Consider the following 57,671-nt stretch of genomic DNA (forward strand, 5'->3'; position numbering starts at 1 on the left):
TCGCGCCCGGGCAGGCGGCCCCGGACGATGTCCCGCCCCAGGTGGCCGAACGCGGTGAGCGTCAGCTCGACGAGGCGACCGAGGGTGGCGATCGCGGACACGACGGCATCGCCGATCCGTGTCACCGCCAGGACGCCGCTGCGGCGTGCACCGACGTTCGCCATCCTCACCCCCGGTCGTCGTCTCGTCGACGGCGCACGGGGCGACGACGACACCCGGGCTCCGTGACCGGGGTCACTCTAGCCAGGCGAACGAGTCATGTGTCCCGGTTGCGCGACGAGGTTGGGACGGTGGACAAACCGTCCGGGAACACGTTGGGCGGGGGTGCACGCGGCGATCGGGGGTGATGGCGCGATCGGCGGGTCGGTTGGCGTCCTGGACCGGCGATTCGTCACCCTGGACCCATGCAGAAGCACTCCGGCGTGGCCGGCGCCCTCGACGGGATCCGAGTCGTCGAGCTGGGTTCGCTGATCGCCGGGCCGTTCGGTGCGCGGCTGCTCGGCGACATGGGCGCCGACGTGATCAAGGTGGAGGCACCGTCGTCCCCGGACCCGCTGCGCGGGTGGGGCCAGGCAGAGGTCGACGGGCACCGGTTCCTGTGGACCGTCTACGCCCGCAACAAGCGCGCGGTGACCATCGACCTGCGGTCCGACGACGGGCGGGACCTGTTCCTGGACCTCGCCGCGACGGCAGACGTGATCGTCGAGAACTTTCGTCCCGGCACGCTCGAGCGTCTCGGGATCGGCTGGGACATCCTGCACGAGCGCAACCCGGGCCTGATCCTGGTGCGGGTGTCCGGGTACGGCCAGACCGGCCCGGCCGCGTCGCGCCCCGGGTACGCCTCGGTCGCCGAGGCCGTGAGCGGGCTGCGGCACCTCAACGGCTACCCCGACCAGCCCCCGCCGCGGCTCGCGCTGTCCCTCGGCGACACCCTCGCCGGGATGTTCGCCGCGCAGGGAGCCCTCGCCGCCCTCCACCGCCGGTCGGTCACCGGCGAGGGACAGGTCGTGGACGTCGCGCTCACCGAGGCGTGCCTGGCAATCCAGGAGTCGGTGATCCCCGACTACGCCATGGGCGGCGTCGTCCGCGGCCCGTCGGGGACGCGGCTCGACGGGATCGCGCCGTCGAACGTCTACCCCACCGCCGACGGCTCGATGGTGGTCATCGGGGCCAACCAGGACACCGTGTTCCGACGACTGTGCGGTGCCATGGACCGCCCGGAGCTCGCCGACGACCCGCGCTTCGCCACCCACGGCGCCCGCGGGGACAACCAGGACGAGATCGACGCGATCATCGCCGAGTGGACCGCGACCGTCGACCGGGACGACCTCCTCACGCGCCTCGACGACGCCGGTGTCGTCGCCGGCCCGATCAACACGGTGGCCGACATCGTGGAGGACGAGCAGCTCCGCGCCCGCGGGATGCTCGTCGACCACCCCGACGACCGGGTGGGACGTCCCGTGCTGGGGCCGGGCGTCGTCCCGATGCTGCACGGCACACCGGGGTCGGTGCGCACCTCGGCACCGCCGACCCCGGGCCACCACAACGACGAGGTGCTGGGGGAACTGCGCGATCCCGCGGCGCTGGCCCGTCTGCGTGAGGCGGGTGTGGTGTGAACGACACGCCCATCGCGACCGAGAAGGGTCGTCGCACCGAGCAGGCGTTCGTCCAGGCGGCACGGAAGGTGTTCGCGGAGAAGGGGTATCTGGCGGCGAAGATCTCTGACATCGCCGCGGCGGCGGGCCGATCCCCCGGGTCGTTCTACAACTACCACGAGAGCAAACGTCAACTGCTGGAACACCTCCTGGACGAGTTCCAGGACCGGATCCTCACCGACACGCGCGACCAACTCACCGCCGACCCCGCCCGCAACATCGACACCGCCGTGCGCGTCTACTGGGGTCTCTACCGCGACTACCTGCCGGAGATGATCGGCGCGTTCCAACTGTCGATGACCGACCCGGCGTTCGGCCGGTGGTGGCGCACGCGCCGCGCGCAGGGCATCGACGCGGTGCTCGGTGTGTTCCGCTCGGTGGAGCACCGCGGCACCGACATCGGGCTCGACAAGCACCTCTTCGCGTCGGCGATCGTGTCGATGCTCGACTCGTTCTGTTGGAACTGGTTCGTCACCGGGCGCGACGAGACGCTGCGTGAGCGGTCCGAGGAGGAGGCCATCGCCACCCTCGTCGAGATCTGGCGACGCGGCCTCGTCGTCCCCGCCGACCGACCCTCGCCGCACGACTCGTGAGCTGATCTCACGAGGTCAGGACGGGTGCCGTGACACCGCACGCGGTGGACAAACGGCGACGGGGTCACGCACAATCGCGGGCGGGGAAGGCGACGCGCGTGGGGACGCGCGTCGCACAACGAGAGGGAGACACCCGCCGGCCACGGCCGGCGGGTCGGCCAGGGGGGCCTCGTGTACGCAGATCTGCGTGCCCGTCCGCGCGTCGACGCGGTCGGGCACACCACGCATCCGTCGTCGACCGGCGCCGACGCTCCGGCGTCGACCCCGGACGCGCAGTCCGTCGAGGCGAGCCCCTATCGCCCGCTGACCGCCTACACCGAGTCCGACGCGTCGGTGTTCGCCGGACGCACGGACCTGCGGCGGCGGTTGCACCTGCGCGTCACCGCCGGCGAGGGTGCGGTGGTGCTCCTCGGGCCGTCCGGGTCGGGGAAGACCTCGCTCCTGCGCGCCGGCCTGATCCCGGAGGTCCGTGCGTCGGGGCTGCGCACCCGCACCGGCCGTGTGGACGCCGCGACGGTCCTCGTGACACCCGGCTCCGACGCCGTCGGATCACTCGCCGCGGCGATCGGCCTGGATCGCGCGGCGTTCGACGACGTCTCCGCCGCAGCAGATCTGGCGGCCGCGTCGGATGTCGTGTCGGTCTCCGCGTCGGGTCGCCACCGCGCCTGCCTCCTGGTCGTCGACCAGGCCGAGGACGTCTTCCACCGGTGCGGTACCGCCGACCGCGCACACTTCCTGCGCGTCCTCGACGCGGTGGCCGGTGACGACCGTTTCGCCGTCGTCCTCGGACTCGGCGCCGAGTCCGCGGCGCAGGCGCTCACCGAGCCGGTTCTGGCCACCGCGCTCGACACGCGCTCCGTCGTGCTCACGCCGATGACGACCGCGGAGGTCGTCGAGGCCGTGGAGCTGCCCGCACGCGTCGCGGGTGTCCGCGTCGAGTCCGGGCTCGGCGAGGCGATCGCTGCCGGCCTCGACCGCGTCGGGCCGGCCACACCGCCCCTCATCGCCCTCGGCGTGATGCTCGACCACCTGTGGCACACCAGGATCGCCGACGCCGAGACCCCGATGACGCTGGAGGCGTACCGGGCGTCCGACCCGATCGCGGACATCACGGCGGTCGCCGCCGACCGGGCGTGGTCGCGGTTCACCCCCGTCGACCGGGACACCGCACGCACCCTGCTGCTCGCCGCGGCCGACGGGTCACCGTTGGATCGGGACGCGACCCACCTGCTGCGCCGTCTCGCCCGCCCGCACCTCGACCGCGTCCTGGGCCGGCTCACCGAGGCGCACCTGCTCCGCGTCGTCGATGGCCGCGTGGAGCTCACCCACCCGGCGCTGATCACCGCGTGGCCACGACTCGCGGCGTGGATGGCCGACCGACGCGTGCAGGCACCGCTGCGAGAGCGGGTCGTCGCCGACGCCGCGCGCTGGGCACACGGGGGACGGCCCGGCGACGAGCTCTACGACGTCGACCGGCTCCGGCGTGCGGAGTCCGCCCTGGAACCGTTCGACGACCCCGGCACGGACGCCGCGGCGTTCCTCGAGCGGTCACGGGATCGCCTGCGGCTGCGTCGAACCCGTCGTCGGGTCATGGTGGTTCTCGCCGTGCTGGTGGCGGTCGTGTCGCTGGTCCTCGCGGTCGTCTTCGGCGTGGGGATGCGCCGTGTCGACGCCGACCGGGACGCCGCACGACTGGACGCTCTCGTGGGGCGGTCGGCTGCTCTGGCACAGACGAACCCGACAGCGTCGGCCGCCGCCGCACGCGCGGCCTTCGCGACCGATCCCGGCGACGGCGACGCGGAGTCCGCCGTCCTCGCCACCCAGACACGCCCGCTCGCGAGGCTGCTCGGGGTCGGTCCCACCCGGGCGGTCGCCACGCCCGTGTCCGGCGCGACGCCGTCGGTCGTCGTGGGACGCGACGGCGCGCTGACGGTGGTCGGTGGGAGCGGCCCCGCCGCGACGGCGACGGACGCCGACCTCGCCGACGGCGAGCAGACGGTGGCCGTGTCCGGCTCGACCGCGGTCGGTGTCCGCACCGACGGCACGGTCCGGTTGTGGCGCATCGCCTTCGGCCTCGCGCCGGCCCCGGTCGGGGTGCTGCCGCTGCCCCGCCCCGCGGTCGCGGTGATCGCTCTCCCCGCCCCGGACCGCGTCGCCGTGGTCGACGCGGCGGGAACCCTGCGTGTGGTCGCCGTCGACGATCCCGCCCGACCGGCGATCGTGGCCACCGCAGCATCGGGTGTGACACCCACCGCCCTCGCCGCCGGACCGGCCGGGGTCCTCGTCGGCGGTGCAGACGGCACCGTGACGCTGGTGGACCCGGCCGACGGCACCGTCGTCGGATCGCTTCCCTCGGTCGACGGCGCGGTCACCGCTCTCGCCACCACCGCAGGCCTGACCGCCGTCGCGGACACCACCGGCCGCGTCCGCGTCGTGCGTGTCGACGCCGACGGGCTCGCGACCGCGCCGGCGACCGACCTCGCCGCCGTCCGCGGACGTGTCGGGACCCTCGCGTTCTCGCCGTCGGGCGCGGGTCGCCCGGCCCCCGTCCTCGCCGTGACGGCCGACGGGGTCACCGACATCGTCGATCCCGCACGGCCGCAAGCCATCACACCGCTCGTCGATCCGGTCCGTGCGCCGGGCGGCATCGCCGCGGCACGGTTCGCCCCGGACGGGACCCTGGTGACCGCCGGTGCCGGGGACGCGCGCCGCTGGTCGCTGCCGACGGGGACGATCCCGGGCACTGCCGGGACGGCGGGGACGCCGTCGTGCAGTTCTGTTCGTGCGATCTGCGCGGTGCCGCACCTCGACGGTCCGGTGCAGGTCGTCGATGTCCGCGACCCGCGGTCACCGGTGGTCGGCGGCGTCGTCGACGCCCCCGGCGGCTTCGACGGCGCGGCCGTCGCCCCGAGCGGACTGTGGATGATGACCGTCGACGCCGCGCACCGCGCGCAGCTGTGGGACACGCGGTCGTTCGCGACGCCGCTCGCGGTGGGTCCGCCGGTGCAGCTGGGGCCGGGGTCGATCGGCACGGTCGCCTTCTCGCCCACGTCGTCGGCGATCGCCATGACCCGCGACGGTGGTGCGTCGCTGGGCATCTGGGCCGTCACCCCCCGAGGGCTCGACGCGGTCGCCGACCTCGAGACCGGCAGCCCGGTCACCGCTGCCGCGTGGTCGGCCGACGGCGGCCAGATCGCCGTCGGCGGTCGCTCCGGGGTCCTGCGGTGGACGGTGTCGCCGACCGGTGTCGGGGCGATCTCCGGCCGGATCGCGTCGACGCCGGTGACGGCCCTCGCGTACGGGCTCGCCCTCGGCCAGGGCGATCCCGGATCCGGCGCGCGCACCGCGGTGCGGCCGGTGGTCCTCGTCGGCGATCCCGCGGGCGGCGTGAGCCGTTTCGACGTGGCGACCGGCGGCCCGCTGGGCCCACGGGTCTCGCTGGGACCGGCGGCGGTCACCTCGATCACCGCGGTCGGCGCGACCGCGGCGACCGGCTCGGCGGACGGAGCGATCCACCGGATCGCGGCCGACGGCACGGCTGTTCGTGTCGCCGACCTCTACCCCGCGCAGGGGTCCGGCGACGTCCGTGTCGGCGCGGTCGGCGGCGACGACGTCGTCGCGGTCGGCGACGAGACGGCCAGTCGGGTGCTCACACTGCGCACCGAGACCGCCGACGAGCGGATCTGCACCGCCACCGGCTGCTGACGGGTCAGCGGGGCGCGACGCCGAGCAGGTACGACAGCTGGGTCGCGATGGGGTTCAGGTCCAGCTTGTCGGGGTCCTTCTTGGGCTTCCCGTCCCACGGTTCCGGGATGTCGGGATCGGCGTACACCGCGCTCTGTGCGCCGCGTACGCCCGTCGGGCTCCCCTGGGGCAGCGCGCAGTGTGCGTCGGTGTTGAACGGGAAGTCGTCGTAGTTGATGTCGAAGTCCGGGTTCTTCCGCTTCTCCTCGGCGATGATCTGCTGCGTCTTCTCGTATCCGAAGGTGCACGCAGGCGGGTTGTTCGTCTCGAGGGTCGCGCCGAAGTGGACGGTGCCGTCACCCGGTGACGGGGTGTAGCTGCCGCTGGAGACGGCGGCGATGAGCGCGAGACTCGGGGAGACGGCCTGGAACGTCCGCTGGACGTTGCGGACGTCGAGCGCGAGGTCGCGCAGCGCCCGCGTCACGTCTCCCCCGCTGCGCTCGAGCAGGGCCGACAGCTGCGTCGCCGAGGTCTGACCGGTCGTGAGGAGACGACGCAGGTCGGGGTCGCTCGAGGCGAGCTGCGCGGTGATCACCCCGAGGCTGCGGGACCAGGTGAGGATCTCGTCGGACTGTGCCGCCTGCGTGGTCAGCACCGTGTCGGAGTTGCGGATCAGCGAGATGGTCTGCGGCAGGTCGTCGTTGCCCGATTTCGACAGATTCGCCAGCGAGTCGACCAGCGTGCGGAGGTTCTCCCCGTTGCCGTCGAACGCCTTCCCCAGCTCGGTCACCACCGTCCGCAGGTCGTCCAGCGGTACCGACGCCGTGAAGTCGGTCGCCGAGGACACGACGTCCTGGATGGGCACCGGGATGGCGGTGTCGGTGATGATCGACCCGTTCCGCAGGTGGGGACCGCCGACACTCGCCGGGCGGAGGTCGACGTACTGCTCCCCGATCGCCGACCGGCTGGCCACGACGGCCTGCGCGGACGCGGGGATGTCGGGCCCACCGGAGTCGAGGTCGAGGTCGACGCGGACGCCCCCCGGCCGCAGCGAGAGGGCGCCGACGCGACCCACCGGCGACCCGAGATAGGTCACCTCGGCGTTGGTGAAGATGCCACCGGAGTCGGGGAAGTCGGCGTGCACGGTGTAGGTCCCGATGCCGAAAAGTTTGTCGAGACGGGCGTAGGTGGCACCGACGTACGCCGTCGCGATCACCGCGACCACGGCCAGAACCGTCAGCTGCCAGCGCACGCGCCTGTCCCGCACCACCTGCCGGGTCCACCCTTCCCGCATCGTTCGTCTGTCCGCGACGCGTCGAGAAGCACGGTAGAACGACCGCCGGTTCGCCACAGTGAATTGGACATCTTCGACACCTCGACGCCGACGATCGCGCGCATTGTCCGGATCGTCCGCAAGGTCGGGCGTCCTCCCAGGGAGCTCACAGCAACCCGTCACCCGACCGCCAGCGACGGCCACGACAGTCGCAGCGTGACCATCGACGCCCCTGCGCACCCGTCCTCCGCTGCGGCCGACGCCCCGGCGCCTGCCGACGGCGGCCTGCCGCCCGCCCGTCCCGTCGATCGCATCGCCCTCGCGGTCCTCCTCCTCGGCACCGCGGTCCTCTACCTGTGGGACATCACGATCAACGGGTCGGCCAACACGTTCTACGCCGGCGCCGCCTGGGCGGGGTCGAAGAGCTGGGAGGCCCTGTTCTTCGGCTCGATCGACCCGTCGAACTTCATCACCGTCGACAAGCCGCCGGTGTCGCAGTGGGTGATGGGTCTGTCCGGTCGCATCTTCGGCTACTCGAGCGCATCGCTGCTGATCCCCGAGGCCCTGATGGGCGTCGCGACCGTGGCGCTCGTCTACGCCGCGGTCACCCGGCTCGCCGGCCGTGGGGCGGGCCTGGTCGCCGGCACGGCGATGGCGCTGACGCCCGTCGCCGTGATGATGTTCCGCTTCGACAACCCCGACGCGGCGATGGTGCTGCTCATGACCGCCGCCGCCTACTGCACGGTCCGCGCGACGGCCGCGGCCTCGGCACGATGGCTCGCCCTGGCCGGCGTCGCAGTCGGGTTCGCGTTCCTCGCCAAGATGCTCGAGGGCCTCATGGTCCTGCCGGCCCTCGGGCTCGTGTACCTGATCGCGGCCCCGACGACCGTGCGCCGCAGGATCGTCCACCTCCTGGTCGCGACCGTCGCGATGATCGCCGCGGCCGGCTGGTACGTCCTCGTCACCATCCTCTGGCCGGCGTCGTCGCGGCCGTACATCGCCGGGTCGACGGACAACTCGTTCATGAACCTCGTGCTCGGCTACAACGGCCTGCAGCGCATCGAGGGCAAGGAGCACGCCGGCAACGCCGCACAGCGGTCGGTGATGAACTCCCCGCTCACCCACGAGCTCATGCAGCGGTTCGCCCGCACCGGCGGCAACCGCGGCGGCGGCATGTTCTCCGAGAACCCCGGCATCACCCGACTGTTCCAGGGTGAGTTCGGTGTCGAGATCTCCTGGCTGCTGCCCGCGGCACTCGTCGCGCTGATGGTCGGGCTGGTGCTGCGCGGTCGTGCGCCGCGCACCGACCTGGCCCGTGCCGGGTTCGTGCTCTCCGGTGCCTGGCTCCTCGTCGACGGGATCGTGCTGTCGTACATGAAGTCCAACCCCCACCCCTACTACTCGCTGGCGATCGCTCCGCCGATGGCGGCACTGGTGGGTCTCGGTGTGGCCCAGTGCGTCCGCGACCGCCACCGCATCACCGCCGTCCTCGGCGGCGCGGCCATCGTGGTCGCCGCCGGCGGGTGGTCGTTCGTGCTCATGCGTCGCGACCCGTCGTGGCAGTCGTGGCTGTCGTGGACGGTCGCCGTGCTGACGGTCGCCGCCGTCCTGACGATCGTCGTGATCGGGCTGGCGGGCGTCGGCGAGTCGTCGCGCGCGGGTCGCCGGACCGGGTTCGTCGTCGCCGCGGTCGCCGCCGTGATCGGCCTGGCCGGAATCGCGGCACCCGCGGCCTATTCCGCGGAGGTCGTGGCGACGCCGCACACCGGGGGCAGCCCGTCGGCGGACCCGAGCACCGAGGACCGCGCGCACTCCCAGCACGACACCGGCGGGTTCGCCGCGTTCTTCGGCGGGACCACCAGCGCACCGACCGAGCTGACCCGGACCCTGCAGGCGACCCACACACGGTGGGCCGCGGCGGTGAGCCGGTCGTCGACGGCAGCGGGTCTGGAGTTGTCCACGCGCACACCGATCATGGCGATCGGCGGCTTCACGGGCAGCGATCCCGCGCCGACACTCGCGCAGTTCCAGCGGTACGTCGCCGACGGCGACATCGGCTACTACATCAGCACCGGCACCACCGGTGAGCGCTCACGGGGTGGGTCGAGCGCCGCGGGCGCGCTGGGCCTCGACCCGAGCCAGGCCGACCAGGCGTCGCAGCTGTTGCGGCGCTTCGAGTCCGGTGGCGTGACCGGTCAGATCCAGGAGTGGGTGCAGAGCCACTACACCGGACACACCATCGGCAGCTACACGATCTACGACCTGCGCACCCCGTCCCACTGACCGGTCCCGGCTGCCCAACAGACGGTTCCTACCGCCCAACAGGCGGCGTCTGCCGTCTGTTGGGCAGGCGGAACCGTTCGTTGGGCAGGCGGAACGGGTCAGTGGGCGAAGTGGCGTGACCCGGTGAGATAGAGGGTGATCCCCGCGTCGGTGGCGGCCTCGATCACCTCGGTGTCACGGATGGAGCCGCCGGGCTGCACGATCGCCCGCACGCCGCCCGCGGTCAGCACCTGCAGACCGTCGGGGAACGGGAAGAACGCGTCCGACGCCGCGACGCTGCCCTTCGCGCGATCACCGGCGCGACGGACGGCGAGATCGGCGGAGTCGACGCGGTTGACCTGACCCATACCGACGCCGACCGACGCGCCGTCGGCGGCGAGGAGGATCGCGTTGGACTTCACCGACCGGCACGCGATCCACGCGAACCGCAGGTCGGCGAGGGTGGCCCCGTCGGCCGGATCGCCCGCCGCGAGAGTCCAGTTCGCGGGATCGTCGCCCTCGGCGTCGAGGATGTCGCGTTCCTGCACCAGGATGCCGCCCGAGATGGGACGCAGCTCGGTGCCCGCGCGCTGCGGCGGCTGCGCCTGCAGGATGCGGATGTTCTTCTTGCGGGTCAGGACCCCCAGCGCGCCGTCGTCGAAACCGGGGGCGACGAGCACCTCGGTGAAGATCTCGGCCACCTGCTCGGCCATCGCGACGCTGACGGTGGTGTTCGTGGCGATGACGCCGCCGTAGGCGCTGACCGGATCGCACTCGTGCGCCTTGCGGTGCGCGGTGGCGACGTCGCCGGCGACGGCGATCCCGCAGGGGTTGGCGTGCTTGATGATCGCGACGGCCGGCCCGTCGAAGTCGTGCGCGGCGCGCCACGCCGCGTCGGCGTCGGTGTAGTTGTTGTAGCTCATCTCCTTGCCGTGCAGCTGCTCGGCGCGGGCGAGACCACCTCCGCCGGGGTCGGCGGGGTCGAGGTAGACCGACGCCGACTGGTGCGGGTTCTCGCCGTAGCGCAGAGCCGACCCGAGTTCCCAGGTGCGGCCGAGGAACTCCGGCGACCCACCGTCGGCGAGCTGCTGGGCGAGCCACCCCGCGACGGCGACGTCGTAGGAGGCGGTGTGTGCGAACGCCTTCGCGGCGAGCGCGGTCCGCGCGCCCAGGTCGAAGCCGCCGTCGGTCACCGCGGTGGAGATGCGTCCGTAGTCGGCGGGGTCGACCACGACGGCCACCGACGGGTGGTTCTTCGCCGCGGCGCGGACCATCGACGGCCCCCCGATGTCGATCTGCTCGACGCACTCGTCGAAGCCGGCGCCCGAGGCGACGGTCGCGGTGAACGGGTACAGGTTGACGACCACGAGATCGAACGGCGCGACGCCGAGTTCGTCGAGCTGGTCACGATGGGAGGCCTTGCGGCGGTCGGCGAGGATCCCGGCGTGCACACGGGGGTGCAGTGTCTTGACGCGCCCGTCGAGGCACTCGGGGAAGCCGGTCACCTCGGAGACCTCGGTCACCGGGATGCCCGCGGCCGCAATGGTCTTGGCGGTGGATCCGGTCGAGACCAGCTCGACGCCGGCGTCGTGCAGGGTCCGGGCGAGCTCGGTCAGTCCGGACTTGTCGTACACGCTCACCAGCGCGCGACGCAGCGGGATACGGGAGTCGGTCACGAGAAACGGGCCTTTCGTCCGTGGGAGGTGACGCCTCGGGTCACGAACGCCGCGACCGCCTGGACCAGCAGGACGTGTTCGACGCTCTTGATGCGGGAGTGCAGGGAGGCCTCGTCGTCGTCGGTGTCGATCATCACCGGCGCCTGCATGAGGATCGGCCCGGTGTCGACGCCGTCGTCGACGAGGTGGATGGTCGCCCCGGTCACCACCACACCGTGCTCCAGTGCGTCGGCGACGGCGTGCGCCCCCGGGAACGACGGCAGCAGCGCGGGGTGCGAGTTGAGGATCGTGCCGCCGAAGCGGGACAGGAACGTCGGGCCGAGGATCTTCATGAACCCGGCGGTCACGACGAGCGCCGGGCCGAACCGCGCGACGGCGTCGGTGATCGCGACGTCCCACGCCGCGCGGTCGGGATGGTCCGCGAGCGCGCACCGCACGACGGGGATGTCAAAGCGGGCGGCGACATCCTCGGCGCGGCACGGGCGATCGACGACGACCGCCACGACGCGGGCCGGATAGGACTCGTCCGCGGCGGCGGTGAGCAGTGCCGTCAGCAACGTCCCGGTGCCCGAGGCCAGCACCACGACGGGTGCCCGCTCGGCGGGGGGCGTGGCGTTCAGGACGATCTCCTCGCGGCGGGCGGCTGTCGGACACGACGAGCCTAAACCGGGCGAGGAGACGCTCGGCGGGCCGGGTGAGGTGTCCGAGCGGCGGTCAGCGCCGGTGGTCGTCCCACCGGTCGTCGCGGCGCGCGTCGTCCCAGGGGTCGTCGTCGCGATCGTGGTCGGCGAAGACCAGCGCCGCCGGCGCGCGCCGGGGCGCGTCGTCCGGGTCGATGTCGACGGTGGGGCTGTCGTCGGCGGGGATCTGCGGGCTGTCCTGCGGGAGGTCTGCGGGGAGGTCGTCCGGCTGGCCGTCCCACGCGTCGGTCTCGTCGTCCCGGTCGTCGACGGCGTCCTCGTCCCACGCGTGCCGTCGGAGCTCGCGACGCGTCGACGGGAGCGCGACCCGCACGAGGGCCACGACGACACCGATCAGGAACCACCAGCCGAAGGTGAACAGCCCGGCCGCCGGGATGGTGGCGCCCGCGGTCCCCATCTCGCCGAGCGTGCCGCCGGCGAGCCAGGTCAGCACGACCATCGCGATCGCCATGAGGCCGCCGATCGCGGCGGCGAGGCGGAGCGCCGGGAGCAGCCCCCGGAACGGTGTGCGGACCGCGGTGACCACCGCTGCGACGGCGGTGAGGACGAGGACGACCGGCGCCAGCGTCGCGGCGCCGGTCGGGACGACGGCCAGGATCGGCAGCGGCGGCAGGGAGCCCGGGGTCGCCGCGAACAGGTCGCCGCCGGCGGGACCGACATGGGCGGCAGCGCCGACGAGCACCGCGGCGGCCCCGACGATGGCGTTGGGGAGGTACAGGATCGACAGCACCGTCAGTCCGATGCCGCCGACGACCCCGTGACCGGTGGCGACCAGGTCACCGAGGGCATCCCACCGCCAGAGCAGGCGGCCCACGACGAGCAGACCGCCGGCCGACAGCAGCGCGAGAAGTCCGATCGCGGCCCCGCGCAGCGCGGTCGGCGCCCACGGAGCCGCGCCCAGCACCTCGCGAAGACGGGGTGCGGAGGGGTCCGATCGGCGTGCCCACAGCACTCCGACACCGGCGCCGATGCCGTGGACGGCGATCGTCGCGCCGAGGGCGACGGCGACGTTCGGCACGCCGACGGTGACGACCGTGGAACCGTCCATCACGAGGGCGAGAGCGATGACGGTGATGACCAGCGGACCGGCGACGGCCGCGAGCACGACGGCCGTGACGTCGGAGCGGGACCGTCGGGACGCGGCGCGCGCGGTCACCCGCGCGACGGCGGCGACGATGCCGATGGTCGGCAGCAGCGGGAGGACGCCGACGGTGACCTCGCTGACCGTCACCGGGACCTGATGTGCGGCGAGCCAGACCGCGCCGACGGCAGCGGTCAGACCGGTCATCCCGCCGTCGGAGGTCAGCAGGGTGAGCGCGACGAGGACCGCGATGCCGATGAGCACCGTGGCCCCCACGGCGAACGCGACGACGACGAGCTCGCGGGTGGACCCCGCGGACCGCGCAGCGGAGAGTCGTTGCGCGCGTCGGAGTTCCCGCAGTCGGGTGGACAGGCCGGCGCCGGTGGAGGTGACCATCACCCCTCAGGGTCGCACCACCCCACCGGCGCCGGTGTCAGGCGCGCCGAGCAGCGCCCGGACGCGTCGGGCCGTGGCTTGTCAGGACCCCGACGTCTGCTCCGGGAACGACTGCGTGCGGTCGCCGTAGGGCGACGCGGGCGGCGTCGTGCCCGTGGGGCCCGCTGTCGGAGCGCCGGGCACACCGGTCGACGGCGTCGGTGACGACGAGGACTCCCCCGCCGGCTTGCCGAGGCCGACGGTCGGCTGCGCGGTGGGCGAACCGGACGTCGAACCGGTCGAGCCGGTGTCGGTGGTCGACCCGGTCGACCCGGTCGACGACGAGGTGCCGGACCCGGCGGAGGTGCCGGTGGCACCGGTGCTGCCGGTGGCCGTGCCGGACCCGGTCGCGGTGCCGGTGGCACCGCCGTAGCTGTAGGCCTGGGTCGGGGCCGACGACGGCGCCTGGGTGCTCGTGGTGGTGGTCGGGGTGCCGGTGCCGGACTGTCCCGCGTCCGACGAGCCGGCGACGGCCGGTGCGGTCTTCAGCACGCCGCCGTCGACGAGGAGCCACACGACGGCCGCGATGGCCTCGATGATGCCGAACACGAGCAGCAGGATGAGCCCGATGGACGCGCTGACGACGTCGGGCAGCGTGACCAGCTGGAACAGCGTCACCAGAGCGCCGACCAGCGCCAACGACGCGACGACGGGACTCACGGTGCCGGTCAGCTTCGGCAGCAACGTCGTCAGGGCGAGGATGCCCGCGGCGGCCAGCGCGATGAGCGGGAACCCGACGACGGACTGGAACAGCGTGCTCGAGGCGTCGCTGCCGTCGGCGAACTCCACCGCGGTGGTGAACCCGAGGAAGAGGTTGACGATGCCGAGGACACCGATCACGTACACGAGGTACTTGCCGATGTCGGCGGGGAGCCCGGGAGCCCGCTTGGGCTTCGGCGGCTGCTGTCCGTAGCCCTGGCCGTATCCGCCACCCTGCTGGCCGTACTGCCCGTAGCCCTGCTGGCCGTAGCCGCCGGCCTGCTGGCCATAGCCGCCGGACTGCTGGCCGTAGCCGGGCTGCTGGCCGTACCCCTGGCCGTAGCCGCCCTGCTGTCCGTACGGCGAACCCGTCGAGCCGCCGTATCCCGGCTGCGAGCCGTAGCCCTGCTGACCCGTGTAGCCCTGCTGACCGGTGTACCCCTGCTGGCCGCCCTGGCCGTAGCCGCTCGGCGCGCCGTACCCGGTGGGCTGACCCGTCGTTGCCTGGCCGCCGTATCCGCTGGTGCCGTATCCACCTGTCTGCGCGCCCGGCTGGCCGTACGGGGACGACCCGTAGGACTGTCCTCTGTATTGCTGACCGCCGTACTGCTGACCGCCGTAACCCTGGGCCGACGGGGTCTGACCCGTGCCGTAGGACTGGCCGTAGGAGGACCCGCCGTACTGCTGGCCGCCGTAGGACTGGCCCCCGGTCGGCTGACCGGCCTGGCCGCCGGACTGCTGAGACTGCGGCTGTCCCGGCTGCGACGGCGTCGCGCCGGAGTTCTCGTCGGTGCCCCCACCGGATGGATACGTCACTGCACTCTCCTCACCGAGATCAGTTGGTCGGGCGCAGGCTCGCACCGGCGCCCGGGCGTACTGCCACGCTAACGTACCGGTCCCGCCCGACGACGCCCCTTCGCTGCCGTACAGCTGTTCGTCATCGCAGGTCACCAGCGGTGCGCCGCGCCCTGCTCCCGGTAGAAGTCGAGCAGGTCGGGATCGTCGACGGACCGCGGGTCGAGGGCGACGTCGGTCCGTCCGGCGAGGATCCCGGTCACCGGCACCTCGAGCTTCTTGCCCGTGCGGGTGTGCGGGATCCCCGGCGCCTCCACGATCTCGTCGGGGACGTGGCGTGGGGAGAGCCGCGTGCGGATCGCGTCGCGGATGCGGTCGCGCAGACCGTCGTCGAGAGGGTCCCCGCCCGGCATCAGGGTGACGAACAGCGGCATCCAGTAGGCCCCCTCCGGGCCGTCGACACCGAGGGCGAAGGCCTCCGCGACCTCGGGGACGGCCTCGACGACCTCGTAGATGTCGGCCGAGCCCATGCGGATGCCGTGCCGGTTGAGGGTCGCGTCGCTGCGACCGTGGATCACCAGTGACCCCCGGGACGTCACGGTCACCCAGTCACCGTGCCGCCAGACGGGCTCCGACGACCGCTCGCCCTCCCACTCGTGCTCGAAGTAGGCCGCCCTGTACCGGGATCCGTCCTCGTCGTCCCAGAACCCGACCGGCATGGACGGCATCGGCGCCGTGATCACCATCTCCCCGACCTCGTCGACGAGTGCGCGGCGATCCGGGGACCAGCTGTGCAGGGCCACACCGAGGTAGCGGACCGACAGCTCGCCGGGCACCACCGGGATGCCGACGGACCCGCCGGCGAACGCGGTGACGACGTCGGTCCCGCCGCTCACCGACGACACGGTGACGTCGACGCCGACGGCGTCGGGGATCCACTCGAACAGGTCGGCGGCCAGCGTCGACCCCGTGCTGCCGACGGTGCGCAGCCGCGACAGGTCGTGCGCCTCGCCGGGCCGCAGGTCGGCCTTGCGCGACGCCTGGATCTGGCCGGGGCTCGTGCCGAGGTAGGCGACGCGCTCGGACTCGACGATCTGCCACAGCCGGTCGGCGTCGGGATACAGCGGCGACCCGGAGTAGCAGACGACGCCGACGCCCGCGAGCAGGCCGCCGACGCGGTAGTTCCACATCATCCAGCTCAGCGCGGTGTGCCAGAAGAAGACGTCGCCCGGCACCAGCCCGGCGTGCAGCACCAACACCTTCAGGTGTTCGAGCACGACGCCCCCGTGGCCGTGGACGATGCCCTTCGGCCGGCCGGTGGTGCCGGAACTGAACAGCACCCACAGCGGGTGGTCGAACGGCACCGCCTCCACGACGGGATCGACCGGGTGCGCCATGACGTCGTGCAGGTCCGCTCTGGTGACCCCGCCGAGCGTCCACGGCTGCGCGTCGTCGGCGGTGGTGATCACACCGACGGTCGTCACGGTGTCCATCGCGTCGACGAGGGCCTGCGCGTCGGCCCGCTTGTCACGCCACTTCCCGCCGAAGAGGTAGCCGTCGGCGACGATCAGGACGACGGGCCGCAATTGCCCCAGTCGGGCCGCCGCGCCCTCGGGTGCGTAGTCGGCGCCGCACCCCGACCACACCGCTCCGATCGACGCGGTCGCGAGGAACGCGACCATGGCGTCGGCGATGTCGGGCAGGTACGCCGCCACGACGTCGCCCCGCCGGACACCGGATTCGCGCAGCCACTGCGCGACGGCACCGATCCGACCCGGAAGGTCCCCCCAGGTGTGGACGGTGCGCCCGCCGTCCTCGTCGACGCCGACGATCGCCGCGGCCTCGCCGTCGGCGGTGGCGCAGGACGCGAGGACACGGTCGACGTAGTTGAGCTCGACACCCGGGAACCACACGGCGCCCGGCATGACGCCGGAGGCGAGGACGCGGTCGAGCGGGGTGGTCTCTGTGACCTGCTCGTCCGACCGGCTGTGCATGCCGGTGAAGACCCACAGCGCGCGCCAGAAACCGGCGGGGTTCTCGACGCTCCACTCCCACACGCGGGAGTAGCCGTCCACGGGGTCGTCGGCGACCAGCGACCCCTCGGCCGGCCGCGCCTGCGGGGGCAACTGGGCGACGAAGCGGTCGAAGGCGGTCATCGCGTCGGTGTCGGTCACCGCGACATCATCCCCCGGCCCGCCGAGTGACAGCGGTCACGTCGCGACATACGGTGTGGACACCGACACACAACACTCCGGCCCCACGCTCACCACCCCGAGCACAGGCCGGACACATATGAGCAGGCCAGGAGACCCCATGACCCTCACGACCGAACCCACACCGCAGGGCGGCGACGCCCCGCAGCCGCGTGCGCGGTACTCCCTCGACGACCGCTACACGCGCTCGTCGGGCACCGTCTACCTGACGGGCATCCAGGCGCTGGTCCGCATGATCGGTGACCGCGCCCGCATCGACCGCCGCGCCGGTCTGCACACCGCCTCCTTCGTCTCCGGCTACGAGGGCTCCCCCCTCGCCGGCTTCGATCTCGAACTCGCCCGCCGTCGTGCCCTGCTCGCCCCGCTCGACGTCACGCACCGGCCCGCCCTCAACGAGGAGCTCGGCGCCACCTCCGTCATGGGCTCCCAGGTGGCCGCGCGCGTCGCCTCACTCGCCCCGACGGCCGACGGCACGCCCCGGGACGGCGTCGTCGGCTACTGGTACGGCAAGGCACCCGGCCTCGACCGCGCCTCCGACGCGCTGCGGCACGCGAACCTCATCGGCACCCACCATCGCGGCGGCGCGGTCGCGCTCGTCGGCGACGACCCCGGCGCGAAGAGCTCGACGGTCCCGTGCGCGTCGGAGATGGCCCTGGCCGACCTCTACATGCCGGTCCTCTATCCCGCCGACTCGCAGGACATCCTCGACTTCGGTGTCCATGCGGCAATCATGTCGCGGGTCTCGGGACTGTGGACGTCGCTGAAGATCTCGGCCCACGTCGCCGACGGAGCGTCCACCGCCGAGGTCTCGCCCGACCGCATCGTCCCCGACCTCGGGGCACTCGGCGACAGCCCCCACATCCCCAGCGGTCGCCTGCTCGGCGCGGAGCTGATGGAGCTCGAGCAGAACCAGCTGACCATCCGCAAGCCGCGCGCGGAGGAGTACGCGCGGCTGAACAGGCTGAACCGCATCGTGCAGCGGACCGCCGACGACCGCATAGGCATCGTCGCCGCCGGCAAGACCTATCTCGACGTGCGGGAGGCCTTGCGGCTCATCGGGATCGGCGACGACGAGCTCGGCCACCTCGGCATCCGCATCCTCAAGCTCGGGATGGTCTACCCGTTCGAGCGCTCGATCCTCGACGAGTTCGTGTCCGGTCTCGACGAGATCATCGTCGTCGAGGAGAAGCGCGACTTCATCGAGACGATGATGCGCGACATCCTCTTCGACCGCGCCCGCGCCGGTGGGCTCGCGTCGATCGTCGGCAAGACCGACGAGCAGGGCGCCACCCTGTTCTCCCGCTTCGGCGAACTCGACGTCGACGCGGTCACCCGAGGTCTCGCGAACCGACTCGCCCGCGTGCACCACGTGCCCGCCGCCGAGGCCTGGCTGGAGCGACAGAGCCGTCGGCGCACCCGCATCGAACTCCCGCTCGCGGTGCGGACGCCCTACTTCTGCTCGGGCTGCCCGCACAACACTTCCACCAAGGTCACCCCCGACACCCTCGTCGGCGCCGGGATCGGCTGTCACGCCATGGTCCTGCTGATGGATCCCGCGCAGGTCGGGGACATCACCGGCGTCACCCAGATGGGCGGCGAAGGCGCCCAGTGGCTGGGCATCGCGCCGTTCGTCGGCGAGCAGCACTTCGTGCAGAACGTCGGCGACGGCACCTTCATGCACTCCGGGTCGCTCGCGCTGCGCGCGGCGGTGGCCTCCGGCGAGCGCATCACCTACAAGCTGCTCCACAACGGCACCGTGGCGATGACCGGCGGTCAGGACGCGGTCGGTGCGCGCGGGCTCGGCGAGCTCACCCGACTCCTCGTGGCGGAGGGCGTGTCCCGCGTCGTCGTCACCTCCGACGACCCCGACCGCACCCGGACACTCGACCTCGCGCCGGGCGTCTCGGTCCGCCACCGCGACGACATGCTGGCAGTGCAGACCGAACTCGCCGCCGTCGACGGCGTGACGGTTCTGGTGCACGACCAGCACTGCGCCGCCGAGAAGCGCCGTGGCCGCAAGCGGGGTACGACCCCCACCCCGACGACCCGCGTGATGATCAACGAGCGCATCTGCGAGGGCTGCGGCGACTGCGGGCAGAAGAGCAACTGCCTGTCGGTGCACCCGGTCCAGACCGAGTTCGGCCGCAAGACCCGCATCGACCAGAGCTCCTGCAACCTCGACATGTCCTGCCTGGACGGCGACTGCCCGTCGTTCGTCACCGTCACCCCCGGATCGGGCGTCTCCCGTCGCCGCGTCGCGGACATCGGTGTCGACGTGCTCCCGGTGGCGCCGGCGGCATCGTCGAGGTTGTCGGAGCACGGGTTCCGGATGCGGACCACGGGCATCGGCGGCACCGGCGTGGTCACCGTCAGCCAGGTGCTCGCGACCGCGGCCTCGCTCGACGGCCTGCACGCCCGCACCGTCGACATGACCGGCCTGGCACAGAAGGGCGGGGCCGTCGTCGGCGACCTGAAGCTCGCGACGCGTCCGCACGTCGACCAGGCCGCGAAGGTCGCAACGGGTGACTGCGACCTCTACCTCGCCTGCGACCCGCTCGTCGGCGTCGACCCGGTGAACCTCAGGGTCGCCGATCCCGAGCTGACCGTCGCCGTCGTGTCGACCAGCGAGATCCCCACCGGCGCCATGGTGATCGACACCGCGGTCGGGTTCCCGGCGCGGTCGAGCATCGTCGACCGGGTGACCGAACACGTCGCGCGGGCGATCTTCGTCGATGCGGCCGCGACCGCCACCGCCCTGTTCGGGGACGAGCAGTTCGCGAACATGCTGATGGTCGGCGTCGCATATCAGACCGGCGCCCTGCCGATCTCGGCCGCGGCGATCGAACGAGCCATCGGGGTGAACGGCGTCGCCGTCGACGCCAACGTCCAGGCGTTCCGCCGCGGGCGCCAGCTCGCCGCCGACCCCGAGGCGGTCACGGCCGCCGTCGACGCACTGCGGCCCCCTGCGCCGCTGAGCGAGCCGTCGGTGTTCGCGCGTGAGCAGATCGCTCGCTTCGGTGACCTCGACGAGGATCTGCGCTCGGCTCTGCTGACCCGGGTCGACGATCTGGTCGGCTACCAGAGCGAGCGCTACGCACGGCGATACGTCGACGACGTCCACGGGCTGTTTGTCGCCGAGCAGCGACTGGGGTCCGTGGCGGTGACCGGTGCGGCGGTACGCGGTCTGCACAAGCTGATGGCCTACAAGGACGAGTATGAGGTGGCCCGCCTGTCCGCCGACGACGAGTTCGCGCGCGAGGTCGCCGCCACGTTCGGTGACGACGCTCGCGTCGCCGTCCGGCTGCACCCGCCTGCGCTGCGCGCCATGGGCATGCGTCGCAAGATCGCGCTCGGACCGACCACGCAGAAGGCGCTGCACGGCCTGGCACGGTTCAAGCGGCTCCGCGGCACCGTACTCGACCCGTTCGGCCGCACCGAGATCCGACGCACCGAGCGCGACCTCGTCGACGAGTACCGGGCACTGGTCGCATGCGTCACGTCGGCGATCGCCGACGGCGGCGTCGGGGACGAGGACCTCACGGCCGCGGCCGCGCTCCTCGCCCTGCCCGACATGGTCCGTGGGTACGAGGACATCAAGATGGCCAACGTCGCCCGGTACCGCGAGGAGGTCGCCGCGCAGCGGCAGCGCCTCGGAATCTGATCCGTCCGTGACCGCGGCGAGACCCAGGTCTCGATCGCCCGGCGGTGTCGTCGGAGACCTGTACCGCCGACCGGGGCGGGCATAGCGTCCACCGCATGACTGCGATCGCGAGCGGCGTGACCGACGAACGACTGGCAGGCCTGTGGCGGTGGAACATCGGGCTGACGGTCCTGCACGCCGCGCAGGCGGTCGCGGTGCTCGTGCTGGCGAACGGGTTCTCCATCACCGTCACCTCCACGTTCCCCGTCGGGCCGCCGGGTACCGCCCCGCCCGCCCCGGAGAAGTTGTTCGACGTCTCGATCGGCGTCGCGATCGCGGTGTTCCTCGCCCTGGCCGCGATCGACCACCTCGTCACCGCGACGGTCGGGCGCAGGCTCTACGAGAACGACCTCCGTCGCGGGATCAATCGGTTCCGATGGATCGAGTACTCGGTCAGCGCGTCGATCATGATCGTGCTGATCGCCTTCTACTTCGGCGTCACCAACATCGACGCGGTGATCGCGGTGTTCGGCGCGAACGTGGCGATGATCCTGTTCGGCTGGCTGCAGGAGCGCGCCAACCCACCCGGCCGCGAGCACACCACGATGCTGCCGTTCTGGTTCGGCTGCGTCGCCGGCGTCGTGCCGTGGATCGTCATCGTCGTCAACTTCGTCGGCGCGGGCAGTCGCGTCCCCGGGTTCGTCGTCGGGGTGTTCGTGTCCCTGCTGATCTTCTTCTCGACCTTCGCGGTCAACCAGTGGTTGCAGTACCGCCAGATCGGTCCGTGGCGCAGCTACGCCTTCGGCGAGAAGTCCTACCTCGTGCTCAGCCTGATCGCGAAGTCACTCCTGGCCTGGCAGATCTTCGGCGGATCGTTGGCGTCGTGACGACCCCCTCGGGAATTAGTTGGGGTTTACACGTAGTTGTAGCATGCACTCATACTTTTCCCGGATCGGATGAAGGGACTCTGCGATGCTCTCCTCGGTGACCACGCGGTGGCGCAAGCAGTACAGCAAGCTGCCCCCGGCGCTGCAGATGATCGGCCTCCAGATGTGGCTGCCGATCTTCTTCATGTTCATGTTCTGCTTCTGCTACCTGGGGGCGTTCCACTCGCCGAAGATCCACGACGCGCCGGTGGCGGTCGTGAACTCACCCGCGGCGTCGCAGTTCACGGACAAATTCACCCAGGCTTCGCCCGGCATGTTCGACTTCCGCTTCTATCAGGACACCGACCAGGCGACCGAGGCCGTCCGCGACGGCAGCGCCGCGGCGGCGGTGCAGTTCCCGACCAGCCGGACGGGTGCCCCCGAGGTCACCATCGCCAGCGCCCACCAGTTCCAGGCCGCGCAGCTGATGAAGTCGACGTTCACCACCGCGTTCAGCCAGGCCGGCACGACACCGCGGATCACCGACATCGCTCCCCTGCCGTCGGGTGACTCCTACGGCATGGGCGCGATGTACCTGATGCTGTCCTGGTGCATCGGCGGCTACATGGTGGCCATGTTCATCGGCATGATGGGCAACCCGCTGAGCCACCTGACCCGCGTCGGGATCCTCGCCGGCGGGGCGTTGGTCGCGTCGGTGATCACCAACGTGCTGGCGTCGCTGGTGCTCGGCGTCTACAGCAGCGCACACATCTGGCAGATGATGGGGGTGTCGTTCCTGTGGATCCTCGCGATCGGACTCGCCGTGAACGGCCTCGCGTACTTCTTCGGTCGCTTCATCACCGCCATCGCGCTGACGATGTTCGTCTTCCTCTCCATCCCGTCGTCCGGCGCGGCCTACCCGGTGTGGATGGTCCCGCGGATCTTCGGTGATCTGAACCCGTTGGTCGTCGGACACGGCATCACCGAGATGATCAAGCGTGTCCTGTACGGCGTCGGCGAGCCCTACTGGCAGCCGTTCCTCCTGATGGCGGGCTACGCGGTCCTCGGCATCGTGACGATGCTCGTCGGCAAGCGGTGGCGCGAGAGCAAGGAGTTCGACCGCATCCTCGCCGGCAAGACGACGATGATGGCGGCCGCCCAGGGCGCGATGATGCAGAAGGGCATGGCCGACCGCGAGCGGATCCTCGCCGCCCACGGCCTCGACTCCAACGCCGAGCCCATCGACGACGAGACCACTGACGACCGTGCGGCCGATGGGCGTACGACCGACGACACGTCGGCCCCCAGCGACAGCCGCCGGAACGCGGAGCACGTCGATCACGACGACATGCGCGACGGAACTGACGGTGAGCGGCGTCGCCACTACTCCGTCGCCGACCTCGAGTCCGACTTCGGCGGTGACCCGATGCTGGGCGGGAACGGCCTCGGCCGCAGTGGGACCGGCGGTGCGCTCGCGACCGACGAGCTCGAACACCAGGTGCGCGAGATGATCAACCGACGCCGGGTGCCCGACGCATCGCTGAACGGACACTCCCGCCACTGACACCACGGGATCGCCGGGGTTCGGTTGTACTGGTCGCATGGACGACTCGACAGCCGGCCCCGGCGATCCCGGGCACCCGACCCGGCGCAGCCTCGACGCGTACATCGACGAGCACCGCGATCTCCTCGCCCACTACCTCGACGACCTGACCGAGGAGGAGGCGCGCCGGTCGCTCGTCCCGTCGGCGACGACGCTGCTCGGCCTGCTCAAGCACGTGACCTTCGTCCACAGGGTCTGGTACGACCAGGACATCACCGGACGCTCGCGCGCCGACATGGGTCTTCCGGAATCCGCGGAGGAGTCGTGGATCCTCGACGATTCCGACACCATCGCGAGCGTGCTGTCGGGGTATCTCACCGCCTGCGCGGATGCTCGGTTGGCGATCGCGTCGACAAGCCTGGACACGATCGTCACCGGACGGCGCCCGCACCCGCTCTGGGACTCACACCTTCATGTGCTCCGTGAGCTCGCGCAGCACTGCGGGCACGCCGAGATCCTCCGCGAACAGATCGTCGCCGCACGCTGATCCCCGGCTGGAACTCGCCGACTGTGCCAAAACCCCTCGCCGAGTGGACCCAAACCCCTCCCCGAGCGTGCATTTGATGCCGTCGGCCGTGCAGCAGATCCCAGCGACCGTGCAGTCGTGGCACACATCGCTGACCGTCTGCCCGCTCGGCGGGATCTGGTGCACTCTCGACGAGATCTGGTGCACGCTCGGCGAGTGATCAGTCGGCGGTGATGACGACCTTGCCGACCGTGCCCGACGACTCGAGGATCCGGTGCGCCTCGCGCAGCGTGTCGACGCCGAGGGGCGAGAGCGTGCGGTTCATCGTCGACACGATCCGACCCTCGTCGACGAGGTCGGCGATGCGGTCGAGGAGCCGGGCCTGGGCGTCGTTCTCCGGCTGCTGGAGCGGCAGCGTGAACATGAACTCCCACCGCCAGCTCTGGCTCTTCGACTTCAGCGGCATGGTGTCGAGTCCCTCGGGGTCGTCGATCGCGACGACCGCGCCGCGCACCCGCAGGAGCTCGGCGTAGGCCTCGACATTGCCGTCGGAGAACGCGGAGAAGACGTGATCGACGCCGCCGGGGGCGACCTCCCGCACCGACGACACGAGATCGTGGCGGTCGACGACGTGATGCGCGCCCATCCGGGTCGCCCACTCCCGCGACTCGTCACGCGACGCCGTCGCCACGACCGTCAGGTCGGTGAGCGCTCGTGCGAGCTGGGTGACCATCGACCCGGTCCCGCCTGCTCCCCCGCTGACGAGCACGGTGCCCGACGCGCCCTCGGGGATCTCCAACACCTCGAACAGCGCCTCCCAGGCGGTGATCGAGGTGAGCGGCAGTGCGGCCGCCTCGGCGAAGTCGATCGACGACGGCTTGCGGCCGACGACCCGCTCGTCGACGAGATGGTGGCTGGTGTTCGTGCCGGGCCGGGCGATCGACCCGGCGTAGAAGACCTCGTCCCCGACCGCCCGTGTGGTCACGTCGGGCCCGACGGCCACGACGACACCGGCCGCGTCGAACCCCAGCACCTTCGGTGCCGCGTCCGCGTCGAACCCACTGCGCACCTTGACGTCGACGGGGTTGACCGAAACGGCCTTCACGGCGACCAGCAGGTCGTGCCCGGTCGGCGTGGGGGTCTCCGACTCGACGACGACGAACGAGGTGTCGGCGTCGACGGGTCCGGGCGCGGTGGCGGCGATCGACGTGGTGGTCGACGGGATCGAGGAGGTCATGCCTCGACGGTAGGCGCGACACCCCCGGAGACGACGACAGCCCCGCCCGGGACCGGGCGGGGCTGTCGTCGGAAACAGATGTCAGAGAGCGTTGTACAGCTCGCGCGCGAGCTCGGCGGTCTCGGTCGGCGTCTTGCCGACCTTGACGCCGGCGGCCTCCAGCGCGTCCTTCTTGGCCTGCGCGGTGCCGGAGCTGCCGGAGACGATGGCGCCGGCGTGGCCCATCGTCTTGCCCTCAGGCGCGGTGAACCCGGCGACGTAGCCGACGACGGGCTTGCTCACGTTGGCCTTGATGTAGTCGGCGGCACGCTCCTCGGCGTCGCCGCCGATCTCGCCGATCATCACGATGACCTTGGTCTCGGGGTCGGCCTCGAACGCCTCGATGGCGTCGATGTGCGTCGTGCCGATGACCGGGTCACCGCCGATGCCGATGGCCGTCGAGAAGCCGATGTCCCGCAGCTCGTACATCATCTGGTAGGTCAGGGTGCCCGACTTCGAGACGAGGCCGATGCCACCCTTGCCCGCGATGTTCGCCGGCGTGATGCCGACGAGCGACTCCTCCGGGGTGATGATGCCGGGGCAGTTCGGGCCGATGATGCGGGTCTTCTCGCCCTTGGACTTGTTGTAGGCCCACGCGTACGCGGAGTCCTGCACGGGGATGCCCTCGGTGATGACGACGAGCAGCGGGATCTCCGCGTCGATCGCCTCGATGATGGCGTCCTTGGCGAACTTCGGCGGGACGAACGCGATGGAGACGTCGGCGCCCGTCTTCTCGATGGCCTCCGAGACCGACCCGAACACGGGGAGCTCGACGTCGGAGCCGTCCTTGGCCTGGTGGCTGACGGTGGTGCCGGCCTTGCGGGCGTTGACGCCACCCACGACCTGGGTGCCGGCCTTGAGCATCAGCTTGGTGTGCTTGGTGCCCTCGCCGCCGGTGATGCCCTGGACGATGACCTTGCTGTCCTTGGTGAGGAAAATCGACATGTCTGCTCGTCCTTTACTTGCTCGCCAGTTCGGCGGCCTTGTCGGCGCCGGCGTCCATGGTGTCGGCCAGGGTGACGAGCGGGTGGTTCGCCTCGTCGAGGATCCGGCGGCCCTCCTCGACGTTGTTGCCGTCGAGCCGGACCACGAGGGGCTTGTTCGCGTCGTCGCCGAGGATCTTCAGCGCGGACACGATGCCGTTGGCGACCGCGTCGCACGCGGTGATGCCACCGAAGACGTTGACGAACACGCTCTTGACCTGCGAGTCGCCGAGGATGACGTCGAGTCCGGCCGCCATGACCTCGGCGGACGCACCGCCGCCGATGTCGAGGAAGTTGGCGGGCTTCACGCCGCCGTGCTTCTCACCGGCGTACGCGACGACGTCGAGGGTCGACATGACCAGGCCCGCGCCGTTGCCGATGATGCCGACCTGGCCGTCGAGCTTGACGTAGTTGAGGTCGTTCTCCTTGGCCTTCAGCTCGAGGGGGTCGGTCGCGTCCTTGTCCTCGAACTCCGCATGGTCGGGCTGGCGGAAGTCGGCGTTCGCGTCGAGCGTGATCTTGCCGTCGAGGGCCAGGATCTGGTCGTCGGGGGTGCGCACCAGCGGGTTGACCTCGACCAGCGTGGCGTCCTCACCGATGAACACCTCCCACAGCTTCTGGATGGTGTTGGCCGCGGCGTCGAGCACCTCGGCGGGGAGCTTGCCCTTCTCGGCGATCTCGCGGGCGAACGCGAGGTCCACACCCTTCACGGCGTCGACGGGGACGCGGGCGAGGGCGTCGGGGTTCTCCTCGGCCGTCACCTCGATCTCCACGCCGCCCTCGACCGAGCACATCGCGAGGTAGGTGCGGTTCGTGCGGTCGAGCAGGAAGGAGATGTAGTACTCCTCCGCGATGTCGCTCGCCTCGGCCACGAGGAGCTTCTTGACGACGTGGCCCTTGATGTCCAGGCCGAGGATCGCCTCGGCGTTGGCCTGCGCCTCGTCGGCGTCGGCGGAGTACTTGACGCCGCCCGCCTTGCCACGGCCGCCGACCTTCACCTGGGCCTTGACCATGACCGGCTTGCCGATTTCCTCGGCGATCTGCCGAGCTCCCTCGACGGTGTCGGTCACGCGGCCGGCGGATGTCGGAACCTCGTGCTTGGCGAAGAGTTCCTTCGCCTGGTATTCGAAGAGATCCATTCAGCTCACCATCTCCAGATTCGCCCGCGCTTCGTCTGTGGCCGCGAGCACCGTGAGAGAGGTTATCGCCGCGGTGTGCGGCCACCGGACGCGCATCCGATCCACGTGGCCCAGGTCACTCAATCGGCGTTCGCGACCTCCGTCCGAGCGCTCGTTCGGGCCGTTTTGCGGCCATTTCGGGCACAGAGACGGAAAATTCCGACTGCTCGCACCGCGTGGTCAAATGTGAGGCAGCTCACATCGCTGAAGAACCGTTCGCCCGCGGTTGCACACGCTGCAATCATTTCGTTACCGTCGCCTGGGCGCAGCGACGAGACCGCGATCATCGGGTCGGCGAGCACAGCGCACATTCGTGGGGGACAAGCCGGAAGGCACAGCACACGCGGACGCTCCGCGCATCAGGCGTGGGTGGGCGTGTGTCGAATTCGGAAGGTGCAGTCTTGGCAGTACGAGGGAACACGGGCGTCGACGTCGACAGCACGACCCTGGAGGACGACCTCCGTCCCGAGGAGATCACCTCGATCATCCCGATCGACTGGGACTCCACAGACACCCCCTCGTGGGACGCGCCCCGCCCGCGCACCCCGCAGCGGCCCCTCCCTGCCGACGTCACGCAGGACATCCTCATCGCCGAGGTGGAGTTCGAGGCGACGGCCGACGCCCATCGCTTCACCCTCGACGAGACCGGCTACCGCGCACCCGAGGCACGGCCGACCCCGCAGGCGCGACCGGCACGCTCGGGCGGCCGCCATCGCCTGGCCGCGCCGCCGTCGGCCCTCAAGGGACGTGCTGCCCTGCTGGCCGTCGCCGCGGGCGCAGCAGTCGTGGCTGCGACCGGCCACATCGACACCGCGCAGCCGACCGACACCGACACCGCCGACGCGCCGAACGCCGGGGTCAACCCGGCCGCCGCCGTCGCACCCGTCGATCCGACACTGCAGGGCGACTCCGGCGTCACGCCGGGCACCGCGCCGTCGGACATGAAGAACTTCACCGACCAGCTCGCGCAGGGCGACAAGTACGCCAAGGACGCCGCCGCCGCGGACGCCGCCGCACGTCGGCCCCTGTTCGCGTCGCCGGTCGCGTTCGGCGCCTACCAGTTCACGTCCGGCTTCGCGTACCGCTGGGGCGCGTTCCACGGTGGCGTCGACTTCGCCGCCCCGCTGGGCACCCCCATCCACGCGGCCACCGACGGCATCGTCCGCGAGGCGGGTCCGGCCGAGGGCTTCGGCAACTGGATTCAGATCGAGGCGCCCGACGGCACCATCACCATGTACGGCCACATGTACGACTCGGGTGTCGGCGTCCGCAAGGGCCAGCACGTCGAGGCGGGCGACATCATCGGCGCCGTCGGCAGCAACGGGTTCTCCACCGGCCCGCACTGCCACTTCGAGGTGTGGCAGCACGGCATGAAGATCGACCCGACGCCGTGGCTCGCCGCGCACGGCATCCGCCAGCCCGCCTACACCGGCTGAGCAACCGCCCTCTCAAGGCGCACCCACACCACGCACTCGCGGCGACCCAGGCACCCGCGGTCCCACGCCGTTCGTCGGGCAGCCAAGTCCATTCGTTGGGCAGCCGGAGCCGTTCGTTGGGCGGCCGGAACCACCCGTTGGGCAGCCGGAGCCGTTCGTTGGGCAGCCGAAACCACCGGTCGGTCGTCCACGGGTCGGCCCACGTCTTCGCTGCCCACCAGACGGTTCCGACTGCCCAACGAACGGGGCAGCGGGTCTAGAGCTTCTCGACCGGGAGTCCCCCGAGGGACATGAGGGTGATCCGGCCCCCGCTGCCGAAGTCGAAGGTGACGCGTTCGGTCGCGCCGGATCCCTCCTTGGCGACGACCTTGCCCATCCCGTACTTGGCGTGGTTCACGCGATCGCCGACGGCCACCGACACCTGTGCGTTCCGACCGCGCGTCGGGTCGGAGGAGTACGACGACCGGCCGCGCATGCCCGACGAGCCCGACTCCCCCGACCCCGACCGGTAGGAACCGGCACCGAAGAAGCCGCCGGAACTGCCGAACGACCGCTCCCGACGCCTCGGCTCGGTGCGCTGCCAGTCGATGAGGTGTTGCGGGATCTCCTGTAGGAAGCGCGATTCCGGGTTCGACACCGGTTGACCCCACGCCGACCGCACCATCGCGCGTGTCACGTACAGCCGTTTGCGGGCCCGGGTGATGCCCACGTAGGCGAGACGCCGTTCCTCGCTGAGTTCGGCCGGGTCGCCGAGGGCGCGCATGTGGGGGAACTGTCCGTCCTCCCACCCGGTGACGAACACGACGGGGAACTCGAGTCCCTTCGCGGTGTGCAGGGTCATCAACGTGACGAGGCCGGACTCGCTGTCGGGGACCTGGTCGGCGTCGGCGACGAGCGACACCCGCTCGAGGAACGCCGCCAGCGACCCCGGTTCGGGCTCGCCGTCGGCGGGATCAGGACGATCCTCCGGCGCGAGCGCGGCCGCGTCGATGCTGAACTCCCGGGCGACCGAGACGAGTTCCTCGAGGTTGTCGCGGCGAGCGCCGTCCTGCGGGTCCGACGATCCCTCGAGCTCGTCGCGGTATCCCGACCGCGCCACGATCGCCTCGACGAGGTCACCGATGTCGGCGTTCTCACGGCCGGCGTCGACGGACACGGTGTCCGCGTCCTCGGCGTCGCCGGACGCGAAGATCGTCAGGAAGTCGTTGCGGAGACCTTCGATGAGGTCGACGAAACCCGAGATCTGCTTCACCGCGCGCGAGTTCAGCATCGGGACGTTTCCCGCCGCGGCGTCGATCAGCGCCTGGTAGTAACTGATGCCCGCGTTCTCCGAGTGCACCGCGACGCAGGCCTGCGCGCGGTCGCCGATGGCACGCTTGGGCACGTTGACGATCCGTCGGAGGCTGACGGTGTCCTCCGGGTTCGCGACGACGCGCAGGTAGGCGACGATGTCGCGGACCTCGCGCCGCTCGTAGAAGCGCACACCGCCGACGACCTTGTAGGCGATGCCGAGCCGGATGAACACCTCCTCGAGCGCACGGGACCCACTGTTGGTCCGGTAGAACACGGCGATGTCGGAGTAGGCGAACTCCCCTGTGTCGGTGAGACGGTCGATCTCACCGGCGATGAACGACGCCTCGTCGCGCTCGGTGTCGGCGACGTACCCGACGATGAGCTCGCCGTCCCCGGAGTCGGTCCACAGCTTCTTCTCGCGACGATTCGGGTTCCGCGCGATGACCGCGTTGGCCGCCGACAGGATCGTCTGCGTCGAGCGGTAGTTCTGCTCCAGCAAGATGGTCTCGGTGTCGGGGAAGTCGCGCTCGAACTCCTCGATGTTGCGGATCGTGGCGCCGCGGAACGCGTAGATCGACTGGTCGGCGTCACCGACGACGCACAGCTCCGACGGCGTCACCGCGCCGGCGCCGGTCCCGACGAGCTCGCGCACCAGGACGTACTGCGCGTGGTTGGTGTCCTGGTACTCGTCCACCAGGACATGACGGAAACGACGACGGTAGTACTCGGCGACCTCGGGATGAGTCTGCAGCAGCGTGACCGTCTCGCCGATGAGGTCGTCGAAGTCGAAGGCGTTCGCCGCGGCCAGACGTCGCTGGTACTGGGTGTAGATGTCGGCGAGCGTCACCAGCGTGTCGTCGTCGGCCTCGGCCGCCGCCTCGGTGGCCGCCGCCGGGTCGATCAGCTCGTTCTTGAGGTTCGAGATGTGGATGCCCGCGCCGCGCGGTGAGAACTTCTTCGGGTCGAGATCGAGGTCGCGGACGATCATCGCCAGCAGCCGCTTCGAGTCGTCGGCGTCGTAGATGGAGAAGTTCGAGTTCCGGCTCGCGATGAGCGCGGCCTGCGCCCGCAGGATCCGCACACAGGTCGAGTGGAACGTCGACACCCACATCCGGTTGGCCCGCGGGCCGACCAGTGACACCACCCGCTCACGCATCTCGGCGGCGGCCTTGTTGGTGAACGTGATGGCGAGGATCTCGCCGGGTGAGACGTCCCGCTGGGCCAGGAGGTAGGCGATCCGACGTGTCAGCACGGCCGTCTTGCCGGACCCGGCGCCGGCCACGATCAGCAGCGGCGACCCGGCGTGGCGCACCGCGGCCTGCTGCTGCGGGTTGAGCCCGTCGAGCAGTTCACGCGCACGGTCGGTGAGGGCGTCGTCGGACACCCCCGAGACCGACGGATCACCCCTGGTGAGTCCGGGAAGCGACGGCTGTGGTGCGGATTTCATCAGGGATTGAGAGTACCCGCGTGGTCGGACAGGGTGCGCGCGCCATGCGCACAGATGTTCTAACGCAGCAGCGCCGGGTCGTACACCTCACCGACCTGACCGGCCGAGAAGTGCACACCGAGTCCCGGAGTGAGTGGTCGGACCGACACGGTGTCACCGGATCCACGCGCCTGCACGTACAGCGGGTGCAGCCCCGACCGCACCGGCACGGTGACCGGCGCACTGTCCCCGATGCGCACCTCGATCCGGCCGTCGCCGGTCGCGCAGTATCCGACCGCGACGGTCCACCGCCACCGGATCAGCGGGCCGTCGAGCGGGATCGCCGTCGGACCGGTCACCTCGGGACGGGCACACGTCCCCGAACCCGCGGCGAACGCGCGGGCACGGGTCACCGCGCCGTCGGCCCGACGGCCCCCGGGATCCAGGACGAGAAGTCGGTCGGTCCAGTCACCGAAACGCGGTCGGTGCTCGAGGCCGGCGAAGACCCGCGAGATCTGGTTGTCGGGGTACGCGACCGGCAGCAGCACCTCGAGCGGCAGGGCCTGGTCGAACATCGGGGTGTCCCGCACGTCGGCGAGCGACGACGCCGCGGTCCGCAGGTAGGCGCCCGTCGGGTTGTCCGACCAGCTGTCGGTGAACGCGACGGTCGAGACGACCGACGAGACCGCGATTGCGCCCGTCACCACGCCCCCGACGATCCCGGCCCGACGACGCACGGGTCCCGACAGCGCGCACCGCGTCGGGGACGACAGGATCAGCACCGCCGCGATCGCGATCACCACCGCCGAGTCGGGCAGATACCGCAGCGTCTGCGCCAACTCCAGCGCCGTACCGGTACTGCTGCGGTTCCACGAGACCAGCGCCTGCGCGACGACGACGTATCCGACGGCCGCGAGCACGACGAGACCCGCGCCGCGTCGCAGCAGGATCGCCGCGGTCACGACGGCCGCGACGACCACCGTCGACGCGATGACCACCCCGGTGGACACCACACCGAACGGCGGGCTGGGGTTCCAGCGCCCCCACGACCACGGCCCGCCCAGCAGCGCGGGCAGCACGCCGCGCGTCACACCGCGCCACGTCAGCGCCCAGGTCTGCGACAGCGAGTGGTCGCCCGCTGCGGGATGGGCGAGCAGGACGAAACACACGGCCCACACCGCGGTCACCCCGACGAGCGCGCCCCACAGCACCCGCGACCGCGACAGCGCCGCCCGCACCGTGGACGCCCCGCCCGCGAGTGCCTCGCGCCGGACGCACAGCACGGCGACGACGAGTGCGATGGGCCCGATCAGTGCGGCCTTCTCGAAGAACGCCATCCCGACGGCGGCGACGATCCCCGACCGCACCGCCAGGGTCCCGAGCGACACCGGCGGTACGGCACGACAGGCGAGCACGGCGTCCCCGGCGACCCATGCGGCGGCCGCCACGAACGGCAGGCTGTTGAGGCCGGCGGCCCACCAGACCGACGAGGGCACGGTCATCGGGCTCGCCAGGTAGAGCACGAACACCGCCACCGTCGCCGGGCGCACGCCCCCGACGAGCACGAGGAGCCGCCCGACGACCAGCGACACGACGGCCTGCCCGAGCACCAGCGACGCCGCGGCGACAGGCCAGCTCAGCGGCGCGAGCGCCGTGAGCAGACCGACGACCGCGAACGCCCCGGGCATGACGTGTCCGTCGTGGTTGTCGAACAGGTAGCCGAGCCCGTCGGACGAGCCGGCCCGCGCGATCAGGATGACGTCGTCCCAGTAGAAGTCGCCGCGGGCGAGGGTCCAGCACCGCAGCGCGAGGTGGGCGACCAGCGCCACCCCCGCGACCACGAGCAGCGTGCGGACACGCTGTCGTCCCGGGCGCGCGGGGGCGCGGGTCGCACGCTTCGCCACCGGGGTCGAGAGGGCCACGGACCGTGTGTACCAGCCGTGGCAAGATCAGCGGGATGGACACCCCCGACACGTCAGACGGTGGCACCGGGATCGACCTGTCCGCCTACGACCTCGGTCCCGACGTCGAGCACATCGGCGACGACATCGACAAGCTGCGCGAGGAGATCGACCGGCTCGACGCGATCATCCTGGCCGCGGTCACCCGCCGCAGCAACGTCTCCAAGCAGGTGGGACGCACCCGCATGGCGGCCGGCGGCCCACGGCTGGTCTACAGCCGCGAGGTGAAGGTCCTCGAGCGGTTCTCCTCGCTCGGCAGCGAGGGCCACACGCTGGCGATGCTGTTGCTCCGCCTCGGGCGCGGACCACTGGGCCGGTGACGTCCGCACGCGAGAACGTCCTGTTCGTCCACTGGCACGACCTCGGTCGGCATCTCGCGTGTTACGGCGCCGCCGGCGTCGTCAGTCCCCACCTCGACGCACTCGCCGACGACGGGGTGCTCCTCACCGACGCCCACGCCGCGGCACCCCTGTGCTCGCCCGCACGCGGCGCTCTGTTCACCGGCCGCTATCCCCACTCGACGGGGTTGATCGGGCTGGCCCACCACGGCTTCGAGTACCACGACGACGTGCAGACGCTGCCGGCCATCCTGTCGCGGGCAGGGTGGACCACGCAGCTGTTCGGGATGCAGCACGAGAGCTCGGACCCGGCCCGGATCGGCTTCGACGACTGGGACGTCTCGGACTCCCGGTGCGACCACGTCGTCGCGCGCAGCCAGGACTGGCTGCGCGCACACGGACACGACGGACCGTTCCTGCTGACCGCCGGGTTCTTCGAGACCCACCGCCCCTACCCCGCCGACGAGTACCCGCCCGAGGACCCCGCCGGTGTCACCGTGCCCCCGTTCCTCCCCGACGCGCGACCCGTGCGTGAGGACATCGCCGGCCTGCAGGCGTCGATCACGAAAGCCGATGCCGCCGTGGGCCGCCTGCTGGCGACGCTCACCGAGCTCGACCTCGACGACACCACCTGGGTCGTCTTCATCACCGACCACGGGGTCGCCTTCCCGCGCGCGAAATCGACGCTGTACGAGGCGGGTACGGGTGTCGCCTGCATCATCCGGCCACCGACGTCGCGGACCGTGCCGTCGCACCGCTACGACGACCTGTTCAGCGGTGTCGACCTGTCCCCCACGATCCTCGACGCGCTCGGGCTCGACGTCCCCGACGACATGGAGGGCTTCTCCCACGCCGTCGAGATGTTCGGCGCCACAGGTGAATCCGCCGTGCGCACCGAGGTCTTCACGGAGAAGACCTTCCACGACAGCTTCGACCCGATCCGCGCCGTCCGCACAGCCACCCACCGCTACATCGAGAACTACGCACGTCGGCCCGCGCTGAGCCTCCCGCTCGACATCCTCGACAGCCCGTCGGCACTCGCCCTCGACGGCTCGCAGGACCTGCCGCGGCCCGAGCGGGAGCTCTACGACCTGCGTGTCGACCCGCAGGAGCGGGTCAACCTGGCCGAGGACCCCGCTCACGCCGCGATCCGCGACGACCTCGCCGCGCGTCTGCGTGCCTGGCGGACCACGACCGGCGACGAACTCCTGGACGAGGCGACCGGCACCGCGATCGCCGCGGAGTTCATGCGACGCCACCACGCCCAGCTCGACACCGATGCCGCACGGGAGAAGGCCCGCAGCCTGCCCTCGCGACGCCCCCTCGGCGACCAGCGTCAGCTCCGGCGCACCGAACGGGACTGAGCCGACCGCCCAGGCGGGTCGAGAGGTCGAGGACCGTCCCTGTCCGCGTTCGACGACACCCTCGTGGAGAGCGACCCGGAGCCCACGGGTCGACGTACCCGAGGAGCCCGCCATGTCCGTCCCCGCACCCACGCCGGCCCAGATCGTCGCCCTCGCCGAGGAACTCGGATACCCCGCCGTCGCCGCCGCAGCCGACGACTACGCGGGGATGCTCGCCGGCATGCTCGGTGTGTACGACGCCGTCGAGGCGGTCCCCGAGCAGGTGGACCCGGTACCGCGGACGGACGTCGCGTACCGCGTGCCCACGCCCGAGGAGGACCCGCACCACGCGTGGATGGTCCGTACATCGATCCCCGGCGCCTCGGATGGCCCGCTGTCCGGTCTCCGACTGGGGGTGAAGGACAGCATCATGGTGGCCGGGCTGCCGATGACGAACGGGTCGGACGTCCTCGCCGATTTCACACCGACCCGGGACGCGACGGTGGTCTCCCGAGCGCTCGCGGCCGGCGCGGAGATCGTCGGGACGACCACCGCCGAGTACTTCTGCATGTCCGGCGGCAGCCACACCTCCGCGACGGGCGTGGTGCACAACCCGAATCGCCGCGGGCACTCCGCGGCCGGGTCGTCGAGTGGCAGTGCCGTCGCCCTCGTGACCGGGGACGCCGACATCACCCTCGGATCCGATCAGGCCGGGTCGATCCGCATGCCCGCGTCCTGGTGTGGCGTCGTCGGCCTCAAACCCACCTACGGGCTCGTCCCCTGCACCGGCGCCTCGCCGCTGGACGCCGTGTTCGACCACGTCGGCCCGATGAGCCGCACCGTCGCCGACAACGCCCGTTTCCTCGGCGTCATCGCCGGCCCCGACGGCGTCGATCCCCGTCAGCGTGAGGTGCACGTCGGTGACTACCTCGCCGACATCGACGCCGGGGTCTCCGGTCTGCGGATCGGCGTTCTGCGTGAGGGGTTCGGTGGGCCCGAGGCCGAACCGGCGGTCGACGCGAGGGTGCGTTCCGCGGCGGACGCACTGCGCTCTCTCGGCGCGACGGTCGAGGACGTGTCGGTGCCGCTGCACGCCCTCGCCCCGGCGGTGTGGACGGCGATCGCGATCGAGGGAATGGCCGAGACCGTTCTACGCGACCAGGGGTTCGCGTTCGGCCGTCTCGACCACTACCCGACGGACCTCATGGCGCACCTGTTCGACCGCCGCGGCGACGTCGGCGGCCGACCGGCGAACGTCGTCCTGTTCACCCTGGTCGGACGGTGGGTGGACCAGAACCACGGCCGCCTGAACTACGCACGCGCAGTCAACCGCGCCCGCACGGTGCGGGCGGCCTACGACGCGGTACTGCGCGACCACGACGCCCTGCTGATGCCGACGACACCGCAGACCGCGCGTCCACTCCCCGATCCCGCCGCAGGCCCGATGGCCGCGATCCAGGTATCGATCGAGATGTCCTCCAACGCATGTCCGTTCGACATCACCCACCACCCGGCACTGAGCGTGCCCTGCGGTGAGGTCGACGGCCTGCCCGTCGGTCTGCAGATCGTCGGGCGTCACTTCGAGGAGGCGACGCTCTTCCGCGTCGGCCGGGCGGTCGAGACGACACGCTGACCCGGCACACACTCCCGCCGAAGTCGTTGTCTCGGTTCATGAACAAACATCTGTACGGAGAACACTCGCGCATGCGTTGTCTCGCAGATGGTTTCGGATCGTTGACGCCGGGAATCCAGGGTCGGCACCGACCGGTGCCCCTCGATGACGAGGGTGTCGATCACACAGGAGACGATGATGACGAGCAGCCACGATCCGGGCCTGCGGCCCAACCCGGTTCACCACGGCGAGCCCGCCGCACCCTTCCCGCCGGCCCCGGGACCGGGACACGACCAGAGGCCAGGCCCGCGCGACCTGCGCCAGCAGATCGAGACCAAGATCTCCACCAAGACGACCGAACTGATCGCCTACGTGGTCGCGGTGCTGGCCGTGATCATCACCGCGTCGGTCGTCGGCGGCGACAACGGCAGCCCCGACCCGTTCGGTGCGTCCGAGGCGCTGCGCTACATCACCTGGCTGACCATCGGGTACATGGTCGCGCGCGGGTTGGCGAAGTCGGGCAGTCCCGCGACGGGCGGGCACGACCGCCAGGGCTGAGCGCCGCGGCGCCTGCCCGCGGGGCAGGCGCCGCACTCAGCCATGGTCGGGGCTCGTCACATCGCCTCGATCTTCGGCAGGATGTCGTTCTTCAGCCGCTTCATGTCGTCCATCGACTTCTCGGTCGGGACGTCGGCGAACGGTGGCCACATGAGGAGCTTCGTCAGTCCCGCCTCGCGGTACCTCTTCAGCATGTCGGTCACCTGACGCTCCGACCCGACGAGCAGGTTCGTCGCCTTGCCGGCAGGGGTGTCGTCCATGTCGACGTCGGTGATGACCGTCCAGATCATGCTGGCGATGTCCAGGTCGTCGACGGTCCGCGAGGTGTCGAGCGCGTCGAGTTCGGTGGCGATCCCGGCGCGCCAGTTCGCGATCTCCCCCGGCGAGTCCTGGATGCCGATCCACCCGTCGAGGCCGTACTTCGCGACCCGCTTCGCCGCACGCTTCGCGTCCTTCAGCCCGCTGAAGTACATCGGCGGGCGCGGCGACTGCAACGGCTTCATGCCGAACCCGCTCGGGCCGAAGTCGGCGAACTCACCGTGGTACTCGAAGACGTCGTTGGCCCAGATGCCCTGCAGGATCTCGATCGTCTCGCGCAGGTGCTGGTGACGTCGCGGGAAGATGTGACCCGCGCTCGCGGCGGCGAACTCCTCCGGCATCCAGCCGGATCCGAGAGCGACGTTCAGGCGGCCCTCGCTGAGGTGGTCGATGGTCGCGAGCTCGGCGGCGAGGACACCGGGCGCCCGGTACGGGGTGTCGATGATGCTCATGCCGATACGGACCTTCGACGTCTTCGCCGCGAGCCACGGGATCAGCGGGAACCCCTGCAGGAACTCCCCTCTCGACGACACGGGCAACTGCTTCGGCAGCTCGTGCATCATGCCGAACGCGTACTCCATCTCGGCGCGGTCCGACGACTCCGGGACGATGACGCGGTCGAGGGTCCACACGGACTCGTACTCGAGTTCCTCGGCGAGGCGGGTCATGTCCTCGAGTTCGGCGACGGTGATCTTCTCGCGGAAGTTGGGCAGGTACAGGGCGAGTTCGAGCATGGTGTCCTCCTCGGTGGACGAGCGGTTCAGTGCTGGACGAGCGCGGTGCGGATGTCGGTCTTGAGGACCTTCCCGACGGTCGAGCGGGGGAGGTCGGGCCAGACCTCGATCTGCTTGGGCGCCTTGACCGACCCGATGCGGGCCTTGACGAAGTCGATCAGTTCGCCGGGGGTCGCCGTCGCCCCGTCGTGGAGAAGGACGACGGCCGTGACCTTCTCGCCCCACTTGTCGTCGGGCAGCCCGACGACGGCGCAGTCGCGGACGGCGGCATGCGCCATCAGCGCCTGCTCCACCTCGGCGGAGTACACGTTGAAGCCGCCGGTGATGATCATGTCCTTGGCGCGGTCGACGATGAAGAGCAGTCCGTCGCCGTCGAGGTATCCGATGTCCCCGGTGTGGTGCCACCCGTGGGCTGACGCCTCTGCTGTCGCCGTGGGGTTCTTGTAGTAGCCGGCCATCACCAGCGGACCCCGGACACAGACCTCGCCGCGCTCGCCGGTCGGGACCGGCCTGCCGTCCTCGCCGAGGATCGCCACCGTCACCAGTGGTGACGGGAATCCCGCGGAGGCGAGCCGTGTCTCGTCGACCCGCCCGTCCGCCGACCGGTGCTCGTCGGGGGCGAGGGTCGAGATCATCATCGGCGCCTCGGACTGGCCGAACAGTTGAGCCATCGGACCGATGCGGTCCAGCGCCTCGGCGAGGCGGCTCGTCGAGATGGGCGCCGCCCCGTACCAGAAGCACTGCAGCGACGACAGATCCGCGGTGTCGAGCGTCTCGTGCGCCAGCACCATGTAGATGAGCGTCGGCGGCAGGAAGGTGTGGGTGATGCCGTGGCGGTCGACGAGAGCGATGAACTCGGCGACGTCGGGGTGGTCCATCACGACGATCTCGCCGCCGAGCGCCATGATCGGGAAGCACAGCACCCCCGCCGCGTGGGTGAGCGGCGCGAGCGCCAGGTACCGCGGCCGTCCCCGGAACGGGTAGCGCATCAACACGATCGACGACATCGTCTGCAGGTTGCGGTCGGTGAGCATCACCCCTTTGGGCCGACCCGTCGTGCCGCCCGTCCCCACGAGCGCGACGACGTCGTCGACCGGCGCCGCGTCGACCTGGTCGTCACCGGAGGCGCCCGCGACCCAGTCGTCGAAACCCGTTGCGTGCCCGCTTCCCTCACCGAGACGCACCAGCGTGGTCAGCCGAGGCAGGCCGGGCGCGATCTCGGTGACGAGGTCGTCGAACGCCGGCTGGAACAGCAGCGTGGTGCAGTCGAAGAGGTCGAGCAGATCGGCGTTCTCCTGCGCGGCGTTGCGGGGATTGATCGGACACCACACCGCACCGGCGCGGGCGATGCCGAACACGCACGCGAACGACCTGGGGTGGTTGGCGGAGAGGATCCCGACCTTGTCGCCCGGCCGCACCCCCGACCGCCGCAACGCGGCGGCCACGGCGTGGGACAGGGCGACGACGTCGCCGTAGCTCAACGATTCACCGTTCAGCGTCAGGCACGGTGCGTCGGGACCGAGGGACGCCCCCTTGTCGAGGTAGAAGGCCAGGGTCACCGGCGCTCCCGCACTCGAGGCGACGACGGACGCGAGCTCACATCCCCATCCCGCCATCGACGGGCAGACCCGCACCGGTGATGAACTTCGCGGCGTCCGACGACAGGAACACCACGGCGTCGGCCATGTCGTCGACCTGGCCGAGGCGTCCCAGCGGGGTGAGTTCCGCGACCGCACCGGCCGCGGCCTCCGGTGACTCGAAGAGGCCGAGTCCCGCGGTCTCCACGGCGAGCTTGTTGCCCATCGCGGTCGGGGTCAGGCCGGGATAGATGCAGTTGATGCGCACGCCGTAGCCGAGCTTCCCGGACTCGGCCGCGGCCACGCGCGTGAGACGGTCGATGGCGGACTTCGACGCCGAGTACAGCGCGATGCCGGGGAAGGCGATGGTCGCGGCGACCGACGCGATGTTCACCACCGCGCCACCGGTGCCGGCCGCCCCGCCCGGTCGCATCGTGCGGAAGGCGTGCTTGATGCCGAGCGCCGTGCCGAGCACGTTCACCGACAACAGCGTCGACGCGGCGTCGGCGTCGAAGTCGATCAGCAGGTCGGTCACCTCGACACCGGCGTTGTTCACGACGATGTCGAGACCGCCGAGCGCGGACACCGCCGCCGACGTCGCCGACTCCCACTCCGCGTCCTCGCGCACGTCGAGGTGGACGTACTCCGCGGTGACGCCGGAGGACCGCAGCTTCTCGACGGTCTCCTGCCCGAGGTCGTCGTTGATGTCGGCGACAGCCACGGCCGCCCCGGCCTGCGCCAACGCCTCCGCCATACCGGCGCCGAGACCCTGTGCACCGCCGGTGACCAGCGCCTTTCGGCCGGAGAGGTCGTAACTCGTCATGGAACTGCCCTTCCCTGGACGGACCGTGTCCGGTGATGAGGCCGCGGACACAGTCGCTATTGAGTGCGATCGGGATCACAGTAGGAACGGTCTTTGACAGGTGTCAAGGATTCTTGGGACACCTGTCAAGCTTTCTCTGGCCGACTGTCCAGCACGGCACGATGCGTGTGCCCGAGATGCACGTCAGACCCGGTTCGGGCCGTACACTCGGCCGATGACCACCGCCACGCGACCCGATGCGCGATCGGGTCTGCGCGGCCCGGACAAGTTCGCCGCCCGTCGCCGCGAACTCGCCACCGCCACGCTCGTGACGCTCGCCGAGCTGGGCTATGCACGCACGAGCCTCCGCGAGATCGCGCAGAACTCCGCGTTCTCCCACGGCGTCTTGCACTACTACTTCCGCGACAAGCTCGACCTCGTCGCCGAGGCGGTGCGCATCTTCGAGGACATGTGCGTCACCCGCTACGACGAGGCGGTCGCGACCTCGACGACGGCCGAACAGCTCCGCCACGAGTTCTCGACGATGTTCGTCGCGACCCTGCGGTCGGACTCCGCGCTGCACCGGCTCTGGTACGACCTGCGGAACCAGACGCGCTACGAGGCTTCGCTGCGGGACGAGGTCAGCGAGATCGAGTCTCGCCGGACCGACATGATCTGGAAGGTCGTGAGCCGCTACTGCGAACTGCGCGGCGAGCCCGCGCGGGTGTCGCGGCATCTGGTGTACCTCACCCTCGACGGCATCTTCCAGCAGGGTCTCGACCGCCTCCTCGACGGATCCGATCCCGAGTTGACGCACGCGCGAGCACTTCTCGACGAGGCGTTCGACGCCATCTGACGTCTCACACGGCGCGAGACCACTCGCGCGAACGCCGACATTGCCGTGTATGGGCGATTGAGTGTGGTGAAGTGACTTCTCGCCGTTGTCCCCGTCGTGCCCTCGCCACCGCACTCGGTGCCGTCATCGCCGTCGGGGGTGCGCTCGTGTCGGGAATCGCGCCGGCGCAAGCGGCTCCGGCACTCGCGGTGAGCACCGTGGCCTCCGGTCTCGACAAACCGTGGGACGTCGAGGTCGCGCCCGACGGCACACTGATCACCGGCGAGCGCAGCGGACGATTCGTCGCGGTCCGCCCCGGTGGCGCGACGCAGACCGTGCGCGCCGACGAGTCGCGGCTGTTCGTCACCAACGAGGCCGGGCTCATGGGGCTGGCCCTCGACCGCGACTTCTCGTCCAACCGGACTCTCTACTCGTGCCAGGCGGAGAAGACGTCCGACGCCGCGGTGGGGACCGGATCCCTCGGCAACGTCCCCGTACCGTTCCCCAACACGGGACAGGAGATCCGCGTCGTCGCATGGCGTGTCGCCGACGACTGGTCGTCGATGACCCGGTCTCGGACGGTGCTCGGTGGCATCCCCGTGAACTCCGGTGGGCGCCACGCCGGCTGCGGGCTCACCACCGACGCCGACGGCACACTCTGGGTCGGGACCGGTGACAACGCGGTGCCGTCGTACCCGCAGAGCCGGACCTCCCTGGGCGGCAAGGTCCTGCACATCACCACCGCCGGCACGCCGGCGGGCGGCACGATCCCCGGCACACCGATCTACTCCCTCGGGCACCGCAACGTGCAGGGCATCGCGATCCAGCCGGTCACCGGTCGCGTCTACTCCATCGAGCAGGGGACATCCCGCGACGACGAGCTCAACCTCCTGCAACCGGGCGGCAACTACGGCTACCGCCCGGATCGCACGCCCGGGATCTACGACGAGTCCGTCCCCATGACCGACCCGTCGCGGGTTCCCGGGGCGATCGGCGCAGTGTGGTCGTCGGGGGCTCCCACGCTCGCGACGCCGGCGCTGACCTTCCTCCCCACCGACGGATGGGGCGACCTGTCCGGCGCGGTCGTGATCGCGACACAGCAGGGCAGGCGACTCGTCATGCTGCGGCTGTCCGAGGACGGGCGGGCGACCACGGCGCGCACCGACACTCTCGCGGGCACATACGGCCGACTGCGCGGGCTCGGCGTCGACCGCGACGGGTCGCTGCTCGTGACCACAGACAACGGAGGCGGCGCCGACCGCATCCTGCGCGTCCGACCCGGCGCCTGACGCCCGGTCGGGCTCCACCCGCGATGTCCTGACACACCCGGCGCTGTCGCTCCACGTGCGATGCGAACGCTCCAGTTTCATGCCGGACGCTCCACGTGTGGTGTGGACGCTCCGGTCACAGGGTCCCCATCGTGAGACGCTCCACATGTTCGAGGACGCTCCCGATATATCCGGAGCGTCCTCGAATTCGTGGAGCGGGAACCCCAGAAGTGGAGCGCGAGCCCCAGAAGAGGAGCGGGAACCCTGTAAGTGGAGCGTCAACCCCGCCCGACGGTGCGGAAGCCGACGTTGCCGGCGGTCGAGGTCGGGGTGCTGTGGGAGCGTGCGGCGACGCGGTAGCGGCGGCACCAGGAGTCGTCGCAGAGGTAGGACCCGCCGCGCAGGACCCGCGCCCCACCCCGCTCGGCACCGCCGGGGTCGACGTCGGACGAACGGCGGTAGTACCGCGGGTCGAACCGGTCGGCGCACCACTCCCACACGTTGCCGATGACCTGCCGGAGCCCGAACCCGTTCGGCGGCAGGGCCGACGCCGGGAGCGTCGCCGCGACACCCACCCGGGACGCCGGCTCGCCAGGGAACGGCGCACCCCAGAACGACGGCGTGTAGATCCGACACATGCTGCGTCCGTCGGGTTCTCGCTCGTCACCCCACGGGAAGCGCGCCCCGGGCAGTCCGCCACGCGCGGCCATCTCCCACTGCGCCTCGGTCGGCAGGGCACGACCGGCCCACGCGCAGTACGCGATCGCGTCGTCGAACGACACGTGCACCACCGGGTGGTCGTCGAGGCCGTCGAGGTCCGACCGCGGGCCGGCCGGGTGGCGCCAGTCCGCCCCCTGCACGGCCAGCCACCACGGGGCGTCCACCGACGCACCCAGGACCGCGGGGTCGTCGCGATCGACGAGCGCGTGGAACACCGTCGACGACCCCGACGCCTCCGCGGTCGTGCGGTGACCGGTCGCGGCGACGAACGCGGCGAAGTCCCGGTTGCGGACGGTGGTCTCGTCGATCGCGAACACACGCATCTCCACCAGGTGCACCGGGGTCTCGCCGTCGGGCGGCAGGCCCTCACCGTGGGCGTCACCCATGGCGAACCGCCCGCCCGGTACCGGCCGTTGTGCGACGGCGTGCCGCGTGCTCACGACTCCGCGGCGGGGACGGCGTCCGGATGCGCGGTGGACACGGGGTATCCGTGCTCGGCGGCCTCGTCGCGGTAGCGGGCGACCCACTCCCGCGATCGCGCGTCGCCCTGCCGCCGCAGCGGGGGTGGCGGTGCGAGCGTCGGGTCGAGTCCGAGGACGTCGAGGACGCGCGCGGTGGTGGAGGTCGGGTCGGCGACGAGCTCGTCGAACTCGATCCGCAGCGGTTCGATGCCCTCGCGGGTGAACCACCCCTCCCAGGCGCGCTGCTGCGCGACGAAGTACTCCGCGAGATGGGCGATCGCCCCGAGGTGGTACTCGGCGCGGGCGTCGCGGTCCGACGCGCCGGCCGTCCACTCCTGGGTCTGGACCGCCCGCCACATCGACACGGCCTGCCCGGCGACGTCCGCACGGTGCACGTACACCCAGAGCGGCTCGACGCCGACCACCGCCTCGACCGCCTCACGCAGCAGGGGCTCTCGACCACCCAGCAGGTCACGGACGCGGTGACAGAGCAGGGTCGACTGATTCCACATCAACTTGCCGCCCCACACACCGTTCTCGCCGACCCCCTGCCCGCGCACGTCGTCGCGCCACTCCTGCGCGTCACGGGTGTCGGGGCGGCCCGGCCGCACGGGTGCCAAGAGGGCGTCGATCGCGGGGTCGTGGACACCGACGAACCAGTCCGGCGACTGCGGCGGGAGCGACGTGTCGGGCAGGTACTCGAAGAACTCCGCCGGGCGACCGGCCACTCCGGTGACACGCAACGACTCGACGAGCAGGGTGCTGCCGCTGCGCTGGCTGGCACACACCAGGTAGGCGCGATCGATATCGGGACGACCGGGTCCGCTCACCGCCTCAGACTAGAAGGCGACTCCTCCCGCCGCCCATCGGATGTATCCACACCGCCCAGCGTGATCCGAACCCCGCGCCACTAGGCTGGGCATCACCGGGGGGACCCCGCGTCGCGGGACCGCGAGTCGAAGGGTCGGATGCATGGCGAGCGAGCGCACGAGCAGGAACCAGGCCGAGTACGACGGGCCCGGCGACCACCAGTCGGGTCACGATCACGACGTGACCGGCAGTACCGCCTGGCGGGAGCTGTCGGCGCATCAGCCGCACGTCTACGCGATGCACCTGCGTGAGGTGTTCGCCGTCGACCCGGAGCGCGGACGCGACCTGACGATCGACGTCGGTGACCTCCACATCGACTACTCCAAGCACCGCGTGCTGCGCGAGACGCTGGACCTGCTGTTCTCCCTCGCCCGCGAGACGCACCTCGAGGACAAGCGCGACGCCATGTTCTGGGGCGAGCACATCAACACCTCCGAGGACCGCGCGGTGCTGCACACCGCCCTGCGGTTGCCGCGCGAGGCCACGCTCAGGGTCGACGGGCAGGACGTCGTGTCCGACGTCCACGAGGTCCTCGACCGGATGGGCGCCTTCACCGACCGCCTCCGCAGCGGCGAGTGGACCGGTCATACCGGTGAACGCATCACCACCGTCGTCAACATCGGCATCGGTGGTTCCGACCTGGGACCGGCGATGGTCTACCAGGCGCTGCGGCACTACGCCGACGCCGGCATCTCCTGCCGCTTCGTCTCCAACGTCGACCCCGCCGACCTCGTCGGCACCCTGGCCGACCTCGACCCGGCGACCACCCTGTTCGTCATCGCCTCGAAGACGTTCAGCACGCTGGAGACCCTCACGAACGCGGCCGCCGCACGCGCGTGGCTGCTGCGCGGCCTCGGCATCGACGAGTCCGACACGAAGAACTTTGCTGTGGCCAAGCATTTCGTCGCCGTCAGCACGGCCGCGGAGAAGGTCGCCGACTTCGGCATCGACACCGACCAGATGTTCGGGTTCTGGGACTGGGTCGGTGGCCGCTACTCGGTCGACTCGGCGATCGGCCTCTCGGTGATGGCCGCGATCGGCAAGGAGGCGTTCGCGGACTTCCTGCACGGGTTCAACATCGTCGACCGGCACTTCCGGTCGGCGCCGCTGCACCAGAACGCTCCGGTCATCCTCGGCCTGATCGGCCTCTGGTACAACAACTTCTGGGGTGCGCAGTCACGGGTCGTGCTGCCCTACTCCAACGACATGGCGCGCTTCGCCGCCTACCTCCAGCAGTTGACGATGGAGTCCAACGGCAAGTCGGTGGACTCCCACGGCCACCACGTCACCACCGACACCGGCGAGATCTTCTGGGGCGAGCCGGGCACCAACGGCCAGCACGCCTTCTACCAGCTGCTCCACCAGGGGACGCGTCTGGTCCCGGCCGACTTCATCGGGTTCGCCTCCCCCACGGACGATCTGCCGGTCGCGTCGTCCGACGGCGGCGAGCCCGGGTCGATGCACGACCTGCTGATGAGCAACTACTTCGCGCAGACCAAGGTGCTCGCCTTCGGCAAGACCGCCGACGAGATCGCCGCGGAAGGCGTCGACCCGCATGTGGTGGCGCACAAGGTGATGCCGGGCAACCGGCCGTCGACGTCCATCATCGCGCCGGAGCTGACGCCGTCGGTGCTGGGCCAGCTGATCGCCCTCTACGAGCACCAGGTGTTCGTCGAGGGTGCGGTCTGGGGCATCAACTCGTTCGACCAGTGGGGTGTGGAGCTGGGCAAGACCCAGGCGAAGGAACTGCTGGCCGTCCTCGAGCAGTCGGACGCGCCGGCACCCCAGGACGACTCGTCGACCGACTCGCTCATCCGCTGGTACCGCGAGCACCGGGGACGGAGCGTCTGACCTCCCCGTGACGCAGCCGGCGGTCACACGCTTCTCCGTGGTGGACGACATGTTCTACCGCGGCCACCACGGGCGCGGTCCATCGTCGGTGATGCAGGGGGTGTGGCGCTTCACCGAACGCGTCGAACCCGACGACCTGGCCGCGATGCACGCGGCGTTGACCGCGGGGGCGCTGACACGCCGCGTGTACTCGTCCCGGGTACCGTTCGCCCGTCGCTGCCTGGTCGGCGGTGCGCGGGTCACACCCCTCGTCGTCGACGAGATCCCGATCCCCGCCGACGGCGTCGTCGCGTGGGCCGACCTGCGCGCCTGCACGCCACTCGACGTCGACGACGGCCCGGTGTGGGAGCTCGCGCTCGGCCACGTCGAGGGCGCTGGATCCGTTGTCACGCTGAGCTGTTCGCACCTGGTGACCGGAGGGGTCGGGATGGTCGCGATCGCGGAGGCGTCCTTGGCGACCGGCGCCGCGGTGACCGACCCGCCGCCGCCACCGGACCCACCGCGCCTGCGTGACGACCTGCGCGACGCGCTCACACTGTGGTTCCACGTCGTCGTCGCCGTCCTGGTCTCGCTCGCCCGGGCATGCGTGGACCGGACGGTGCGCGCCGAGCTGCTCGGCGCGGCCCGGACCACCGCCTCGGACACGCCGACGCCGGCGGTGGCCTCGCACCGCACCACGATCGTCGACCTCGACGCCGAGGACTTCGCGGCGGTCGTCGCGCGCGAGAACACCTCGCCCACCGCGGTGTTCGTCGCCCTGGTCGCCGCGTGCGCGCGGTCGGTGCACGGCCGGGACACGGTCAGGGTGGCCGTCCCGGTCGCCATGCCCGACGGCTCGGTGGGCAGTTCGGTCGTCACCGTCGCCGCCGACGACGCGCTCGCCGACCTCGGCGCGCGGATCCGACGCGTCGCTGCGCGGGCACGCGAGCACGCCGTCGCCTCCGACGCCCGCCCCGCCGACCCGTTGGCCGCCGTCATCGGGTCGCCCGGGGGCATGCCCGACGAGCTGATGCAGATCGTCGGCGACCGGATCGCGGCCCGCGTCACCGGCGACCCCGGTATGGACGACGGACTCGCCTCGAGTCTCGGTGTCCTGCCCGACGCGTTCCTCGGTGTGGGAGGGCACCCGTCGGACGGTCTCGCGGTGCGCGCGGTGACGACGAACCGATCGGCCGCGAAAGTCGGTGTGGGCGCGTGGATGGCCCGGTCCTCGGCGCGGGTCACCATCGCCTTCGACCTGACCGGCGTCACCGACGGGGACGACGTGATCGCGGCCACCCTGGGTGCGTGGGGGTTACGTCACCGACCGTGGTGAGGTGGTTCCGCTCGTCTCCCACGGTCCGTATGGTCGCCCCCGATGACGACGGACATCCTCGCCTTCACCTGGACCGACACGAACCGACTCTGGCTCGTCGAGAACCCCATCCGGATAACGGCATACGTGCTGGTGGCGCTGGTCGCCCGCTGGGCCGTGCACCGGATGATCGACAGGGCCACCCGCCCGCGCGGGTCCGGCGCCCCGAGATCGACACCCGCACTGGTCCGCCACCTCCGCGACCGCGCGCCCTCGGGTCTGCGGGACGCGACCGCGATCGAACGGCGCCAGCAGCGCGCCGAGACCATCGGCTCCGTCCTGAAGTCGACGGTGTCGGTCATCCTGCTCATCTGGGTGGTGCTGTCGGTGTTCTCGGTGGTCGGCGTGAACATCGCCCCGTTCCTGGCCTCGGCCGGGATCATCGGGCTCGCCATCGGTTTCGGTGCCCAGAACCTGGTGAAGGACTTCGTGTCGGGCGTGTTCATGCTCCTCGAGGACCAGTACGGCGTCGGTGACGTCGTCGACCTCGGGGAGGCCACCGGCGAGGTCGAGACGGTGGGCCTGCGGGTCACCACCGTCCGCGACATCGACGGCACCCTCTGGTACGTCCGCAACGGCGAGATCGTCCGGGTCGGGAACATGAGTCAGGACCACGCCGTGGCCCGCATCGAGATCCCCGTCGGCCACGACGCCGACGTCGCCCGTGCGCAGGTGGTCGCGCTGACCGCGGCACGGGATGCGGTCGACGACCCGCAGATCTCCGCCGAGGTCCTCGGACAGCCACAGATGCTCGGTGTACAGGACATCACCGCGGCGATGGTGACCCTGCGGATGACGGTCACCACCTCGCCCAGTGCGCAATGGGCGGTGGCCCGTCGCATCCGCGAAGCGGTCCTGATGGCGTTCGACGAACACGGCATCGCCCGTCCCGCCGCGGCCGCTCTCGCCGCCGCCACCGACGGCTGACGCGCGCGACGCCGCGGTCGCAATCGGCGGACGCGCGCGGACGGACCTTTACGATCTGTCCATGACAGCCACGTCGACGGCCGCCGCACCTCGATCGTCACGACGACCGCGCACCCCGTGGGTGGGCGCCGCCGCTGCCACGGCGTGCACCGCCGCGCTGGTGGCGGGATGCGCCTCGGGCACCACCGGCGACCAGTCCGGGACCCCGGCGCGACCCAGCGTGTCGGTCCCGGTGTCGGCCGACGTCACCGCGCCCGCCGGCCCCGTCGACCGCACCGCGCCCGGTGCGGCCCTGTCGTTCGGACAGAGCGCCTATCTCCCCGCGAACGCGTTCCGCCCGGCCGGGCAGCTCGTGATGGTCACCCCGACCGGCGTCGAGCCCGGGGTGGCGGGCGACCTGCCGGAATCCGTCACCGACGGCGGGACCCCGTTCTACGTGCACGTCACGTTCACCAGCCTGGTGGACCGCGTCGTCGACGTGCCGTCGGTGGTCGGTCTCGCCGGGAGTCCCGACGGACGGACGGCGACGCGGTCCGTCGACCCGCCCGGCGGCCTGCGCCAGTGCGTGCAGACGGACCCGCCCAAGAACCCGACCCGCGGCCAGTCGTGGGCGACGTGCTTCATCGCCGTCGCGGACAAGGGCGTCGACGTGAACCGCGTCATCTACTGGGCCCAGACGACGACCGACCCGGCCGACGACTACAAGGCCACCCCGGTCGTGTGGTCGACGCCCGGCACCCCGGCGGCCTCGTCGGCACCCACGTCGTAGGGCGTCACCAGGACTGACCGCCGTGGTGGTGGTGGACGCGGGTGCGGACCGTGTTGCCGCCCGACCGCTTCGCCTCGTACATCGCGGCGTCGGCCAGCTCGGTGTAGAGCGAGGTGGTCATCAGACGACCGGCGCCGGTGATGTCGCCGGTCATGTGCACCACGCCGACGCTGGCCGTGACCACGGGGTCGGTGACGGTCGCGATCGTGTGCAGCACGTGGTTGGCCAGTCGCTGGGGGTCGGTCCACCGCAGGCTGTCGGCGATCACGAACTCGTCGCCACCGGTCCGGGCGACCACACCACTCGTCCCGACGGCCTGGCGTAGGCGCGCCGCGATCTCGGCGAGCACGACGTCGCCGTGGCGATGCCCCCAGCGGTCGTTGATCTCCTTGAAGTTGTCGAGGTCGGCGACGATGATCGCGACCCCGCGGTCGTTCATCGCGGTCATCCGCTCGAGGGCGCGGTCGAGGCCGCGGCGGTTGAGGACGCCGGTCAGCGTGTCGACCTCCGACGCCGCCGCCTCGGACGAGAGCGTCTCCAGCAGGAACTGCGTCGCGACCGGGACGACCACCAGGGCGGTGAGGACCTGGGCCACGGCGACCGTGGCCAGGGTGATGCCCGACTGTCCCGTCTCGACCGTTCGCCAGGCGATCACCACCGTCGTGACGACGGACAGCACGAGGTGGGTGATCAGCATGCGGGCGCCGTGGAACACCGCGATGTACCCGGCGACCACGACGAGCACCAGGCAGCCGTAGATGCCACCGAGTGACTCCGACTGCGCGACGATCCCGGCAACCGTCGCGACGTCGCAGGCCACCACCCACATCCGCGACCGCGACGCCGACGGCCACGGGAGGACGACCCACATCGCTGCCGCGCACACCCCGAGGACGGCGCTGGCGATGCCGATGCCCGTCCACACCCCGGCGGTGTCTCCGTCGCTGACGTACACGATGGGGACCAGGCAGAGAAGGCCGGTGGTGACCGCGACCAGCAGACGGGCCGGGTCGATGAGCTGTCGGTCGGCGAGGTACTCGCTGAGGAACCCGAACTGGTCGCCCCGACGCCACCAGTGGCCGAGGACCCATCCGAGCTGTTCCAGCGCGACGGGCAGCCGGATCACGACTCCCCCTCCATGTGCGTGCCCCCCGACGACCCGGGTGCGGCATCACACCCGCCGTGCACTGTGACGCCGCACAGGCTGCGGCGTGCGCTGATGCTAGCTCACACCATGCGGCGGGTGACGGCTCCGGGAAGGTGTCCGAGGGCCAGATCGATCGCGGCCCACGGCCAGCGCGGCACCGCCTCGCGCAGCGGTTCGCGTTCGATGGCGGCGACGAGCGCTGCGACACCCTTGTCGCGGTCGACCATCATCGGACTCTTCACGCCGGCGTTGATGTCGGTGGAGATGTACCCCGGCAGCAGGATGCTGACCCGGATCGGCGACGACCGCAGCTCGGCCTGCAGCCCCTCGCCGATCGCCGTCAGCCCCGCCTTCGACGCGGAGTAGGCGGTCTGCGCCTTGGGCAGCCCGCGCACGGCACTCATCGAGCTGATCAGCACGAGGTGCCCGTGGTCCTGCGCCCGGAAGATCGCCATCGCCGCCTCGACCTGCGCCAGGGCGCCGATGAGGTTGGTGCGGACGGTCTCGATGTTGGCGTCGGCGCGTCCGGTGCCCAGCGGCGCACCCTTGCCCAGACCTGCGTTCACCACGACGCGGTCGAGACCACCGAGGCGCTGCGCGAGGTCGTCGAACACGACCGGCACGCGGTCGGTGTCGGTGACGTCGAGTTCGGCGACCTCGACCGTCTTCGCCGACCCCGACACCTCGGCGGCGAGGGTCTCGAGGCGGTCGAGTCGGCGGGCGGCCAACGCGAGCGAGCGGCCGCGCTGCGCGAAGGCGCGGGCCATGCCCTCGCCGAGACCGGAACTCGCACCGGTGATGAGGATCGACTGTCGGGTCACCGGAGGGAATCTACTTGAGCAGCCGCGACATCCGTCGGTCGGCGAGCACCTTGCCGCCCGTCTGACAGGTCGGGCAGTACTGGAAGGACCGGTCGGCGAACGACACCTCGCGCACGGTGTCCCCGCACACCGGGCACGGCATCCCGGTCCGGGCGTGCACGCGCAGGCCGGATCGCTTCTCCGACTTCATCGTCGCGACCTCCTGCCCCTCGAGGCGGACGATCGCGTCGGAGAGCACCGCATGCATCGCGACCCACAGCCGCTCGACGGCCTCGGCGTCCAGCGATCTCGCCGTCGCGAACGGCGACAGCTTCGCGGTGTGGAGGATCTCGTCGCTGTAGGCGTTGCCGATCCCGCTGATGATGCGCTGGTCGGTGAGCAAGGTCTTGATGCGCGAACCGGTCCCGGCCAGGAGCGCGGTGAACTCCTCGCGGGTCAGGGCGAGCGCGTCGGGTCCGAGGGACGCGATGCGGTCGACGTCGGCGACGGCCCGGACGATCCACACCGCGAGCCGCTTCTGGGTGCCGGCCTCGGTGACGTCGAACCCCTCGCCCGGCAGACCGCAGTGCACGCGCAGGGCGATCGGCCCCTTCCCGCCCGGCCGGGGCGGCGTCTGCGACAGCGCGCTCGACCACCGCAGCCACCCGGCCCGCGACAGGTGGATGACGAGGTGGATGGGGTCCGGCTCGGGACCCGGATCAGCGGGGTCGGTGGTGATGACCAGGTATTTGCCGATGCGGCCGACGCGGGCGACGACCCGTCCGGCCAGGGCCGAGTACGGCGGGTCGGCGGTCTTCAACACGGCAAGGGAGGCGACGTCGACCCGTCGGATGGGCAGTCCGGCCGCGCGGCCGTCGACGTAGTCGGCGATGGCCTGCACCTCGGGCAACTCCGGCATGCCATCTAGTCTGCACTGATGGGCAGGACTCCGGGGGCGGACTTCGGGGGCAGGGGTGTGCGGGGAACGCTCGACGACGCCGCGCTCGCCGCCTCGATCGCCCAGGGCGCCGGGGAGCTGCTCGTCGCCGCCCGGCACGACAGCCTGCTGGAGGGGCGCCTGCTGGGCGACATGGGGGATGCCCTGGCCCAGGCGTGGATCGCCGCGGTGCTGCGTCGACACCGCCCGGCCGACGCGGTCCTGTCGGAGGAGGCCCGCGACACCGGCGAACGGCTGGGGGCACAGCGGGTCTGGATCATCGACCCGCTCGACGGCACGCGGGAGTACGCGGCCGGACGCGACGACTGGGCGGTGCACGTCGCGTTGACCGTCGACGGCGTGCCGGCCGACTGCGCCGTCTCGCTGCCGGCCACCGGTGAGCTGTTCTCCACCGCCGACGTGGCGATCCCCGACGAGGCGTCGGGGCGGATGGTGGTGTCCCGCCACGGCCTCACCTACGAGACGAGCTGGGTCGCCGACCGACTGGCGTTGCAGCCCTACGCCCTGGGTTCCGCGGGCGCGAAGGCGATGGCGGTGGTCCGCGGTGACGCCGACGCCTACGTGCACGGCATGGGCCAGTACGAGTGGGACAACTGTGCACCCGTCGGCGTGGCCACCGCGGCCGGGCTGCACTGCAGCACCTTCGACGGGACACCCCTGCGCTACAACCACTCTCGGCCGTACGTGCGCGACTTCGTCATCTGTCGGCCGGAGATCGCCGACCGCGTGCTGTCCGCCCTCGACGAGATCTTCTGACCACCGGACACCGACTCCCCGACCGTGCACCAGATCCCGCCGATCGTGCGGTAGATCCCGCCGACCGTGCCGAAAAACCTCGTCGACCGTGCCGAAAAACGTCGTCGACCGTGCGGTCAGGGCGTCCGGAGCAGATAGATGTCCATGATCCAGCCGTGGCGCTCACGGGCCTCCGTCCGCGTGGCGCGGATCGTTTCACCGATCTCCCCGACGGTCCCCGACAGCACGATCTCGTCGGGGGTGCCGAGGTAGGCACCCCACCAGATGTGGTCGTCGGGACCGGCCGTCCGCAGGAAGGTGCAGTCGGCGTCGAGCATGACGATCTGGTTGGTGTCCGCGCCGGCCGGCGTCGACGCGAGTCGGCGTCCGGTCGTGATGTGGATCGGCTCCCCGATCCGGTTGGCCAGGATCCGATGGGCCGCGGTCAGCGCCGACGCGCTGGTCACCCCGGCGACCACCTCCACGTCCAGCGCGACGCGACCCCGCTCGACGATGGCGTCGGTGATGCGCAACGTGGAGTCGTAGAGGCTCGGGTCACCCCACACGAGGATCGCGCCGACGCCGGAGTCCGACAGCTCGGCCAGCAGCGCGCCCTCGATCGCCTCCGACCGCGCGTCATGCCACCGGCGCACCTCGGCGTCGTAGTCGACGGGGTCCCTGTCGCGCGGCGGGTCGGCGATCTCGACGAACCGGTAGCGGCCCGGGCCGATGTGCTCGTCGCACATCTGCCGTCGGATGTCCCGGAGCGGGGACGACGCGGCGCCCTTGTCCAGCACGAAGAACGCGTCGACTCCCTGCATCGCGTCGACGGCCTCGAGGGTGACCTGCCGGACCCCACCGGGCCCGATCCCGATGACCCGCAGGGTGCGGGTCACGGCCGGGCGCGACGCAGACCGTGGAAGCGCGACATCACGTCGAGCATCGCCTGCGTCGGCAGGATCCGCTTGAGCGCGAACACCACCGACGCGTTGTTGCCCAACGCGTACAACGGCTTCGGGTTCGCCGCGAGCGCGGCCTCGACGATGACCTTCGCCATCGGCTCGACGGCCAGGCCCTTCTCCTCGTTGCGACGGGTCGCCGCGGCGACCGTGTCGTAGTCGGCGCGGTAGGCGGAGTCGTCGGCGACGTCGTAGATGCGACGGTCCCCGATGCCCGTCGCGATGGTGCCGGGTTCGACGGTGGTGATGGCGATGCCGAACGGCGCGAGTTCCCGCCGCATCGCGTCGGAGAACGCCTTGATCGCGCTCTTCGTCGCGCCGTACACGGACCGGAACGGCAGCGGGAAGCTGCCCAGCATCGACCCGACCATCACGATGGTGCCGCGCCGTCGTGCCCGCATGCCCGGCAGGAACGCCTTGGTCAGCGCGATCGGTCCGAAGACGTTCGTCGCGAAGACGTTCTCGAGCGACTTCATCGGCACGTCCTCGAGCGGGCCCATGTGGCTCACGCCGGCGTTGTTGATCAGCACGTCGACGTCGCCTGCCTCGGCGACGCACGCCGCGATGCTCGCCGGTTCCGTCTGGTCGAGGGTGATGTAGCGGACCCCCGGCACCCGCGCGTCCTCGGCGATGGAGTCCGGGCGACGGCTGGTCCCGATCACCTCGTGTCCGCGGGCGACGAGCAGTCGCGCCACCTCCGCCCCGATCCCGCTGGACACACCGGTCACGAGGACACGACGCACGGCCCCCTCAGATGCTGTCGACACGGCGATCACTCTAGGGCCCTCCACTGGCCACGAAAACCGGTGGCGCCGGCGGGGAATCTCAGGAGATTCTCAGACGTTGTCCCGGGTCGAGCAGCTCGTCGTGCGCCATCGCCGTCGCCGACCCGAGCGCCGTCGGATCTCACCGTCCGACACCGTGATCACCGCGAGGAAGGGGTGGAGTCCGTGCTGGTCGGGATCGGTCTGGCGGTTCTCGCAGCGATCGGATACGGGTTGTCGTCGGTGATGCAGGCCCTCGGGGCCCGTCAGGCGACCGCCGCGTCCGACGGGACCGGCATGACCACCGCGTCCGGCAGCCCCACCCTGCGCTCCACCCTCGCCGCCGCGATGACCGGCGTGTTCGTCCTCGGGGCGATCATGGACGTGCTCGGCTTCGCCGCGGGCGCCGGTGCCGCCCGCATGCTGCCGCTGTTCCTGTCGCAGACCATCGTCGCGGGGAACCTCGTCATCACCGCGGTGCTGGGCGCCCTCTTCCTCGGGATCCGCCTGCATCCGCGTGACTGGGCCGCGATGATCCTGGTGCTCGTCGCGCTGTGCATGCTCGGCACCGCGTCGCACGCACACGGCACCACACGCGTCGACCTGCCGTTCAAGCTCGGCCTCCTGGTCGCCACCGTCGCGATCATCACGATCTCGCTGCTGGTGGTGCGTCGTCTCGGACATGCCGGGTCGGTGGTCGCCGGCATGTCGGCGGGACTGCTGTTCGGCGCCATTGCGATCGCCGTCCGCGTGCTCGACGGCGTCTCGCCGTTCTCGGTCACGACGATCCTGTCCGACCCCGCGGCGTGGACGATCGCCGTCGCCGGCGCGTTCGGCTTCTACCTGCACACCGTCGCCCTGCAGCTCGGCGCCGTGAACGGGTCGACGGCCGCCATGGTCGTGGGCGAGACCGCGGTGCCCGGCATCGTCGGCGTCTGGCTGCTCGGCGACACCACCGTCCCCGGGCTGGGATGGTTGGGTGCGCTCGGGTTCCTGCTCGCCATCCTGGGCGCCGTCCTCGTCGCCCTGTTCGGGTCGTCGGAGGCGGAACGCTCCACCGCCGAGAACGAGATGCACGTCCCGGTGACGCCGCGACAGTCGCCATCCACCTACTCGCCTGCTACGAACGGATGACATGACCACCGCGTACGACTTCTCCGCCACGTCCATCGACGGTGAGGAGGTGAGCCTCGAGCAGTTCCGGGGCAAGCCGCTGCTCATCGTCAACACCGCGTCGCAATGCGGGTTCACCCCGCAGTACGAGGGGCTGGAGAAGCTCAACCGCGAGTACGGCGACCGCGGGCTGGTCGTCCTCGGTTTCCCCTGCAACCAGTTCGGCCACCAGGAGCCGGGCGACGCGGAGGAGATCAAGAACTTCTGCAACCTCCGCTACGACGTGACGTTCCCGATGTTCGAGAAGATCGACGTCAACGGGAAGGGCACCCACCCGCTTTACGAGTGGCTGAAGTCGGAGAAGGGCTCCGTGCTCGGCAGCCGCATCAAGTGGAACTTCACGAAGTTCCTCGTCGGCAAGGACGGCCAGGTCGTCGACCGCTTCTCCCCGACCACCAAGCCGGAGAACATGCGCGACGCGATCGAGAAGGTCCTCTGAGCGGCGACCACACGCGAGAGTGACGCGGTCGTGGACGCGACCCGGTATGGCATCGACGGTTGGCCCTACGTCGTCGGGCTGACCGGTGGTGCACTCGTCGCCGGCGCGGGCGCGCTGCTCACCGACGGCCGGCCCAGAAGCGCGTGTGGCGTGATCGCCCTGGCCGCCGGGGTGCCCGCGGCCCTGGGCAGTCGTTACGTGTTCGGCGGCAAGGTCCGTCATCGTGACCGCCTCCTCGATCTGGTGCCCTGGCGCGGGGACGAGACCGTGCTCGACATCGGTGCGGGCGCGGGGCTGATGGGCGTCGGTGCCGCACATCGGGTCCCCCGCGGTCGCGTACGGTGCGTCGACCTGTGGATCGGAAAAGACCTCGCACGCAGTGGACCCGAACGGCTTCTCGCCAACGCAGGCCACGACGGCGTCGCCGACCGCGTCGAGGTCCGCACGGGCGACGCTCGGTCACTCGACCTTCCCGACGGCTCGATGGACGTCGTCCTCAGCGTGCTGTGTCTACACAACGTCCCCGACGAGCCCGGTCGCCGCGCCGCGGCCGCGGAGATCGCACGGGTCCTGACCCCGGGCGGGCGTGTCGTCGTCAGCGACCTGGCCGGGACCGAGCAGCTCGCCCGATGGTTCGGCGAGGACGGTCTGCACGTGCTCGAGCATCGGCGAGCCCCGCACACCTTTCCGCCGCAGAGGGTCGTCGTCGCGCGACGCCCGGTGGACCGATCCACACTGATTGCTGTCGCACCGCGGCCCTAGCCTGGGCGCATGCCGGATCGTTTCCCCGACGACTGCCCGACCATCACCCGCGACGGGCAGGCCATCGGGTTCAGCCCCTCTCCCGACGGGATGCGGTTGTTCGCCTGGTGGCGCGACACCACCGACTCCCACACCGACAGCGAGATCTTCGGTGCTTTCGGCAGCTATCGCGAGGCAGTGGAGGCGTCGCTGCGCGCCTTCGCGGCATCCGACATCGAGACTGCCGGTCTCGACCCAGATCCCGACGAGGTGACCGTCGAGGCCGCCGACCTCGAGCGTCGGTTCACCGCGACGGACTGGATGGGTCTGGGGTTCTGACAGGCTCGACATCCGCGGCCACAGCGCCGTGCAGTGCGGGCAGCCGCGCGTAGGAGTTGCGTATGTGCTCGGCCGCCAACAGCG

General features: G+C 71.1%; 48 protein-coding genes (2 of these 48 cut by a window edge). 25 read left to right on the top strand and 23 right to left on the bottom strand.

Features of this window, described 5'->3' with window-relative positions:
• A protein-coding gene (locus tag LX12_RS09320; RefSeq protein WP_253654253.1) for an MlaE family ABC transporter permease crosses the window boundary here: on the bottom strand, nt 1-164 show its 5' end (the start). Its footprint begins 670 nt before the window's first position; 164 of the gene's 834 nt are visible here — the first part of the coding sequence; it begins with the start codon at nt 162-164; the stop codon falls past the left edge of the window.
• 240 nt (nt 165-404) lie between these two features.
• Between LX12_RS09320 and LX12_RS09325 the strand changes: the two genes are divergently transcribed.
• From LX12_RS09325 to LX12_RS09335, 3 genes are all read left to right on the top strand, one after another.
• Nucleotides 405-1,616 carry a CaiB/BaiF CoA transferase family protein gene (locus LX12_RS09325; RefSeq protein ID WP_253654254.1) on the top strand — a complete coding sequence of 404 codons (1,212 nt, stop codon included), beginning with the start codon at nt 405-407 and terminating at the stop codon, nt 1,614-1,616.
• A complete protein-coding gene (locus LX12_RS09330; protein ID WP_253654255.1) occupies nt 1,613-2,248 on the top strand; it encodes a TetR/AcrR family transcriptional regulator in 636 nt (211 codons plus the stop codon). The genes LX12_RS09325 and LX12_RS09330 overlap by 4 nt, the downstream gene beginning before the upstream one ends.
• Nucleotides 2,249-2,419: 171 nt before the next feature.
• Complete coding sequence (locus LX12_RS09335; protein ID WP_253654256.1) at nt 2,420-5,953, top strand: nSTAND1 domain-containing NTPase; 3,534 nt, start codon at nt 2,420-2,422, stop codon at nt 5,951-5,953.
• Nucleotides 5,954-5,957: 4 nt separating this feature from the next.
• Here LX12_RS09335 and LX12_RS09340 read toward each other — a convergent pair whose 3' ends face one another.
• Nucleotides 5,958-7,199 (bottom strand): MCE family protein, encoded by a 1,242-nt coding sequence (locus LX12_RS09340; protein WP_253654591.1) that lies wholly within the window; start codon nt 7,197-7,199, stop codon nt 5,958-5,960.
• A 222-nt stretch (nt 7,200-7,421) separates the two neighbouring features.
• On the opposite strand from LX12_RS09340, the gene LX12_RS09345 reads away from it, so the two are divergent.
• Nucleotides 7,422-9,488: a glycosyltransferase family 39 protein gene (locus tag LX12_RS09345; protein ID WP_253654257.1), complete on the top strand. Its 2,067-nt coding sequence runs from the start codon at nt 7,422-7,424 to the stop codon at nt 9,486-9,488.
• A gap of 98 nt (nt 9,489-9,586) precedes the next feature.
• Here the strand turns inward: LX12_RS09345 and purH are convergent, their stop codons facing one another.
• The 5 genes from purH to LX12_RS09375 form a co-directional block, all read right to left on the bottom strand.
• A complete protein-coding gene (gene purH / locus LX12_RS09350) occupies nt 9,587-11,143 on the bottom strand; it encodes a bifunctional phosphoribosylaminoimidazolecarboxamide formyltransferase/IMP cyclohydrolase (RefSeq protein WP_253654258.1) in 1,557 nt (518 codons plus the stop codon).
• Entirely contained in the window at nt 11,140-11,763 is a 624-nt protein-coding gene (purN, locus tag LX12_RS09355) for a phosphoribosylglycinamide formyltransferase (RefSeq protein WP_301284432.1), read from the bottom strand. Before purN ends, purH begins: the two co-directional genes overlap by 4 nt.
• A gap of 94 nt (nt 11,764-11,857) precedes the next feature.
• Complete coding sequence (locus tag LX12_RS09360) at nt 11,858-13,321, bottom strand: cell division protein PerM (RefSeq protein ID WP_253654259.1); 1,464 nt, start codon at nt 13,319-13,321, stop codon at nt 11,858-11,860.
• 81 nt (nt 13,322-13,402) lie between these two features.
• Nucleotides 13,403-14,875: a DUF5336 domain-containing protein gene (locus LX12_RS21960; protein ID WP_308213990.1), complete on the bottom strand. Its 1,473-nt coding sequence runs from the start codon at nt 14,873-14,875 to the stop codon at nt 13,403-13,405.
• Nucleotides 14,876-15,006: 131 nt separating this feature from the next.
• Entirely contained in the window at nt 15,007-17,010 is a 2,004-nt protein-coding gene (locus LX12_RS09375) for an acetoacetate--CoA ligase (protein WP_253654593.1), read from the bottom strand.
• 157 nt (nt 17,011-17,167) lie between these two features.
• Between LX12_RS09375 and LX12_RS09380 the strand changes: the two genes are divergently transcribed.
• The 5 genes from LX12_RS09380 (at nt 17,168) to LX12_RS21965 (ending at nt 23,862) form a co-directional block, all read left to right on the top strand.
• Nucleotides 17,168-20,728 carry an indolepyruvate ferredoxin oxidoreductase family protein gene (locus LX12_RS09380; RefSeq protein WP_253654260.1) on the top strand — a complete coding sequence of 1,187 codons (3,561 nt, stop codon included), beginning with the start codon at nt 17,168-17,170 and terminating at the stop codon, nt 20,726-20,728.
• A gap of 95 nt (nt 20,729-20,823) precedes the next feature.
• A complete protein-coding gene (gene heR, locus LX12_RS09385) occupies nt 20,824-21,594 on the top strand; it encodes a heliorhodopsin HeR (RefSeq protein ID WP_253654261.1) in 771 nt (256 codons plus the stop codon).
• 85 nt (nt 21,595-21,679) lie between these two features.
• Nucleotides 21,680-23,137, top strand: coding sequence for an ABC transporter permease (locus tag LX12_RS09390; RefSeq protein WP_253654262.1), 1,458 nt, complete (start codon nt 21,680-21,682; stop codon nt 23,135-23,137).
• 37 nt (nt 23,138-23,174) lie between these two features.
• On the top strand, nt 23,175-23,663 hold the full coding sequence (locus tag LX12_RS09395; protein WP_253654263.1) for a DinB family protein: 489 nt from the start codon (nt 23,175-23,177) through the stop codon (nt 23,661-23,663).
• A 76-nt stretch (nt 23,664-23,739) separates the two neighbouring features.
• Nucleotides 23,740-23,862, top strand: coding sequence for a hypothetical protein (locus LX12_RS21965; protein WP_301284355.1), 123 nt, complete (start codon nt 23,740-23,742; stop codon nt 23,860-23,862).
• Here LX12_RS21965 and LX12_RS09400 read toward each other — a convergent pair whose 3' ends face one another.
• The 3 genes from LX12_RS09400 to sucC form a co-directional block, all read right to left on the bottom strand.
• Nucleotides 23,863-24,879 (bottom strand): zinc-binding alcohol dehydrogenase family protein, encoded by a 1,017-nt coding sequence (locus tag LX12_RS09400; RefSeq protein WP_253654264.1) that lies wholly within the window; start codon nt 24,877-24,879, stop codon nt 23,863-23,865.
• 81 nt (nt 24,880-24,960) lie between these two features.
• Nucleotides 24,961-25,863: a succinate--CoA ligase subunit alpha gene (gene sucD, locus LX12_RS09405; RefSeq protein WP_253654265.1), complete on the bottom strand. Its 903-nt coding sequence runs from the start codon at nt 25,861-25,863 to the stop codon at nt 24,961-24,963.
• Between the two features lie 13 nt (nt 25,864-25,876).
• Entirely contained in the window at nt 25,877-27,040 is a 1,164-nt protein-coding gene (gene sucC, locus LX12_RS09410) for an ADP-forming succinate--CoA ligase subunit beta (RefSeq protein WP_253654266.1), read from the bottom strand.
• A gap of 440 nt (nt 27,041-27,480) precedes the next feature.
• Here sucC and LX12_RS09415 point away from each other — a divergent pair, with 440 nt between their 5' ends.
• A complete protein-coding gene (locus tag LX12_RS09415) occupies nt 27,481-28,515 on the top strand; it encodes a M23 family metallopeptidase (protein WP_253654267.1) in 1,035 nt (344 codons plus the stop codon).
• A gap of 256 nt (nt 28,516-28,771) precedes the next feature.
• Here the strand turns inward: LX12_RS09415 and LX12_RS09420 are convergent, their stop codons facing one another.
• Nucleotides 28,772-31,255 carry a UvrD-helicase domain-containing protein gene (locus LX12_RS09420; protein ID WP_253654268.1) on the bottom strand — a complete coding sequence of 828 codons (2,484 nt, stop codon included), beginning with the start codon at nt 31,253-31,255 and terminating at the stop codon, nt 28,772-28,774.
• 59 nt (nt 31,256-31,314) lie between these two features.
• Complete coding sequence (locus LX12_RS09425; RefSeq protein ID WP_253654269.1) at nt 31,315-33,156, bottom strand: hypothetical protein; 1,842 nt, start codon at nt 33,154-33,156, stop codon at nt 31,315-31,317.
• A 35-nt stretch (nt 33,157-33,191) separates the two neighbouring features.
• On the opposite strand from LX12_RS09425, the gene LX12_RS09430 reads away from it, so the two are divergent.
• The 4 genes from LX12_RS09430 (at nt 33,192) to LX12_RS09445 (ending at nt 37,046) form a co-directional block, all read left to right on the top strand.
• Nucleotides 33,192-33,515 carry a chorismate mutase gene (locus LX12_RS09430; RefSeq protein ID WP_253654270.1) on the top strand — a complete coding sequence of 108 codons (324 nt, stop codon included), beginning with the start codon at nt 33,192-33,194 and terminating at the stop codon, nt 33,513-33,515.
• Nucleotides 33,512-34,897, top strand: coding sequence for a sulfatase family protein (locus LX12_RS09435; RefSeq protein ID WP_253654271.1), 1,386 nt, complete (start codon nt 33,512-33,514; stop codon nt 34,895-34,897). The genes LX12_RS09430 and LX12_RS09435 overlap by 4 nt, the downstream gene beginning before the upstream one ends.
• Before the next feature lie 112 nt (nt 34,898-35,009).
• The gene (locus tag LX12_RS09440; RefSeq protein WP_253654272.1) at nt 35,010-36,509 is read left to right on the top strand and encodes an amidase; all 1,500 of its coding nucleotides are present in this window, start codon (nt 35,010-35,012) and stop codon (nt 36,507-36,509) included.
• 177 nt (nt 36,510-36,686) lie between these two features.
• On the top strand, nt 36,687-37,046 hold the full coding sequence (locus LX12_RS09445; protein WP_253654273.1) for a hypothetical protein: 360 nt from the start codon (nt 36,687-36,689) through the stop codon (nt 37,044-37,046).
• Nucleotides 37,047-37,102: 56 nt separating this feature from the next.
• Here the strand turns inward: LX12_RS09445 and LX12_RS09450 are convergent, their stop codons facing one another.
• From LX12_RS09450 to LX12_RS09460, 3 genes are read right to left on the bottom strand one after another with little or no spacing between them, the layout of a single operon-like run.
• The gene (locus LX12_RS09450) at nt 37,103-38,098 is read right to left on the bottom strand and encodes an LLM class flavin-dependent oxidoreductase (RefSeq protein WP_253654274.1); all 996 of its coding nucleotides are present in this window, start codon (nt 38,096-38,098) and stop codon (nt 37,103-37,105) included.
• A gap of 26 nt (nt 38,099-38,124) precedes the next feature.
• Nucleotides 38,125-39,657, bottom strand: a complete 1,533-nt coding sequence (locus tag LX12_RS09455; RefSeq protein WP_253654275.1) for an acyl-CoA synthetase — start codon at nt 39,655-39,657, stop codon at nt 38,125-38,127.
• A 37-nt stretch (nt 39,658-39,694) separates the two neighbouring features.
• On the bottom strand, nt 39,695-40,498 hold the full coding sequence (locus LX12_RS09460; protein ID WP_253654276.1) for an SDR family NAD(P)-dependent oxidoreductase: 804 nt from the start codon (nt 40,496-40,498) through the stop codon (nt 39,695-39,697).
• A 214-nt stretch (nt 40,499-40,712) separates the two neighbouring features.
• On the opposite strand from LX12_RS09460, the gene LX12_RS09465 reads away from it, so the two are divergent.
• Nucleotides 40,713-41,333 carry a TetR/AcrR family transcriptional regulator gene (locus tag LX12_RS09465; protein ID WP_253654277.1) on the top strand — a complete coding sequence of 207 codons (621 nt, stop codon included), beginning with the start codon at nt 40,713-40,715 and terminating at the stop codon, nt 41,331-41,333.
• Between the two features lie 71 nt (nt 41,334-41,404).
• Nucleotides 41,405-42,601: a PQQ-dependent sugar dehydrogenase gene (locus LX12_RS09470; protein ID WP_253654278.1), complete on the top strand. Its 1,197-nt coding sequence runs from the start codon at nt 41,405-41,407 to the stop codon at nt 42,599-42,601.
• Nucleotides 42,602-42,858: 257 nt separating this feature from the next.
• Here LX12_RS09470 and LX12_RS09475 read toward each other — a convergent pair whose 3' ends face one another.
• A complete protein-coding gene (locus tag LX12_RS09475) occupies nt 42,859-43,788 on the bottom strand; it encodes a formylglycine-generating enzyme family protein (RefSeq protein WP_443741619.1) in 930 nt (309 codons plus the stop codon).
• The gene (gene stf0, locus LX12_RS09480; protein WP_253654279.1) at nt 43,737-44,591 is read right to left on the bottom strand and encodes a trehalose 2-sulfotransferase; all 855 of its coding nucleotides are present in this window, start codon (nt 44,589-44,591) and stop codon (nt 43,737-43,739) included. The genes LX12_RS09475 and stf0 overlap by 52 nt, the downstream gene beginning before the upstream one ends.
• Before the next feature lie 142 nt (nt 44,592-44,733).
• On the opposite strand from stf0, the gene pgi reads away from it, so the two are divergent.
• The 4 genes from pgi (at nt 44,734) to LX12_RS09500 (ending at nt 49,532) form a co-directional block, all read left to right on the top strand.
• Nucleotides 44,734-46,482: a glucose-6-phosphate isomerase gene (gene pgi, locus LX12_RS09485; protein WP_253654280.1), complete on the top strand. Its 1,749-nt coding sequence runs from the start codon at nt 44,734-44,736 to the stop codon at nt 46,480-46,482.
• Between the two features lie 7 nt (nt 46,483-46,489).
• Nucleotides 46,490-47,797, top strand: a complete 1,308-nt coding sequence (locus LX12_RS09490; protein ID WP_253654281.1) for a hypothetical protein — start codon at nt 46,490-46,492, stop codon at nt 47,795-47,797.
• 42 nt (nt 47,798-47,839) lie between these two features.
• Complete coding sequence (locus LX12_RS09495; RefSeq protein ID WP_253654282.1) at nt 47,840-48,763, top strand: mechanosensitive ion channel family protein; 924 nt, start codon at nt 47,840-47,842, stop codon at nt 48,761-48,763.
• Between the two features lie 61 nt (nt 48,764-48,824).
• Nucleotides 48,825-49,532, top strand: coding sequence for a hypothetical protein (locus LX12_RS09500; protein ID WP_253654283.1), 708 nt, complete (start codon nt 48,825-48,827; stop codon nt 49,530-49,532).
• Nucleotides 49,533-49,536: 4 nt separating this feature from the next.
• Here the strand turns inward: LX12_RS09500 and LX12_RS09505 are convergent, their stop codons facing one another.
• From LX12_RS09505 to LX12_RS09515, 3 genes are all read right to left on the bottom strand, one after another.
• The gene (locus tag LX12_RS09505) at nt 49,537-50,658 is read right to left on the bottom strand and encodes a GGDEF domain-containing protein (RefSeq protein WP_253654284.1); all 1,122 of its coding nucleotides are present in this window, start codon (nt 50,656-50,658) and stop codon (nt 49,537-49,539) included.
• Nucleotides 50,659-50,759: 101 nt separating this feature from the next.
• Entirely contained in the window at nt 50,760-51,500 is a 741-nt protein-coding gene (locus LX12_RS09510) for an SDR family oxidoreductase (RefSeq protein WP_308213992.1), read from the bottom strand.
• Nucleotides 51,501-51,510: 10 nt separating this feature from the next.
• The gene (locus LX12_RS09515; protein ID WP_253654285.1) at nt 51,511-52,398 is read right to left on the bottom strand and encodes an Fpg/Nei family DNA glycosylase; all 888 of its coding nucleotides are present in this window, start codon (nt 52,396-52,398) and stop codon (nt 51,511-51,513) included.
• Between the two features lie 18 nt (nt 52,399-52,416).
• On the opposite strand from LX12_RS09515, the gene LX12_RS09520 reads away from it, so the two are divergent.
• On the top strand, nt 52,417-53,193 hold the full coding sequence (locus LX12_RS09520; RefSeq protein ID WP_301284357.1) for a 3'(2'),5'-bisphosphate nucleotidase CysQ: 777 nt from the start codon (nt 52,417-52,419) through the stop codon (nt 53,191-53,193).
• Between the two features lie 116 nt (nt 53,194-53,309).
• Here the strand turns inward: LX12_RS09520 and cobF are convergent, their stop codons facing one another.
• Both cobF and LX12_RS09530 read right to left on the bottom strand, forming a co-directional pair.
• Nucleotides 53,310-54,068, bottom strand: a complete 759-nt coding sequence (gene cobF / locus LX12_RS09525) for a precorrin-6A synthase (deacetylating) (RefSeq protein WP_253654286.1) — start codon at nt 54,066-54,068, stop codon at nt 53,310-53,312.
• A complete protein-coding gene (locus LX12_RS09530) occupies nt 54,065-54,898 on the bottom strand; it encodes an SDR family oxidoreductase (RefSeq protein ID WP_253654287.1) in 834 nt (277 codons plus the stop codon). The genes cobF and LX12_RS09530 overlap by 4 nt, the downstream gene beginning before the upstream one ends.
• Before the next feature lie 183 nt (nt 54,899-55,081).
• On the opposite strand from LX12_RS09530, the gene LX12_RS09535 reads away from it, so the two are divergent.
• The 4 genes from LX12_RS09535 to LX12_RS09550 are packed head-to-tail and all read left to right on the top strand — an operon-like array spanning nt 55,082 to nt 57,587.
• Nucleotides 55,082-56,029 (top strand): DMT family transporter, encoded by a 948-nt coding sequence (locus LX12_RS09535; RefSeq protein WP_253654288.1) that lies wholly within the window; start codon nt 55,082-55,084, stop codon nt 56,027-56,029.
• Nucleotide 56,030: 1 nt separating this feature from the next.
• Nucleotides 56,031-56,507: a glutathione peroxidase gene (locus LX12_RS09540; RefSeq protein WP_253654289.1), complete on the top strand. Its 477-nt coding sequence runs from the start codon at nt 56,031-56,033 to the stop codon at nt 56,505-56,507.
• 30 nt (nt 56,508-56,537) lie between these two features.
• The gene (locus LX12_RS09545) at nt 56,538-57,269 is read left to right on the top strand and encodes a class I SAM-dependent methyltransferase (protein ID WP_253654290.1); all 732 of its coding nucleotides are present in this window, start codon (nt 56,538-56,540) and stop codon (nt 57,267-57,269) included.
• 9 nt (nt 57,270-57,278) lie between these two features.
• Nucleotides 57,279-57,587 carry a hypothetical protein gene (locus LX12_RS09550; RefSeq protein WP_253654291.1) on the top strand — a complete coding sequence of 103 codons (309 nt, stop codon included), beginning with the start codon at nt 57,279-57,281 and terminating at the stop codon, nt 57,585-57,587.
• Here LX12_RS09550 and LX12_RS09555 read toward each other — a convergent pair.
• Nucleotides 57,553-57,671 carry the 3' portion of a FadR/GntR family transcriptional regulator gene (locus LX12_RS09555; protein ID WP_253654292.1) on the bottom strand. The gene runs 697 nt beyond the window's last position, so 119 of the gene's 816 nt are visible here — the last part of the coding sequence; its start codon lies beyond the right edge, outside the window — the gene reads right to left on this strand; the stop codon is at nt 57,553-57,555. The two genes, LX12_RS09550 and LX12_RS09555, sit on opposite strands and share 35 nt — an antisense overlap.

This window comes from Williamsia serinedens (assembly GCF_024171725.1).
Classification (GTDB): domain Bacteria; phylum Actinomycetota; class Actinomycetes; order Mycobacteriales; family Mycobacteriaceae; genus Williamsia_A; species Williamsia_A serinedens.

Excerpts from the sequence above, each read along its gene's own strand:
- LX12_RS09325 (WP_253654254.1), top strand. The coding sequence starts at position 405 with ATGCAGAAGCACTCCGGCGTGGCCGGCGCCCTCGACGGGATCCGAGTC.
- LX12_RS09360 (WP_253654259.1), bottom strand. The coding sequence starts at position 13,321 with ATGGTCACCTCCACCGGCGCCGGCCTGTCCACCCGACTGCGGGAACTC.
- LX12_RS09375 (WP_253654593.1), bottom strand. The coding sequence starts at position 17,010 with ATGACCGCCTTCGACCGCTTCGTCGCCCAGTTGCCCCCGCAGGCGCGG.
- LX12_RS09380 (WP_253654260.1), top strand. The coding sequence starts at position 17,168 with ATGACCCTCACGACCGAACCCACACCGCAGGGCGGCGACGCCCCGCAG.
- heR (WP_253654261.1), top strand. The coding sequence starts at position 20,824 with ATGACTGCGATCGCGAGCGGCGTGACCGACGAACGACTGGCAGGCCTG.
- LX12_RS09390 (WP_253654262.1), top strand. The coding sequence starts at position 21,680 with ATGCTCTCCTCGGTGACCACGCGGTGGCGCAAGCAGTACAGCAAGCTG.
- LX12_RS09395 (WP_253654263.1), top strand. The coding sequence starts at position 23,175 with ATGGACGACTCGACAGCCGGCCCCGGCGATCCCGGGCACCCGACCCGG.
- LX12_RS21965 (WP_301284355.1), top strand. The coding sequence starts at position 23,740 with ATGCCGTCGGCCGTGCAGCAGATCCCAGCGACCGTGCAGTCGTGGCAC.
- LX12_RS09400 (WP_253654264.1), bottom strand. The coding sequence starts at position 24,879 with ATGACCTCCTCGATCCCGTCGACCACCACGTCGATCGCCGCCACCGCG.
- sucD (WP_253654265.1), bottom strand. The coding sequence starts at position 25,863 with ATGTCGATTTTCCTCACCAAGGACAGCAAGGTCATCGTCCAGGGCATC.
- sucC (WP_253654266.1), bottom strand. The coding sequence starts at position 27,040 with ATGGATCTCTTCGAATACCAGGCGAAGGAACTCTTCGCCAAGCACGAG.
- LX12_RS09420 (WP_253654268.1), bottom strand. The coding sequence starts at position 31,255 with ATGAAATCCGCACCACAGCCGTCGCTTCCCGGACTCACCAGGGGTGAT.
- LX12_RS09430 (WP_253654270.1), top strand. The coding sequence starts at position 33,192 with ATGGACACCCCCGACACGTCAGACGGTGGCACCGGGATCGACCTGTCC.
- LX12_RS09440 (WP_253654272.1), top strand. The coding sequence starts at position 35,010 with ATGTCCGTCCCCGCACCCACGCCGGCCCAGATCGTCGCCCTCGCCGAG.
- LX12_RS09445 (WP_253654273.1), top strand. The coding sequence starts at position 36,687 with ATGACGAGCAGCCACGATCCGGGCCTGCGGCCCAACCCGGTTCACCAC.
- LX12_RS09450 (WP_253654274.1), bottom strand. The coding sequence starts at position 38,098 with ATGCTCGAACTCGCCCTGTACCTGCCCAACTTCCGCGAGAAGATCACC.
- LX12_RS09460 (WP_253654276.1), bottom strand. The coding sequence starts at position 40,498 with ATGACGAGTTACGACCTCTCCGGCCGAAAGGCGCTGGTCACCGGCGGT.
- LX12_RS09465 (WP_253654277.1), top strand. The coding sequence starts at position 40,713 with ATGACCACCGCCACGCGACCCGATGCGCGATCGGGTCTGCGCGGCCCG.
- pgi (WP_253654280.1), top strand. The coding sequence starts at position 44,734 with ATGGCGAGCGAGCGCACGAGCAGGAACCAGGCCGAGTACGACGGGCCC.
- LX12_RS09495 (WP_253654282.1), top strand. The coding sequence starts at position 47,840 with ATGACGACGGACATCCTCGCCTTCACCTGGACCGACACGAACCGACTC.
- LX12_RS09500 (WP_253654283.1), top strand. The coding sequence starts at position 48,825 with ATGACAGCCACGTCGACGGCCGCCGCACCTCGATCGTCACGACGACCG.
- LX12_RS09515 (WP_253654285.1), bottom strand. The coding sequence starts at position 52,398 with ATGCCGGAGTTGCCCGAGGTGCAGGCCATCGCCGACTACGTCGACGGC.
- LX12_RS09520 (WP_301284357.1), top strand. The coding sequence starts at position 52,417 with ATGGGCAGGACTCCGGGGGCGGACTTCGGGGGCAGGGGTGTGCGGGGA.
- LX12_RS09540 (WP_253654289.1), top strand. The coding sequence starts at position 56,031 with ATGACCACCGCGTACGACTTCTCCGCCACGTCCATCGACGGTGAGGAG.
- LX12_RS09550 (WP_253654291.1), top strand. The coding sequence starts at position 57,279 with ATGCCGGATCGTTTCCCCGACGACTGCCCGACCATCACCCGCGACGGG.